Here is a 57,671-nt window from a genome sequence, read left to right as displayed (position 1 = left end):
TCCCTATGATGCTTGGCGCCACGGCGCTGGCAGGATACTTTCTCTATGATGGTCAGCTGACCCGCATCGAAGGGCTGGTGCTGTTGGTACTCTTCTTCGCCCTCATGGGATACCTGATCTGGCATGCGATCGCCAATAAGGAAAAGGATCCACTCATCGATGAGGCAGAGAGCGAGGTGCCTAAAGATGTCCCCACGCCCAAGGCGATCCTCTGGCTCGTCATCGGCCTAGTGCTGCTGCCCCTGTCTGCCGACTGGATGGTGCAAGGCGCCGTGGGTATCGCCAAGGCCTTCCATATGTCAGACTTAGTCATAGGCCTGACCATCATTGCCGTCGGCACCAGCCTGCCAGAGCTGGCGGCCTGTGTGGCAGGCGTGCTGAAGAAGGAAGACGATCTGGCCATAGGTAACGTGGTCGGCTCGAACCTGTTTAATATTCTCGCGGTATTGGCGCTGCCCGCCCTTATCGCCCCAGGCGCGGTAGATGCCGCCGCCAGCAGTCGCGACTTTTACATGGTGATGGCAACCAGCGTTGCCCTGGCCATACTGATTTTATTAACCGGCAAAGCCCGCCAACTTCGCCCTTGGCATGGCGGCGTGTTATTAGCGACTTTTATCGCGTACCAAGTCACGCTTTTCCTATCCTAATAACGTTTAGGCCGACAAAATAGAGAGAACAAGATGGTAGATGCAGATCAATTACGTCATTGGGGACGCAAGGTTATCGATATCGAGCGCAACGCGCTGGACAACCTGTATCAATATGTCGACTCAAGTGAATTTGCCAAAGCCTGCCAGCTGATCCTCGCCTGCACCGGCAAGGTAATTGTGATGGGCATGGGCAAATCCGGCCACATAGGTAACAAGATCTCGGCCACCCTGGCCAGCACTGGTACCCCCGCCTTCTTCGTCCACCCCGGCGAGGCCAGCCACGGAGACCTGGGCGTACTGAGCGAGAACGATATCGTGCTCGCCATCTCCAACTCGGGTGAGGCCAGCGAAATTTTAACCCTGATGCCGGTGATCAAGCGCATGGGACTACCGGTCATCGCGGTGACGGGGAAACCCGAATCCAACATGGCCAAACACGCCATAGTCCACCTGTGTATCGAGGTGCCGGAAGAAGCTTGTCCGCTGGGGCTGGCGCCAACATCCAGCACCACGGCCACCCTGGTTATGGGCGATGCCCTGGCGGTGGCCCTGCTTCAGGCTCGTGGCTTTACCAAAGATGATTTCGCCCTGTCCCATCCAGGCGGTAGCCTGGGCCGCAAGCTGTTGCTCAAGGTGAGCGATGTGATGCACAAGGGCGATGAGCTGCCATTGGTTAGCGAAGATATCTGTATCACTGAGGCCCTGTATGAGATCTCCAAGAAGGGGCTGGGCATGACTGCTGTGGTCAATAACCAGGGGCTGCTGGTCGGCATCTTCACCGATGGCGATCTGCGCCGGGTGATCGACGCTGAGATCAACCTGCGCAAAACCTCGATCTCAGAGGTGATGACCCATGGCTGCGTCACCGTCAGCGACGGTATCTTAGCCGCCCAGGCGCTCAAGGTGATGGACGAGAAAGAGATCAACGGCCTGATCGTCACCGACGATCAACAAAGACCGATTGGCGCACTCAACATGCTGGACATGGTTAAGGCGGGGGTGATCTAACATGGCACATCAAGGTTTCTACGGCCCCATCAGCGACGAAGTCTGGCTGAAGGCGAAACAGATCAAGCTGTTGATCTGCGACGTCGATGGCGTCTTCTCCGACGGCCTGGTCTATATGAGTAACTCGGGCGATGAACTCAAGACCTTCCATACCCGCGACGGCTATGGCGTCCGCTCTCTGCTGACCAGCGACATTCCCGTGGCCATCATCACGGGGCGCAAATCACAGATAGTAGAAGATCGCATGACGGCACTGGGCATCACCCACATCTACCAGGGTGTCGACAACAAGCTAGAGCCCTACCAGGAGCTGCTAAGCCTCTACAAGGTCACGCCAGAGGAAGTTGCCTACATAGGTGATGACATGGTGGACCTGCCTGTGATGGAGAAGGTTGGCCTGTCTGTCTGCGTGGCCGACGGTCACCCCTATGTGCGCCAACACGCCGACATGGTCACCCATATCAAGGGCGGTCATGGCGCCCTGCGTGAACTGACGGATCTTATTCTGCTGAGTCAGGATAAGTTTGCCTCGGCCCACGGAATGAGCATATGAACAGAGTCACCCTGGCGATCATCGCCTTCTTCGGCACCGCACTGCTGCTCTATTGGCAGGTGCAGTCGAAAAAGGGCAACGAAGATCTGGCCCTCAAAAATGTCGATCGTCCCGACTACATCGTCCGGGATCTCAAGAGCGTGCAATACAATGATGAGGGTGGCATCAACAGCCGGGTATCGGCCAGTCACATGGAGCACTACGCCGAGCGCAACCAGACCTACTTTACCCAGCCCATCTATCTGGTCTATCCCGACAACGGCGATGCTCAGTGGCGCCTGAGATCCACCAAGGGCACACTGGACAAAAATAGCGGACGGGTCACCCTGGAAAATAATGTTATCATTGATGCCATTAGCCCAGAAGAACCGATTCAGACCATAGAGACCACCTATCTGGAGCTGGATCTCAATACTATGATTATGACATCCGACAGAAGCATTCGGGTCACAGGGCAAGATTTCCTCATTACCGGGGAAGGCTTATATGCCGATCTCAACGCACAAAATATACGACTGACGAGTCAAGTAGAAGGAACATATGAAACTAAATAGCCTTATTCTTGCGGGCCTGCTGTCCCTGGTCAGTATTGGCGCCCACGCCAAGGAAAACGACCTGCTGCAAGAGGTTAAGATCTCTGCCGCCAGCCAGGAAGCCGACATCAAGAACAACCAGATCATCTTCCACGGTCCGGTAGAAGTCACACAAGGCTCAATCAAGATTTTGGCCAGTGAGCTGCGCGCCTTCAGCAAAGAGAAGAATAGCGGCAAGATCCTCATCGCCACCGGCAACCCAGCCACCTACTCTCAGGTGATGGAAGATGGCCGCCCAGCTTCTGCCAGTGCCAAGGAGATACGCTACGAGCTTTCCAGCCGCACCCTGACACTGATCGGCGACGCCACCCTGGAACAGGAAGGCAGCCAGGTCACAGGTTCGCAGATCCGCTACAACATAGAGCAGCAACAGCTGATCGCCGAGAGCAGCGGCAAAGACAGAGTGATCACCATCATTCAGCCTGAGAACTATCAGGAGCAGATCCAGCCAGAACAGAAACCCGAACAGCCCAAACAGGAAAAACAATGACACACCTAACCTTGAAGGCGGAGAACCTCGCCAAGAGCTATAAGAGTCGTGCCGTTGTCCAAGACGTGAGCCTCACGGTCAAGACCGGGCAGATCGTCGGCCTGCTGGGGCCAAACGGCGCCGGCAAGACCACCACCTTCTATATGGTCGTCGGATTGGTGCAGAGCGACAAGGGCCGCATCTTTATCGACGATGACGACCTGACGCTGGATCCCATGCATCTGCGCGCCCGCAAGGGCATAGGTTATCTGCCTCAGGAAGCCAGCATCTTTCGTAAGCTCTCGGTACGCGACAACATCATGGCCGTACTGCAGACCCGCAGCGACCTGAACAACGACGGCCGTGAAGAGGAGCTGGAACACCTGCTGGAAGAGTTCCATATCACCCACATCCGTGACAGCCACGGCATGGCACTCTCTGGTGGTGAACGTCGCCGGGTAGAGATCGCCAGGGCGCTGGCCGCCAACCCTAAGTTTATTCTTCTCGACGAGCCTTTCGCCGGGGTCGATCCCATCTCGGTCATCGACATCAAGAAGATCATCGAACAGCTCAAGAATCGTGGCCTGGGGGTGTTGATCACCGACCATAATGTGCGCGAAACACTAGATGTCTGTGAGAAAGCCTACATCGTCAGCCATGGTAATCTGATCGCCGAGGGCACACCCGCCGAAATCTTAGACAACCAGCAAGTACGAGCAGTGTACTTAGGTGAACAATTCAAGCTATAGTTAATCTTATAACGGGGCCACACAGAAAAACCTATCTTAGATTGTGGCCTTAGCGACTATTCGATATATTTGTCCGGCACATATAGCCAGAGCTTTCTCATTTTATAATTAGAAACAAGGGAATAGCAGTACGATGAAAGCGTCACTTCAGCTCAAAATGGGTCAGCATCTCACCATGACGCCCCAGCTACAACAGGCCATACGTCTGTTGCAGTTGTCGTCATTAGAGTTGCAGCAGGAGATCCAGCAGGCATTAGAATCTAACCCGCTACTGGAGTTGGACGAAGAGCAGGAGAGCGCCAACGTCGAGCTGCAAGATGATGCCGTCAGCGACAACTTCGACACCAAGTACGACGACAAGATAGAGCTGGATTCGAGCCAGGATAATTCAGGTGTCGAGACCTCTGACGCCCTGACCCAGGACTCCATGCCAGACGAGCTGCCGGTCGATACCACCTGGGACGAGGTCTATACCGCCTCGCCCAACTCAAGCTCGGGCGCCATGCGTGACGACGACATGCCTTTTCAGGGCGAGACCAGCGAAGGTCTTTACGAACACCTGGAATGGCAGAAGAACTTGACCCCCTTTTCCGATAACGATCTGGCCATCGCCACCGCCATCATAGATGCCATCGACGAGCGTGGTTACCTAACCCAGACCTGTGAAGATATTCTCGAGGCCATGGGCGATCCTGAGATCGAACTCGACGAGGTCGAAGCCGTACTCAAGCGGGTACAACACTTCGATCCCATCGGCGTGGCAGCAAGGGATCTCAGCGAATGCCTGACGATTCAGCTCGCCCAATACAGCGACGACACGCCGCACATTGCCAACGCCCGCATGCTGATCAAGGAACATCTGGACCTCATCGCCGGCCGCGACTTCCGTCTGCTGATGCGCAAGACCAAACTCAAAGAAGATGACCTAAGGGATGCCATCGCCCTGATCCAGACACTCAACCCCCGTCCCGGCCTCGCCATCACCGCCAGCCGCGACGAATATGTGATCCCGGATGTGACCGTCACCAAGAAGAAGGGACGCTGGGTAGTCGAGCTCAATCCCGACAGCATGCCCAAGATCAACGTCAATCAGCAGTATGCCGCCATGGCGCGCAGCACCAAGAGCCAGGCGGATGGCCAGTTTATTCGCGGCCACCTGCAGGAAGCCAAATGGTTCCTCAAGAGCCTGGAGAGCCGCAACGAGACCCTGCTCAAGGTGACCAACTGTATCGTCGACTTCCAACAAGGCTTCTTCGAATTTGGCGAAGAGGCGATGAAGCCCATGGTACTGAACGACATTGCCGAGGCGGTGGAGATGCACGAGTCCACCATCTCACGTGTGACCACACAAAAATATATGCATACCCCGAGAGGGATCTTCGAACTCAAATACTTCTTCTCCAGTCACGTCGGTACCGACGATGGCGGAGAGTGCTCTTCAACAGCAATACGCGCCTTCATCAAGAAGCTGGTTGCTGCGGAAAACCAGAAAAAGCCATTGAGCGACAGCAAGATGGCTCAACTCTTGGCCGAACAGGGTATCAAGGTAGCTAGACGCACCATTGCCAAGTATCGCGAAGCGATGCTGATACCGCCGTCGAATCAGCGCAAGAGCTTATAAAACAAACCTGGAAACTGGAGGACTATCTTTATGCAAATAAACCTGACTGGGCACCATATCGAGATCACCCAATCTCTACGAAGCTACATCGAAGAGAAATTCACAAAGCTTGAACGTCATTTCGATCAGATCAATAATGTGCACGTTGTATTAAATGTCGAAAAGTTGCAACAGAAGGTTGAGGCAAAGTTACATCTCCGCGGCGGAGAAGTGTTCGCAACATCCGAACATGCGGACATGTATGCCGCGATAGACTCCCTGATTGACAAACTCGATCGTCAGGTCATTAAACACAAAGAGAAGCTTACTAAACATTAACGATGGAACTGAGTACCATCCTGCGGCCGGAGTGCACCACCTGCGCCACTCCGGGCAGTAAGAAAAAGGTACTGGAGCTTATCAGCGACTTAGCCGCTGTCCAGTACCCCACCCTCTCCTCTCAAGAAATTTTTGAAAGCCTTCTGGCTCGAGAGAAAATGGGCAGCACAGGTATAGGCAATGGTATCGCGATTCCTCACGGGCGGCTGACCAACATAGAGCAACCCGTGGCCGTACTGGTGAAATGTGCTGAACCAATCGCATTCGATGCCATTGACAATCAGCCCGTCGATATCCTTTTTGCATTATTAGTGCCCGCAGATCAATGCGAGCAACATCTTAGCACCCTAGCCGCCATGGCCGAGAAGCTCAATGATAAGGCGATCATTAAGCAGCTAAGAAAGACCCAAGATGAATCCGAACTCTATCAGGTGATCACCCAATGAAATTGGTTTTGGTATCAGGACGCTCAGGATCGGGAAAATCCGTCGCGCTTAGGGTCTTAGAAGATCTAGGCTATTACTGTGTCGATAATCTGCCACTGCAGATGATGGAGTCCTTGCTGGAGCAGCTCAAGGGACGCAACGATCTCGTGGCCATCAGTGTCGACGTGCGCAATATGCCGAGCGAAGAGATCCAGCTGGAAAAGCAGCTGGCCAAGCTTCCCAAAGATACCGAAATCTTAAGTTTCTTCCTGAATTCCAGCGACAGCGTGCTGCTCAAGCGCTATAGCGAGACCCGCAGACTACACCCGCTGTCACGCTCTAAGGTCTCCCTCAAGGAGGCGATACAGCTCGAAGGCAAGTTACTGGATCCCATCGCTAAACTGGTGGATCACTACATAGATACCTCCAACCTCAACATCTATGAGCTAAGCGACAAGGTTCGCGAGATCCTGCTTGGTACTGTGGATAAAGAGTTGGTGATCAACTTCGAATCTTTCGGCTTTAAATATGGTATGCCAAGCGAAGCCGACTTCATGTTCGACGTACGCTTCCTGCCCAACCCCCACTGGGAGCCAGAGCTGAGGCCATTAACCGGCCTGGACGAACCCGTGCAGCAGTTTCTCAGCCAGCAGCCACTGGTCAACAAGTTCATCTGGCAGATCGAAAACCTGCTGGAAACCTGGTTGCCACACCTGGAGCGCAACAACCGCAGCTACCTCACCATCGCCATCGGCTGCACCGGCGGTCAGCACAGGTCTGTCTATGTGACCGACCAGCTCGCCAAGCTGTTTAACAAGGGCCAGCATAAGGTTCAGGCCCGCCACAGAGAGCTAAAGCATGACTAAGTTGGCTCGCCAGCTGACCATCTGTAACAAACTGGGGCTACACGCCAGGGCGGCGACCAAGCTGGCGGTACTCGCCGCCAAGTTCGACGCCGAGGTCACCCTAATTCAAGGCGATAAACAGGCCTCCGCCGCCAGCGTACTCGGCCTCCTGATGCTCGAGACCGGCATGGGCAAAACCATCACCATCACCAGCGAAGGCAAAGATGCCCAGGCGGCCCTAGATGCCATCAGCGCCCTTATTGACGCCAAATTCGATGAGGCCGTATAATCGGCTCGCTTTCCGGTACCAGCTTAATTCCGTCCTATACTTATCATAGACTTACAAGCCTACCAACCATGCCGTTCAACCAACTGTCAAAGGAGGAGCTATGCCGATCGAAGTGTTAGATAGTGAGACCACAGATCAACGCCTTAATCAGCTGACTCAAGCCTTAGGCAGTGGCATGTTTGTCCATGTGCGCAGCATGCTGCACGACATGGCCGCCTCAGATATCGCCTTCATCCTGGAATCTTCGCCGCCGCGCACCCGTCAGGTGCTCTGGCAGTTGATCGACCAGCAACACACGGGGGAGATCCTCGATGAGCTGGGTGAAGAGCTCAAAGATACCCTGATCACCCAGATGAGTCCCGAGCGGGTCGCCAAGGCGGCCGAAGGCATGGACACCGACGATCTGGCCTACATACTGCGTAGCCTGCCCGACAGCGTCTTCAATCAGGTGTTGCAGTCGATGACGGCGCAAGACAGGGCCAGGGTGGAGCAGGCACTCTCCTATCCGGAAGATACCGCCGGCAGTATCATGAACACAGATACCGTGACCGTGCGGCCCGATGTCACCATAGATGTGATTCTGCGTTACCTGAGGATCCGCGGCGAGCTACCCGACGCCACAGATACCCTCTATGTGGTGGACAAGCGCGACAGCCTGCTGGGCGGCGTACGCATTACCGACCTACTCACCTGCGACCCTAACGCCTCGGTGAGAGAGATCATGAACGACGATCTCGAAGGGATCCCCGTGGCCATGGACGACGGCGAAGTCGCCCAGTTGTTCGAACGCCATGACTGGGTCTCGGCGCCCGTGGTCGAAGAGGAGACCAATCGTCTGCTGGGCCGTATCACCATCGACGATATCGTCGACGTGATCCGTGAGGACGCCGAACACTCCATGATGGGGATGGCGGGTATGGATGACGATACCGACACCTTCGGCCCAGTGGTCAAGAGTACCCTGAGGCGCTCCCTCTGGCTGACCATCAACCTGTTTGCCGCGCTGCTGGCCGCCTCGGTCAGCAACATGTTCGAGAACACCCTGGAGCAGTTTGCCACCATCGCCATCTTGATGACAATAGTACCCAGCATGGGCGGCGTGGCGGGCAACCAGACCCTGGCCCTGGTGATACGCGGTATCGCCCTGGGACAGATAGGTCAGAGTAACTCCCGCTGGCTGATCGGCAAGGAGCTGGCTATCGGCTTTCTCAACGGCCTGCTCTGGTCCTTGCTGGTGTTTGCGGCCGTCTGGTTATGGAAGGGCGATATCGCCCTGGGCGGACTGATCGGCGGCGCCATGCTGATCAACATGACGGTGGCCGGTCTGGCCGGCGCCTGTATCCCACTGCTGCTGAAGAAGTTTAACGTCGATCCCGCGCTGGCCGGCGGCATGGTGCTGACTACAGTCACAGATGTGATTGGCCTGTTCGCCTTCCTCGGCCTCGCCACCCTGTTCCTGCTGAATTGATTCTCGAGTGCATCCCAAAGCCCAATAGGATGCGCTTGAATTTCAATGTTAACGACATCTTTTTCACGCTAGGATAGATAGAGTCACCCGGCGAGAGAAAAGCCATGCAAAATACTCAAATACTCATCATAGAAGATAATGCCGATGTCGCCGGCGTCCTGGGAGACTACCTGGAAGCCCAGGGGGCTCAGGTGGATTACGCCAGCAACGGCGAACTCGGCCTGCGCCTCGCGACCGAGGGACACTTCGACGCCATAGTACTGGATCTCATGCTGCCTAAGATGGACGGCTATGCCGTGGCCAAGGCCCTGAGAGAGCAAGGCTCCAGTGTCCCTATCCTGATGCTGACGGCACTGGACGACAAACAGGATCTGCTGCAAGGCTTTCACAGCGGCGCCGACGATTACCTGACCAAGCCCTTCGATCTCGATGAATTGCATGTGCGCCTGCTGGCATTGATCAAACGCCAGCTGGGACGGGTCGCTCAAGGCTGCCAGCAGTGTGGGCCGATCACCCTCAACATCGCCGAGCATACCGCCTATCGCGATGGCAAGAAGCTACAGCTCACCCCAAGCTGCTTTCAGATCCTCCACCTGCTGATCTCCCGCGCCCCCAATGTGGTGAAGCGGGAGGAGATAGTGCAGCACCTGTGGGGGGAAGAGCCCCCCAACAGCGATATCCTGCGCAGCCACATGTACCAGCTGAGAAACCAGGTGGATAAACCCTTCGACACCCCCATCATACTGACCGTGCCTAAGATAGGCTTTCGGTTAGACGTGAATAAATAGAGGTCCAACAGGTGCGAAAAACCGCCAAGAGTATGACTCGTAAACTCAGTTTCTACTTCGGGAGTATCGCCCTTCTGGTGGCCGCGATCCTCTATATCTTGAGTATCATCATCCTCTACTGGGTCGAAGATGAACTCAACCGCCGCACCCTGGAACAGATCGCCCCCAGTGCTCAGACGGCGTTCGAACAGGGCGCCATGTCGCCGCTGGTCTTAAGCACCACGATCGTCGCCTATAATGACCCGGACACCCTACCCAAGGAATATCAAACCATTGCCGATCTCCCCATCGGCTTTCTCGATGAGCTACACGACACCTTTAAGGAAGATATCTTCATCTATCGCAGCCAATATGACGACACCAAGGCAACCCATCCCCTGATTCTGGTGATGGACGCCGAGCAGGTAGAGCTGAGCCGCGACGAATGGAACAATATCAGCCTGGTTATCCTGGCGGTCACCCTGATGTTGTTTGCCCTATTTGGCTTTGCCATCACCATCCTCACCCGCAGGCTTATCGCTCCTATCCGGGCCATCAGCGAGCAGCTCGAAGGCTCAAAGGGCAACCAGAGCTTTCAAGTCTCCAAGGACGCCACCCAGGAGTTTCATGCCCTCACCGCCAGCCTCAATCACTATCAGCAACAGATCGCCCAGCTGATCCGCCGCGAACAGGCCTTCTCTCGCTATGCCAGTCATGAACTCAGGACGCCGCTGACCATTATTCAGGGCGCCAGCCGTCTGCTCGAGCAGGAAGGCAAACCCGAGTTTATGCAACGACAACGCGGCCGCATCGTCAAGGCCGCCAGCAATATGCAGCACATCATCGACGCATTGCTGAGCCTGGTAAAACAGGAAAAAGGGCTGAGTTCACCCGACCTCAGACCGCTACATGAGAAAGAGCTGAAACAGATCCTTGCCGAGGTCGAACCGCTGGCGAGCCAGAAACAGATCCAATTAAGCCTCACCCTAGATGCCACGCCGCAGATAGCCCCCAGCGAGGCCGTGCTGCGCATGTTACTAATCAACTTGCTCAATAACGCCATCAACGCCAGCGACAGCGGCCACATCAGCATCAGCGTCGACGACGAGGGGATCTCGGTGAAAGATCAGGGCCGCGGCATGAGCAGCAGCGACACCCGCCCCCAGGGCCATGGCCTAGGGCTGGAGATCGTCGAGGCCCTGTGTCAGCGTTATCAATGGCGTTTTAGCCTCAGCAATTGCGATACGGGCTGCATCGCCAGGTTGCATTTCCCAGCGCCTATGTTGCACCCTAATGGTGCAACATAGGCGCTAAGCCAGGTTATAGCACGCCCCAGGCCTGAGTTTCTGTCTGTCATCTAATTGGCATAAGTTTCGCTTATCCTAACGCGGTCACGCACTCAGGAGGCTTTCCCTTGTACAGGCTCGAGACACAAAGACACACCAAAGACACAGACGCGTTTTGGCAGCCGCAATTCGACGGCGAGCCAAATCATCAAGAGGAGTACTACCCGCACCATCTGGGCGGTCATTCGCAGTCGCGCACTATCCATGACTGCCTAAGTGCACTAGCCAGGGAAGCGATAGATCAGAGCCGACAACGGCAGCTCAGCCTCAATCGTGAGATTGTCGCCCTGGTCGCGGAGCAGGCCAGGCTATCGCTCAACTAAGACAACTTAACTAGGCCTACTCGCCTGATGTGACTCATGTCAGAGCAACTCATGTCAGGGCAACTCATATCAGAGCGTCCAAGTTCGAGCGCCCAAGTTCGAGCGACTAGGTTCGAGTCGCCAGGTTCGAGGAACAGTTCTCGCGAACCAGGCGATAAGGAGTGAGGTAACCCCTTAAAGAATCAAGAGACCGCTAACGGGAGCGCGGCGTGATATTAGAGAGGCTGTCGAAAAATCTCTGTCTCTGCTTCTCGGCATCGAAGCGGCGCACTACCTGCCACTCCTGATACAGGGCTATTGCAAACCCTACGACCACTACCAACAAGCATCCGGCTCCCAGGTAAGTGATGATGTTTACGGCGACATCTGCTCCTGCAGAACTACTGGCGCTGCCAAAACCTATCATACACAAGCCCTTCACATAGTCTCTGGGTGACCACAGGTCACCTTCGAGCTCAGGGTAGCGATGAAAAATGAAACAAGCCTTAAGCCAGCCCGCCCTCCATGATCAGCGCCGGTTAGTAGATGCTAACTCACTGAAGTAATGTGAGTTATGGCAAGCAGCTAAATTGCGACAAAGTGTATCTCTGCGCGATTTACACAAGGGTGCGACTACTGGGTCATGATCACCAAGAACTGACTCTGCAAGGCCGGCTTATCCTGCCTGCCATACTTGATCAGCAGATCTGCCTTACCGTCCAGATTTAGATCTTCGCTACTCAGCATGTCACCATCTTTAGGCAGGGCGATCTTCAGGCTCTCCCTGCGAGCGAACAGCGACCCCTTGGCACTCCCCAGAAACAGATCCAGCTCCTCTTCACCATCGGAGAGCAGCAGGTCCTGACGCCTATCGCCATCGATATCCGCAAGCTTTACCACGGGCGCGCCGCTCTGCCCCGAGGTCAAGCTGAAACTCAGCTCCACCGACTTGCTCATGTTTGGCTTGGCAGCGAAACGCCGCTTATCGTCCATGGTAAACAGGTGCACATCCTGATCGATACTGCCCGACACCAGGGCGCCGATGATCTGCGACAGGCCGATATCGAAGCCAGACACCAGCACCTCGCTGCGACCATCTAGGTCGATATCCACCAGCTCGAACCCCGTCAGGGTACCATCGCCGCGGATCACGCTCTGGGGCTGTTTGCCGAAAGTCACCCCCTTGTCGCCCTTCACTCCCAGATAGATCTCATAGTCGTTAACCCTATCGAGCACGCCCGAACTCTTGGTATAGCGCACCACCATATCCACTACCTCGTCACCGTCGACGTCTTGCAGGGCCTCCACCTTACGGTAGACCAGGTCGCTCTGATCCAGCGCCTCGCCATAAGCATCGCGTCTGTCCCACCAGTCCAGGCCACTGATCGCCTGGCTCACGGGCTGAAACCTGGGGTAGGTCTCGAACCGGCCATCCCTGTGTTGGGCATAGATCTCCAGCTCTCCCTCGCCAACCTTGATGATATCGTCGCGCCCATCGCGATCCATGTCGGCAAAATAGAGCTTGGTCTCGCTGTAGCGGGCACCGTCGCGATACAGGAGCACCTTAGGCTGAATCGCCAGGGTCTGGGTCTTCCAGCCGTCGTCCTGGCTGAGGAAGAGCTGCGTCTGCTCAAACTGACCCAGGATAAAGTCGTCACGGCCATCCCGGTTGAGATCCCTAACAAACTCGCCGCGCGCAATAAACTCGATGCGAGGCTTCAGCACCAGCGGGGCGACATCAAACAATGGCTCAAGTATCAGCCCCTGCTCCTTAACCCTGAGCACCGAAAGCTGAGCGCGCGACATGAAATAGACCGACTGCAGCGCATCAGCCTGCTGTGAATTGCCCTGCTGTGGCTTGGCACTCACATCGTATCGATAGAGATCGCCAGGCAGCGGCAGCTTATGCAGCAGCCGATACTGGCTGCTTTCGCCATCTAAGCCATAGACGGCGAGCCACTTGGTCTGGCGATCATCGACGCCGATCGCCAGTAGCTCCTTGTTGGCATCACCAAGCAGGTTCAGACTCTCCAGCGGATGGGTCAGTTTAAAACCGGTATCGATTGTTTGGGACACGAAGGCCAGCGGTGCAGCCTTATCGGCCCAGGCCTGCATGGCGCAGAGAAGCGTCAGGCTCGCGGTGAGCCAAGGCGCGAGTGCACGAGTTGCCAGTTTTTTCACAGATCATTTCCCTATGTGAAGCCAAGTGGGTTCTAATCTATCGATTCCCGGCAAAAAAGAAAGTTCAGTTAATGACTTGTTACAAACAAAAAAAGTCCGCGAGTCAGAACGGAATTTGCCTGACTATTCTGGCTTGGGCTTCCATGCACGGGTCATCTCCCGTCGCCCTAAGGCCCCCGGGTGGGGCTTCACCCTGAAACCCGCCGCCTTCAAGTTACGCTTAAATTGACCGTTGGCACAATAGCTGACCAACATCCCCCCCGGCATCATCATAGGATAGAGACGATCGAAGTTATCCTGAGTCCACAACTCTGGCTGCTTGCTCGGCGCAAAGCCATCGTAGAACACCAGGTTTATCGATTCACTCGGCAATGCCAGGCTATCCCAGGAGGCATGGATCTTATGCAGCACGAAGCCAGGAAACAGGGTGACATCCTCGCCCCAGGGCGCGCTGTGCAGGCGATCGAACAGATCTTGCAGCGCAGGCGCTAAATGCTCCTTGTAGTTCAGCTGGGCGATCACATCACTAGGCACTGGATAGGCCTCGACCGTCACGAAGCGGATCGGCCTGGCGAGCTTATCCGGCTTACCGTCTGCACCTAGCACCTGCTTGAGTGTGAGCATGGCATTCATGCCCGAACCGAACCCCAACTCGAGAATATTCACCCGCTCGAAGCTGGGATCCAGCTCGGCAAGGCCCGACTGAATGTAGACGTGTTCAGACTCGCTGATGGCGCCATTGTGAGCATGGTAACTGTCGTCAAACAGGCTGCTCATCAGGGTGTGGGACCCATCTTTGGTCATCTGTACATGGATCTTGTTCATTCTCGGCTCGTCAAAAAGTGTTTACTGGCGCCGATTGTACCTTAGACCCAGGCTTCGCATGCAAATGTTTCCCCTTAAGAGATCTAGCCAGACTGGTGCCAAAACTAAAACCAAAACCAAAACCAAAACCAAAACCAAAACCAAAACCAAAACCAGCCAAGAGTGATCCATCTCACAGCCAAGTAGCCACAGTAATGGGAAAATCCGCGCCACTTTCGGTCGGGATTTTCCCGGTAACCCCATGCACAGCTAACTAATACCAATCACAGTAAACATGTGATCAGAAATAGCGCAGGAAAAACGCTTGAGAACAAAGCAGGATTTTTAGATAAGTAGTTATTCTACAATTAAAAATACTAATACAGTTATCGAGCGTTTTAACAAGCTAGAATGATCAATTGTTTATTACGATTGGTATAAACCGCCTTCACGCGCTCACCAAGACCCAAAACCTCGAAGGGAAGCCGAGTTAAGCGATGGCAAAGTCGTGCATGACACACAAGCCAATGCAACCAAAAGCAAGATAACACCTAGAGCCCCTATGCCCAGCCACACCCAAGTTAGCGCCAAAGGCAACGCCCTGGCGATCGTCTCATTCCTACTGTGGGGACTCCTGCCCCTCTACTATCAGTTTCTGCCCGGTGCGGATATCAGCGAGATGCTGGCAATACGCCTGCTCTGCTCTGTGCCCTTCATGCTGTTGGTCTTTCTGCTACTCGGTAAGCCTCTGCCCAGTCTGGCAATACTCAAGGCCAACCTCCCCTCGGTAGCCTTGTGCGCCCTGGCGTCTATCATCATGTGCGTCTCCTGGTACAGCTTCACCTGGGCACTCACCCATGGTCAGGTGCTGGCGGCGAGCCTGGGCTTCTTCATCAACCCGCTGTTTGCCATAGGATTAGGCGTGATCTTTCTAAAAGACAGGCTATCTGTCGCCCAGAAATGGGCTGTCATGCTTGGCGGATTGGGCATAGCTTACATGGTGATAGCCTATGATCAGCTTCCCTGGCTGGCGCTACTCATGGGCAGCTTCTTCGCCCTCTATGGCCTGTGTAAAAAATATATCCACTTCGATTCGCTCACCTCAGTCACCATAGAGGCGGCTTTACTGAGCCCCATCGCCGCCGGCTATCTGCTCTGGCTCAGCGCCACGGGGCAGAGTGAGGCGCTCTCGAGCGGTACCGGTACTCTGCTGCTCTACATCGGTTCGGCGCCCGTCACCCTGCTGCCGCTGATTTTCTTCGCCCTGGCGATTCGTCACACTAGCCTCTCCATGGTCGGCCTGTTGCAGTACATAGAACCCAGCATGCACTTCCTGCTGGCGATCTTCCTGTTTAACGAGGCATTTGACAGCGTCAAGGCCGTGAGCTTTGCCCTCATCTGGCTGGGGCTAATCCTCTGCTCGCTGGAGGCCCTGCCCGGCCTGTGGCGTAGCCTCGCCAACCGACACCAGCTGAACCACTCCCGCTAAGATCTCGGCCACCACCCGGCGACTGAAGATCATCGACAGATGAAGCGGTCGCCAGATAACTCTATTCTCGGCGCCAGGCCAGTGAGAACTACGACTCGGCACTATGGTAAAGTCGATGGGTGTGCGAAACGAGTAGAGGACTATACCCTCCAGGCGCTCCTGGCTATCGGCCAGCTGGGACAACAACTGACTCTTTGGCCTTAGCTCACGCATCGCCCGCGACGGATAGGGCAGCCAGGCGAGATAGCTGCCGTGATGGGGAGAGGAGATGGAAAACAGCGCCCGGGTACGTTTATCCCCGCCCAGGTGCTGCAGATAGTAGCGGGCGACGATACCGCCCATGCTAAAACCTATGAGGCAGATCGCCTCATCCTCGCCCAGGGCCGACTCGATATAGCTTTGCAGCTGCTTAGCCGCAAAGGCGATTCCCCGACGGCCATCTAAGGGGCTCAGGGTCGGCGTTAGACACTCATAGCCCTGGCGCTCAAACTGGCGACGCATCCACCCCATCACATGACCTGTATTAAAGATCCCATGCACCAACACGAGTTTCATCCCTAGGCCCTCATCCTCAACATCAGAGTTAATCACCCCCAAGGGGTAAATATTTGCTATGATCCGCGCGCACTCCAGCATACCACCGATTAGGGATCATAAGCTCATGTCGAACGCCGACCTGCTGCGCCAGGCGATCAGCCAAAGAAGCGAGCTACTCGCCGCGGCACAAGCCGCCAACACCAACTGTTTTCGCGTGTTTCACGGTACGGTCGAGGGGATAGACGGACTCACCATAGATCGCTATGGCGACGCCTGGCTGATCCAATCGTTTCACCAGAGTCTGACCCAGGAAGAACTGGATAGCCTAGGCGATGAGTTAAGACATACCCAAGATCTTCCCGTCATCTACAATGATAGATCCAATAAAAACTCACGTATTCTCAACCCGCTAGCCCCCGAGCTCGACGCCTTTGCCCGCGACGAGCAAGAGATGAGCGAAAATGGCATCCGTTTCATCAGCAAGTTGCGTCACGAGGGACAAGATCCCCTGCTGTTTCTCGATATGCGTGTCGGCCGGGAATATGTGAAGGCCCATAGCCAAGACAAGTCGGTACTGAACCTGTTTTCCTACACCTGTGGCATAGGCACGGCCGCAGCGGTTGGCGGCGCCGATTCGGTGACTAACGTCGACTTCTCCTCCTTTGCCCTGGCCGCAGGCCGTCGTAACGCCGAACTCAATGGGGTGAGCGACAAGTGCGAGTTTATTCAAAGCGATGCCTTTCCTGCCATGCGCCAACTGGCCGGGATGAAGGTTGGTGGACGCCGTAACCAGAAACTCCCCAGCTACCCTAAGCTGGCACCGCGTCAGTTCGATCTGGTGTTTCTCGACCCGCCGCGTTTCGCCAAGAGCCCCTTCGGCACGGTAGATCTGATCAACGACTACCAGAGCCTGTTCAAACCCGCCATGCTGGCCACTAAGGCGGGCGGCACCATAGTCTGCTGCAACAACGTCGCCAAGGTGGAACGCCAGGACTGGCTTGACGCCTTGATTCGCTGCGTCGAGAAACAGGGACAAAGTGTCGCGAGTCACCAATGGATCCACTGCCATAAAGACTTCCCCTCCTTCGACGGTAATCACCCGCTGAAGATAGTCACCCTCACATTAGCCGAGGATTAACCGGCTCGCCCTAAAATTTGTCATGCTCATCCTTGGTTAAACTTAGCCTGGATGAGCATGGGGACGTTATAACGGGCATAAAAACGGTAAAAAATTGACCGCAAACCTGAAATTTACACCTTTAACCAATAAATTTCCAACCAGAAACAATAAAGCAACAAAAAAACGAGTAATAAAGTCGCCAAAATAATCCTAAAAAATTAAAAATCGGTATCGAAGACCAAGCCTAAAAATGGTTTCCCCGAAGAGTTCAGACGTACATTCCTTAATCGAAAAACCGATTTTAAGAGCGAAAAACCTACTTTAAACACGAATTTTCTATCAAAAAATCATCAAGCATCAAAATTCACTTTACTTGGCGCCTCACCCGCACTACATTTCGCTTCCCGCTAAACCCTTAATAAATGACGGCCCAACAAACATATCCCTCCAAGCTGCCATTTACACAACTTAATTTGGAGATTATTGGTGTTAGACGTCGCCGATAACTGTAAATCGAACAATCCTACGGCACCCGTAATAGGCCTCTCTTTCTTTGCCGTCGCCTCCGGTTTTCTGATGAGCCTGATCCCCCTATCATTGGGCAATTTTGGCCTCTCGCCGGATCTCGCCCCTTGGCTCGCCAGCATCTTCTATCTGGGCCTGCTACTGGGCGCGTTACGGGTAGAGCGACTTATCACCAAGATGGGCCACAGACGCGGCTTCGTCCTCTTTCTAACCCTGCTCATTGCCAGCATAGTGGCCATGTTGTTATTGCCCCATGCTGGCATCTGGCTTGGGGCGCGCCTGTTGGCGGGTTTCGCCGTCGCGGGTGTCTTTGTGGTAGTCGAATCCTGGCTGCTGATGGCAAACAGCGTCAAGGCACGTGCCAGACGACTGGGGATCTACATGGCCGCGCTTTATGGCGGCAGCGCCCTCGGCCAACTGGCCATCGGCGAGCTGGGCACTCAGGGAGTCTTACCCTACCTGTTTGTCATCGTCCTTCTCATGATGGCCATACTGGCACCTGTACTGATCCGCTCCGGTGAGCCGGCCCATCAGGCCCAGCTGAGGCTCTCTTTTGCCGAGAGTGCCAGCCTGAGTCGCCCGGCCATCATAGGCTGCCTGGTATCAGGCTTGCTGCTCGGCCCCATTTATGGACTGATGCCTGTCTATATCGACAATCAGGTCGACGAACCGACCCAGACGGGACTCTTGATGGCGGCGATTATCTTGGGGGGTATGGCGGTGCAGCCGTTGATCAGCTATCTCTCGCCTCGGATGGATAAACGTCTGTTGATGGCCATGTGTACCCTGGTGGGCCTAGTCGGTGTGGTCGGCGCTATCGAGACCAGCGCCTTGCAGCTCAAAGCCTTGAGCTACTTCATCCTGGGCGCGGCCAGTTTCGCGCTCTACCCTATCGCCATCTCACTAGCCTGTGACAGACTGCCGAGCATCAAGATAGTCTCGGCCACCGAGGTGATGTTGCTCTGCTATAGCCTGGGTTCTGTGGCTGGGCCACTGCTGGCGCTGACCCTGAGCGAGAAACGCCACGGCATGATGCTCTACTTAGCCATCTGCCTGCTGAGCACCTGTCTCTATATGTTGCTCAAGAGTGTGCAGAGGCTCGACGGTCAAACCGATAGCCTACAGAATTAGACCTTACTGTCCTCGCCATCGGCCTCAGGCTCGCCCTGCCGATGGCGTTTAGCATACCAGTTAGCCAGAGGCTGAGCCGAAAGGCCATGGGCCAGTATGCTCATCAAGACGGTCACAGTTACCACGGCATAGAGGGTCTCGAACCCCTTGATACTGCCCATCTCATGGGCGACGATCAACACATAGAGAATAGAGGCGATCCCGCGAGGGCCGAACCAGGCGATAAAGGCACGGGTCGACAGATCTAACTTGGTGCCGATCAGCGAGATCATCACAGGCAGCATGCGCAGTAAGGTCAGACTTAGCAGGGCATAGAGCATCACCTCCACAGTGACATAGGGCAGGGTCATGGGCACAAACGCCAGACCGAAGATAAAGAAGCTGATCAACACCAGCAGCTCCCCCTCACTCTCGGCAAAGTCTTTAATATGCCCCCTGGCCATCTTGCTGGTGTTACCGGCATAGAGACCGGCGAAGAAGGCGGCGATGAAACCATTACCCGAGAACGCCTCGGCCAGATAGAAGGCCAATATTGCCAACGCGATGGGGATCAGGTTGAGGTAGGTCTCCACCATGCCATCACGCTTAAAGCAGAAGGTTTGCAGCTTGGTGCCAAAATAACCGACGGCACCTCCCACCAGGGCGCCAAACAGGATCTGCTCCATCACATAAACCATCCAGTGTTGATCCTGGGCATGCTCCAAGCCACTCATGATCAAGGCCACTACGGTAATTAACACAGGAAAAATAATGCCGTCATTCAGTCCGCTCTCCACATTGATGGTGGAGCGTATCGTCTTGGGCACCTTAGGATCTGAGACCACTGCCTTGCCAAGGGCCGCATCTGTAGGCGTCAGCAGCAGCGCTAGCATCAAGAGATAGAGAAAGGGCAGGCCGGGAAAGAAGAGCCCGGCCACCAGGGTCCCCACGGCGACCGTGATGGGCAAACCAACAAACAGCAGGCGCGCCGGTAACTGCCATGACTGCTTCAGCAAGCTGAGATCCAATAGGGCGGCGTCGCTAAACAGCACCAACACCAGGGCTATCTCCACCATGATGGTGACAAACTCGGCGTCGACCTGCACCTGAGTCACATCCAGACCGAAGGGAGACAAGAACAGCCCAAAGCTGGTAAACACCATGGGCCCTGAGATATCGAAACGCGCCAGCCACTTAGAGATATAACCATAGAGCAATACGACTAAGGCAATGATAAGTATGACGATATGTTCATCCATTGAGGCTTTCCTTGGCGGTTTACTATTGGTGGACTTCTCGCACCTAAGCTAACAGAAATTATGTTCCATGGCGCTAACTGAAACGGACTATTCTTGACCAGGCAACCAAAGCAGTTCGGGCAAGGCGGTAAGATCTAAGGTATCACCCCGCTGGGCTATCACCACATGGGGAGAGCGACTCCCTTCTGGCGCCAACTCAGCCTTGAGCCGCTCCTGGGCCTCACGCTCACCATGGATCAGTATCAGCGGTGGCGTGTGTTTAAAGTGTCGATACCAATGGATAAGCTCGGCCTGATCCGCGTGCGCCGACAGGCCGCCGACCGTATGTATCTTGGCCGCCACCGGAATGTTGCGGCCATGTATGGTGAGTGACTCGGCACCATCGACCAATAAACGCCCCGGCGTGCCTAAGGCCTGAAAGCCACAGATGATCACATCCGACTGGGGATTCGCCAGGTTATGTTCCAGGTGGCTGCGGATCCGGCCACCATTACACATGCCACTCCCAGCTATGATGATCAAGCCCTGATGGATCTCGTTGAGCTCCATCGACTCCTGCGTGCTGTCGATAAAATCCACATTCGAGAGCAGCGGATGTTTACCCGGTGACAGCCGGGTGAAACGCTTAAAATCCTCATCCATCAACTGATAGTTGGCCACATAGATCTGGGTCGCCTTGATCGCCATGGGGCTGTCGAGACAGATACGCCAGTTGGACAGCGCCCACTCCTTGGCATAGAGATGAAACAGATAGAGCAGCTCCTGGGCCCGGCCGACGGAAAATGCCGGCAGCAGAATGTTGCCGCGACTCTCCTTGATGGTCTTAGCGAAGATCGCCTTGAGCTCCTCAAGGGTATCGTCCCAACTACGGTGCAACCGATCGCCATAGGTACTCTCCATCAACACCAGGTCGGCGTCATCAACAAGCGTGGGATCATCGAGAATGGGCATGCCCGCCCGCCCCAGATCGCCACTAAACACCAGTTTCTTGCGGTCACTTCCCTCCCCCAGCCACAACTCGACCACGGCCGAGCCCAGAATATGCCCGGCATCGCTTAGACAAGCCGTCAACTGAGGCACCACCTGCACCGACTGACCATAATCCAGGGCAACAAACTGCTTGATCACCAGCGCCACATCTTCTTCGTCGAACAGGGGCTCCAGCGGCGGCAGCTCCATCTTCACCCGCTTCTTGTTGAGCCGCTCCACATCGCGTACCTGCAGCATGGCGGCATCCCTGAGCATCACCTCACACAGCTCAACCGTCGCCTTATGGGTATAGATGGGGCCGGTAAAGCCAGACTTGACCAGCAGAGGGAGACGCCCCGAATGATCGATATGGGCATGGCTGAGCACCACGGCATGAATTTCTGTAGGTTCGAAGAGGAAGGGCTCGTGATTGCGCAGGGCATCGAGCTTACCGCCCTGGATTAGGCCGCAGTCGAGCAACACCTGACGACCCGAAATATCGAGAAGATGACAGGAGCCCGTCACCTCCTGGGCCGCACCGAGAAAAGAGAGCGTCATCTGCATAACAATGTCCTGTGCATAACAGTATCCTTAGTATGCCCGCGACGAGCGAGGCAAACGGAATACCAGGTCCAAACGCGCCTGGAAAAATGTATCGGCTTATGATCAAAAGATAGTCTTTTTAATAGCTTCCAACCAGGCGCATCAAAGAGAATCACAAACCCAGAAGCGATAAATCTAGTTCTGCCCCGCACCATGAAGGCCAATGAGCATTCCGACGAGTAAACTCGAATATTCTCATTCCTTAGTCTTATTTTATTGCCTCTTTATTATTGACCGTGACGCAACAAGTAAATAACATACCAACAACAAATATTATTGATGTACAAAGACTTAGTTAAGTAAAAGCGAATCTAATACGAGATAAGATACGGGTGATGTGATTAAGCCTCGCCCACAATAACAACAAACAAAAAAATAGGGATATTCACTATGCTTAAGGGATTAATGCGTATAGGCTGCATGCTTATACTCGCAACGCAGCTCAGCGCCTGTGGCGGTGGAAGCGGCTCATCAGATACAGAAAAGGTTGCTGTAAAACTCGGTCAAACTCTGAGCTTTAGTCAGGGCGGCCCCATAGATAAAACCTTCGGTGATGAGGCTTTTAGCAACTCACTTCAAGGGTTTTTAGGAACTGGAGCCATTAGTTATACCAGCTCTAACCCAGAAGTTGTCAGCGTCTCCAGTGATGGCTTAGTCACCATAATAAGCGCAGGTTCCAGCACAATAACAGCCCAGGTAGCAGAAGATGCCAAGTACCTGGCAGCCTCCGCCGCCTACCAAGTCAATGTCGCCAAGGCCGAGAGGGCTATCGCCTTCGACAACACTGGCACTGTGGCGCTCTTTATCGATCAAACTTATCTGAATCCCGTCAATGTCGAGGTTGCTAACGTCACCTTTAGCAGCCAAGATCCTGCCGTGGCCTCGGTGGATGCAAGTGGACAGGTGACGGCGCATACGCCGGGCGAGACGCAGATCTTTGCCGAGATAGCCGAAACCGCTAACTACCTTAAAGCCAGCAGCAGCTTCTTTGCTTCTGTCGCTCCTACATCGCTAACACTCAAGTTGCTGATAGGTGCCGATGACACAGAAGTGTTTACTGATGTAGATACTCCTCTACAACTAGCTAGAACCACTCAGGCTGACTGTGACTTTAACAATCTCAGCAACTGCGATAACGGGCTGGTCGACAAGCTATCCACACAGCCGCTAATAGACAGCAGCTTAACCACGACGAGTGATGCCTACTTTAACCTCTTCCACGGCCAACATGCTGGTCAGGCAAGCTATGTCGCCAATAATAACCTCACTCGCCGCACTTCGGCCAAGGCTGTTTCCTTCGATGGCTATCTCTGGCTCATCGGCGGCTATGAGCAAGCAGGTAATGATGCCAGTATCTGGCGCTCAAAGGATGGCAACATCTGGGAAAAAGTGGTTGATGAAGCTCCTTTCGGCGAACGCCACCCCATGGCAGTTTATACATTTACAGACCATATCTGGCTCGTAGGTACACGAAGTAATAGTAAGCTTAACGATGTATGGCGCTCAGCAGATGGCATCAATTGGACGCAGGTGAATGCCGATATTGGCTTTAGCGAGCGCAACGGCTATTCGATGACCACTTTCAATGACAAGATGTGGATATACGGCGGCTATGACTTTCAGGCCGGAGACTATGTCAAAGAGATCTACTCCTCTACCGATGGCATCACCTGGAAGCTGGAGTCGTCAGACTCGACAGCAACCCAGAGAGTAAGCGCAGCCTTTGTCGAATTTAAAGATAAACTTTGGCAATTTAGTGGCAGAAACGATACCCAGAAGACTGCCGATATCTGGAACTCAGACGACGGTATTCACTGGACGAAAATATCAAATGACGCTGGATTCTCGGGCAGAGAACGCCATGAAGTAAGGCAAATCGGTAATCAATTAATTTTGCTGGGCGGTTATATCGATCAGCTCGATCCAAATCGTTCAGCCTTTCCAAATGATGTATGGATCTCCACCGACGGTGCCTCTTGGACGTTAGCAACTGCAGACGCAAACTTCGGCTTAAAATCCTACATGGTAGATAGGGTACGTAAATACTTCACCACTGCGGTACATAATGATGCCCTGGTCGTTATCGGCGGCAGAAGTGAGAATGGCATCATACTCAACGACAACTGGCAAACAACAGACGGAAAGCATTGGCTGCCGCTCAATAATCAGATACCAGCCATGACAGACATTCAGGCAGTCAGTCACCAGGGAGAGATACAACTGCTTTCTGGCACCAACGAAGATTTCGAGAAAGTAAATACTCGTTGGCACTCTACTGACGGTTTCAGCTGGACATTAGATGATTCCACGACGCTTCCCTTTCCGACGGACAGCAAACTACTTACTTTTTCAGGCAAGATTTGGGCCTTGCACGCAAGTGGTAGCTACTCATCACTCGATGGTAAAACCTGGACCCAAGAGGCACTTACCGGACCAAATGTTGGCACGCAAAACGGTCAATACTCAGTCTATTCATTCGACAATAAATTATGGGCTATCAACACACAAAACGGCGTCGTATATCGCTCGGAAGATGGCATCAACTGGACAGATGTGGGCAACAATAACTTTCCCACGCGCGCCGTAACCCAAATCAGCAGCTTTGGCGGCAAACTCTGGGCTGTTGCGGGTCATGAAACCCAATCACGAACGACTCAACTCAGTGACATCTGGTCCACCACAGATGGCATCACCTGGACAAAAGAGACTGATACCACAGGGTTAGGCGCGAGACATATTCATCATCTCGTTGAATTTGATGGTAAATTATGGGCCTTTGGCGGATATAGCGCTAACCAAACCTTGACCGATCTCTGGTATTCGCAAGATGGCTCCAGCTGGACCAAGGCCATGGATAACTTCCCCTTCGATGCTAAGCGTGGTTATCGCGCCATGGTTCACGGCAGTCAGCTTATTATTTTAGGTGGATTGATGCCCCATCCTCAGGATCCAGACCTTCAAATCAACGCCAACCAAGTCTGGATGACGACTAACGGCACTGAATGGCGCCGAGCGTTACAGCAAACGCTGAGTTTCTAAGCCCAAGCGGCTAACGGCAAGAACGAAAAGGCTCGATGAGATAACCAATCATCGGGCCTTTTTTTTATTTTTCAGCCTATGTCATCGCGCCAACCAAGTAAGTTTTTGCGTTAAAGCAAACCGAAAAGAAAAGCAAAAAATAGCCCTAAACCTGCCACTGATTAAAAAAACAACAAACCAGCGAAAGACAGGGATGAAATCTTTAGGTTATAGTTAGTTAAATGGATGGCACACACGCTTTTCAGGATCCCCTATGAACCCCTATCAAGACGCTCTCTCATTGCTGGAGCAAGACCCGCTCTTCAGCCAGACTCAGGTCAACACTGCCCAGCTTGCAGTTCCGGATGAGATGTTTAACGGCTGGCAGCAAACCTTAGATCTGCTATCGGAAATCGTCGACACTCCGGCCATCCTGATCATGCGGGTGACGGAGAAAGATATCTCTGTCTTCACCACCAGCCATCACCCGGACAATCCCTACAAGCGCCACGACACAGAAAGCCTGGGCCACGGTCTCTACTGCGAGACGGTGATCCAGCGCCAAGCCGAGCTTGTGGTGCCCAACGCCCTCAAAGATAAGGAGTGGGATCGCAATCCCGACATCAAACTAGGGATGATCGCCTACTGCGGCTTGCCGCTCACCTGGCCCAACGGTCAGCCCTTCGGCACCCTGTGTATGCTGGACAACAAAGAGAGAGACTATGGCCGCACTTTTCGCCATCTACTAGCACGCTTTCAAAATGCCATCAATGCCAATCTCGCCAGTCTGTACCAGAGTGCCAAGCTCTTTCATCTCAACCAGATCTTAGAGACCAAGGTGCAGCAACGCACCCAGGAACTCACCAGGCTCAACAAGAAGTTATTAAGCGAGATAGAGCAGCGCACCTCAATTGAAAACTCGCTGCAATTTCATAAGGATCACGACCCATTAACAGGCTTGGCTAATCGGTTGGGCTTTGTGAACCAGCTATCGCAGCAGCTCAGTCAACCCGATGACTTGTCGACCTATGTGATCTATTTTGGCCTGCGGAACTTCAAGTCGATCAACGAGAGCTATGGCTATGTGGTCGGCGACAAGGTACTGCAACTCTTTAGTCAACGTATCAAACGCATCCTGGATAAAGAGACCCTGTTTGCCCGCATCGCCGGCGCCGAATTCGTCATCGCTCACCGCGGCAAGAATCCCCTGGAGATCCCGCTGATCGACAGCATATTACAGACCGCCAATATCCCCTTCGCCCTGGCAGAGTTCAGCATCAAGATCCCCTGCTGCATTGGGGTCGCTGTCGCACCAACCGATGCCCACGAGGCCTCGGAGCTGATGCAGAAAGCCGGTGCCGCTATGAGCATCAGCAAGGCCGAATGCACGCCCTACAGCTTCTTTAACAAGTCGACCCAGACCAATATCGAACGCCGCTGCCTGCTGGAGTCACACCTGGTGGACGCCCTGAAACATCAGGAGCTGAGCCTACACTATCAGCCGCTATTTAGCCTGCAACACAAGCGGGTTATCGGTGCCGAGGCGCTGCTTCGCTGGCACAGCCCTCAGCTGGGCAATGTACCGCCGGATCAATTTATCAGCCTGGCGGAGCACAATGGTCAAATCATCGCCATAAGTAACTTCGTGCTGCATACCGCCATAGAACAGGCAGCCAAGTGGCTAAGCCAAGATCCCAACAGGCGCTTTCGGGTGGCGATCAACATCTCGCCGCTACAGTTTCGCGATACCGATTTTGCCGACTATATTGCCAACCTCTTGAGACTCTACCGCCTGCCGGCCTCCTCCCTGGAACTGGAGATCACGGAAGGGGTGCTGCTACAGGATGAGCAGCTGGCGCAGCATATCATAGGCCAGTTGCAGGCCCTGGGGGTAAGGATCTCCCTCGACGATTTCGGCACCGGCTACTCCTCACTGAGCTATCTGCAAAAATACTCCTTCGACACCCTGAAGATAGATCGCTGCTTCATTACCAATCTGGAGAAGAACGAGCAAGACAGGGAGCTGACCCGGGCAATTATCGCCATGGGCAAGAAACTGACGCTCAACGTGATCGCCGAAGGAGTGGAGACCCAGGCACAGGATGCATTTATCCGCCAGGAGGAGTGCGACTTCGGCCAGGGTTATCTCTATGGCAGACCCGTGGATGCGAAAAGCTTCGAGCATGACTATCTGAACGCTGACAGTGAATAGTCTTAGTTTCGGCTAAATGACCGCCTATGAATAGAGGCCGAGTAAGCATAAAACTGGGCGAGAGTGTGCCCGCCGACAATCAAAGCAACAATTCATTAACAAACCAATTCACTCGACGCCGCGGCTGTTTTATAGTGTAGAAAAAGAAAAAGATTGCTTATGAATATTGACCCCATTGCCGAGCTGCTGGTGTTATTTATCTGCCTGCTCGCCAGTACCTCTACCTTAGCCTGGGGCCTTATGGCCTACCCTTTAGGCATAGCTCCCCGCGCCAGCACCTATTTCTCCCTTGCCAACCTATTTATCTTAATGGGAGTGCTCCTCACCACACTCAGGGATCAGACGCCGAGTTATCTCTACTGGTTGGGGGCAGACATGCTGCTGTTACTCGGTTTCGTGTTGCTTCGTAGCGGCACCCAACGCCTGTTTCGCCTGCCAAGCAGCATCAAAATAGATCTCGCCTTACTGCTCCTGACGGGGCTCTTGATGTTAACTCAGCCACCCAACATAGAAGCCAGCGATACCCTGGGCATCTTCTTCTCCTTCATGGCCGCCAGCACCTTTCTGCTCATGGCCAAAGACAACCTGGTCGCCCTGGAAAACACTGTCAAACGCCCCATCGCCGTGATCCTCTTGAGCCCCATCGCCCTGATGGGCGTCATTTTCGGCCTCAGGGCGCTGTTGCTGCTCATCGAGCCTGCGCTCAAATCCCATCTGGCCAGCATTCAGAGCGCCGACGCCATCCCCATGTTGTGGCTGTATGTCGTCATGACCTTGTGGATAAACGTGATCATGATGGGCAACGCCCTCACCCGCCTGGTGCAGAAGATGCGTCAACAGGCTGACAGGGACTACCTCACAGGGCTGTGGAACCGGCGCGCCATGCAGCAGCAACTGGAGCAGCTACATCAGCGCTGGCTCAGGGATGGTCAAGCCTATAGCCTGATCCTGTTCGATCTGGATTTTTTCAAACAGATTAACGACAAGTTTGGTCACTCGGCGGGAGATGCTGTGTTGGTCAAGACGGCGCAGCAGATAGGTAAGGTCACCCGCGCCATGGACATCTTCTGCCGACTCGGCGGCGAGGAGTTTCTGCTGGTGTTACCCGGCACAGATGGCGAGGTGGCGGAGATCATCGCCCAGAAACTGCAGCAGGCCCTGAGACAATCCAGCCTCAACTGGCAGGGCAGCCTGATCCCCATTAGCGCCAGCTTCGGCATAGTCACTACGGCAACAGGCGATACGCCGGACAGCCTATTGGCGCTGGCAGACAAGGCGATGTACCGCGCCAAGGAAACCGGCAGGGATCGCTGCTGCACGGCAGAGCGGCTAGAACAGGCTCAGGCTACACCATCTCAATAGCAATCTGCTGACAGGGCGCCTTATTAGAGCGAATAAGGGGCTCACTAGGATTCATCCCTTGATTGGCCAAGGGCAAGTTGGCACTGGTATAGAGCTTAGCGAGATCGTTAATGTCTATGGCACCACGTGACTCGCTGATGATCCCTTCGGTTACCATCTTCTTCATCAGGCGGGAAAAGGTTTCCGGCTGAATCGATAGGCGCGATGCCAGCACACGTTTAGGAATATCCAACTCGACCCGTCCCTGGTTGTCGCCTATCTTTTGCATGTTTCGCAGCAGAAAAAGCAGCAGACGCGACTGGGCATTCTGCACCGAGAGCAGCTCTACCTCGTTAATATCCTTACGCAGTCTAACGCTCATCTCCGCCATCACGGCGATACAGGCATCGGGATTGCCCCTGAGCATGGCGAGATAAGCCTCGCTATCGAAACTCACTAAGGTGCAGTGGGACACGGCCTGGGCCGACACGGGATAGGAGGCCTGACGGCTAAACATCAGCGCTTCGGCGAAGGTGCGTCCCTCGCGTACTACCTCTATCACCTTATCCTGGCCCTGCAGGCTGGTGCGATAGAGTTGCAGATGCCCCTGGATCACTAAGTAGAAACGTTTAGCCAGATCCCCTTGATAGAACAAGTTTTCATGGGCGGCCAGGGTGATCTTGGCTGCCTGACCGAGCAGGCGACAAAGCTCCTCTTCGCCCAGTGTCGAAAACAGATGGTGTTTGTGAATGCAGGCCTTAATCTGTGGATCGGTTATCATCGCGCCTTCCTTAGTCCTGTTGCTCCGTTAATCTAAATCACAACCTGCTGGCAAGTCGTGATCTAGATCATAATGAACAGGTATTAAAGATGAATCAAATCAAAAAGCGCGTGAAGGCATTTTTAGTGATGCATGCTATGGTCGTGAGCCTCTCCCTTGGCCGTCACTTTTGCCACCACAGACAGGATCTCACCATCGGCCAAGGTCAGCGTAAGCGCCACCTCTTCGCCGAGCGCAGGCACCCCGGCCTTAAAGTCTGACATCATGCCGTGGTAGCCACCGGGCGCCAATTTCACCATGCCATGGGGTGGGATCTGAATCGCCTCAACGCCCTGCATACGCATCACCTCATTCTCCATCAGGGTCTGGTGAAGCTCGACGATGCCTCTAGGGCTGCTGATGGCCTTCAGCACCAGTGGTTTGTCGCTGGGGTTATGCAACGACAGGTAGACAGGCACGACCCGAGAAGTGGGCGGCATGCCGCGGATCCAGGCGTCGTGTACCATCAACTCGCTGGCCTGAGCGGCACCAATCCAACTACAAAGCAAAACAAACAAACAGAATCGAGCTTTCATATAATTTCCTTCTTTCATGATTAGAGCAGACTCTCTATCTGCTGACGCATCTCATCTATGGGGGTACCTGTGTAGAAGAAGCCACGTACCCGCTGTTTACCGTCGAGCACGAAGATCTTGGCGGTGTGGGAATAGAGATAACCCTGACGCTTAGGCGCCTTGCTATCTTCCAGACTCAGCTTCTTATACTCTGTCGTCACCTTCTCTTCGGCCAGCTTGGTGTAGTCGGCCTTAAAGAGCGCGGCCACTTCATCTATCTTCTCCCGCTCGTCGACCAGGCCAATAAAGCTGGGGTCGAAATAGCTGAGGTATTTATTCAAATGCTTGGGCGTATCATAGTCGCTGTCGATGCTGATGAAGAGCACTTGAATACGCTCGCGGCTCTCGCTCGGGAGTTGATTCATCAGCTGACTGATATGCGCCATGGTGGTGGGGCAGATGTCGGCGCAGTTGGTGTAACCGAAAAACATCATCACCACCTTGTCGCTAAAGTCCGACAGGCGTACCTCACCCCCCTTGCTGCTGCGCAGGCTAAAGTCGCCGCCAATCCCCTTGAGGATAGGCATGTTCGCCATGCTAGTGCCGCTAACCAGGCTGCCGATGAGCAACAGGCAGAGGCTCAGGGCCAGATGAAACTTACCTTGAATAACTCGTGTCATGATTAATTCCTTCTCTGTCAACAACGCACCTCGGCGCCGAGATCTGTTACCGGCGGCAGATACTCTGCGCGGTATAGCACTACCTTGGCCCCCTCGGGCGTGGCGACCAGCAACATAGTGACGCCGACCCTCGCCAGTTCCACGTCGCCGTCGCTATTGGTGGCGGTCCACTGATACTCGAAGCTCAGACGATATTGCCCATCCTCTGGCGTGAGACTGTAATTCTTGATCACCCGGCGACTGTTACTGTGATTAAGGCTGTGCAGATAGGCGAGATACTGACTCGGGGTCTGGCTAACATCTTCGGGGCCGGTAAAGCTTGCATCCTTAGCTAACAGACCGAGCAGAGCCACGTCATCCAGCCTGTCGAGCGACTCGGTCCAGCGGTATAGCGCGGCGCGAACCAGGTTTATCTCTGCCGCAGGGCGGTAGCGAGAGGTAAAATCATCATACTCGTTGACCAGGGTGACGCTGCTGCGCACCAGGCCCTGGCTATCTAGGCTCAGGCGCTGCACCACATATTGGCCCCGCACCTCTGTCTCGCCCTCGTCAGTAGCGGGGTTGGCAGAGAGATTAGGAGAAGTGAGCTGAAACTCTGTCTCCACCTCTACCTCTATACCATCTTGGCTGCGGCTGATGAGGTTAATAGACATCAGATGATGGGCGCCGTTGCCGGGTTGGCTACCGGCATATTCGGCGTGATCGACCAGATCGCTCTGTGGCGCAAGACGCTTGTCTGCTTGGCCCATATCCAGACTGGCGTACCAGAGATACACGCTGGCCTCCAGGCCATAATCCACCTCGGCGGCCTCTGCGCGTGGACTCATAGAGACGAGTCCCAGCATCATCAGCAATCCCATCAGGAGTAACCTTTGCATCTGCACCTCCCCAAGTCGTGATGATAGGTGGCTCGAGCCTAACCTAGACTCGAGCCTTGTGGCCTTAGGCCGTGGCTATGCTAGATGGCTTCTTGATCTGCACCATCAGGTTGTCATCCCACTCACCGTCGACCTTAATGTGGGCGGCAGCCCCTTTCATGATCGCCTCGATCAGGTTGTGGTTCACATAGGCATAGAGGCCAGGCTGACGGAAGTTATACAGTGCGGCACAGGCGCTACCACCGGCGACCATCCAGGTTTCCAGGTTGGTCTGCGGCGCATCGGTGAAGGAACCGGCCGGCCAGACATAGTCGCCGTGTCCGCCGATGATGTGAGGACGGGTGTCTCGGTTGGCCTGTGAGTGAATGAAGAGTACAGACTCACCCACCTTGGCGGTCATGGCATTCTTGCCTGTCAGGGCACCCACACCACCGTTAAACACTACATGAGAAGGGGTAAGCGTCTTCATCACTTCCAGCACGTCATTCATGCTGCCCATCACAGTGTCATAGGCCTTGTATTTACCCTTGGCATCCTTAGGCACATAGAAGTCGGCTTCACCAATATAGTAGGCCTTGTCATATTTGATTGGCTTGCCGGCGGCGTCTGTTAGCCCCTCACGAGGCAATACCATGATGGCACCATGCATACCCATGGCCACGTGCCAAGGGATCATCACCCCGCCCGGCGCACAGTGATAGACGAAGGTACCCGCCTTGGTCGCCTTGAAGCGGAAGGTAACCTCCTGACCTGGAGAAACCAGGGTCAATTCGCCGCCGCCCAGCGCACCTGTGGCTGCATGCAGGTCGATGTTGTGGGCCAGGGCATTGCTGGCAGGGTTAACCAGTGTCAACTCGACAAAGTCATGTTGATGGCAGACGATGAGCGGACCAGGCACGCTGCCATTGAAGGCGCAGACCCAGGCCTTGGTGCCATTTTCCAGCTCTATCTGCTTCTCTTCTACCACCAGTTTCACCTGTACCACCTTGGGCTTACCCTTGGCGACCTGATCATGCTTAGGCACCATAGGTGGTGGCACTAACTCTTGAGTCACGCGTTCCAGCTGATCCGCCTTGTAGTTAGCCATGCGGTCCGACTTAGTCTGTGTGGTGGCCGAGGCACTGCCAGAAACCAGGCCTGCCGCCATACCCGCACCCACTATGCCCAAACCGACTGAACCACTTAAGAAGCTACGACGTTGCTGATCGACATTGACTGCAGGGGTAGAAGATTGCTTTTTCATAAAATACTCCGTTGTTAGCGCATTTCACCAAAGGGGTTCAAACTGCCAGAGCCACTGTGATGAAGGTGTTATTACCTTGTTGCGCTAAGATTATTCCTTTGGCGCGGATTGAAATTGACTTTGGTCAAGTCGCTCAAGAAATTTCAATTTGGCTAAATTAGCCAAGAAAGGCGGCTAAATGTCGGCGAAAAAACGGGCATGAATTGAGGTGAAAATGCTCGCTAACCCAGGCGGTAAGCGAGTTAAAAGGACAATAGAAAGCAAGTATCAGGCTGTCAAAGTGACCAAGCGAGTCCCACCAGCCTAGACCAAGCGTATACTTTTATTTACAGAAGAAATGGGAAGAAGCGATGAAAAAGTCGGCAGTCAGCAGCGGCTGTCCACCGACAGATGAAGGGCAAACTTAAGACTCAAATGCCTGCAACCAATGTTTAAATAGCGCATTAACTTGCTGTTTCTCATCGAGCGACAGGCGGCTGGTTAGGGCCTGCTGCACCGCCACATGGGCCAGGATAGCCTCGTCGATCAGCGCGAGCCCGGCCGCCGTCAGCCCGACACTGACGCTACGCCTGTCTTCCTGACTATGGCTGCGTAACACCAGCCCCTTCTTCTCCAGTCCGTCGACGCGATTGGTCATGGCCCCCGAGGTGAGCATCATGGCCGCGAGCAGATCCGACGGTGTCAGGCGATAGGGCTCTCCCGAGCGGCGTAGGGTCGCCAACACATCGAACTCCCCCATACTGATACCAAACTGCTTGTGGCAGGCGCTTACCTCTGCCTCCAGATGTTTATAGATACGCATCAGACGGCCGAGAATCGCCATAGGCAGGGTATCGAGGTGCGGCTTCTCCTTGGCCCACTGGGCTGTGAGGCGATCGACGCCATCGAGGTGATCTGAGTTCATCTGCTCTCCGGGAACAATTGGGGTTAATGATTACGACTTACTTATCCCGCGCTCAGGATAGTTAGGTGACAGTGCTACCATCGCAATTTATCTTCAGGTAAAGATAATTAATCCTGAGGTACTTTACAAGCAGAAACAAAAGGCGCAGACTAATATCTTTACATAAAGATACTTTTTGTTGAGATAAAAATGAATGTCCTCCTTGCCATGATCCCCGCCTTCTTCTGGGGCACCACCTATGCGGTGACCCAATATACGCTGCCGGACTGGCCTCCCCTGTTGCTTGGTGCCTTACGGGCACTGCCGGCTGGCCTTATCCTGCTGGCAATCAAACCCAGCCTGCCCAAGCGTCAGGAGTGGAGCCTGTTGTTTCGACTCGGCTTTATCAATATCGCCGCCTTCTTTAGCCTGATCTTCGTCATGGCACTCACCCTGCCCTCGGCCATCTCGGGCGTCGGTATGATCTCTGTGCCGGTATTTGCCATGCTCTACCAGTGGCTGTTTCATGGGCGGCGCCCCGGCCTGACCCAGGGTTTCTTCGGCCTGGTGCTGATCGCCCTGGCCTGGCTACTGTTTAACCCCAACTCCATCAGCCTCAACCCCATAGGTCTGCTCGCCATGTTGGCGGCCATCAGCTGCATCATAGTCGGTAGTGGCATCACTAAGGCCCTTGGGGATCGCATGCATTGGTGGACGGTATTGACCTGGCAGCTGATCATCGGCGGCGTGCTGCTGAGCATGGCTGCAAGCGTGCATGCCTGGCTGGCGCCCCAAGGCTATGGCAACGCGCTTAGCCAGCTCAGCCCGAACAACCTTGTCGGCATCGGCTGGATCATCCTGCTCAATACCGTACTGGGCTATATCATGTATGTCTGGCTGTTGCAGCGCATGAGCGTGGTGGACTTTACCTTTGGTGGCATCGCAAACCCAGTGGCGGGTATCGTCTCGGGCATGGTGCTGCTGGGCGAATCCTTCACGCCCCATCAGTACCTGCTGATGCTGGCCATGATAACCGCCTCCCTGATGCCACAGGTCATCGGTCTGATCGGCGAGCGCAGGCGTGTAGCTCAGGCTAAACCCCAATAGGCTTCACAAATATCTATATCTGAGTATCCCCAATTTACACTAAGGGTTACCATGGTTTTTCATTATTTAACAGGAAGATAAATCAGTATGAAAATTAGCGCACGCAATAACCTCACAGGTAAGATCAAGGCAATTGAGGAAGGCTCGGTAAACAACGAAGTAGTGATCGAATTGGCCCCAGGCGTTGAGATCACCTCTGTGGTCACCAAGAGATCATGCCAAGAGTTAGGCCTGGTGGTGGGCGGCGAAGCCTATGCCATCATCAAGGCAAGCAATGTGATGATCGCCGTCGACTAATCACTCTTTCGAGATTGATTTAGGCATAGGGCTGAAAGATGCCCTATGCCGACACAGCTTAGTTTAACCAATAAAATCGAGGCGCTTTAATCTAGGTGCTTTTAATCTAGGCGATTTTAATCCAGATACTGCCAGGTATCGGCACCATCGAAGTGGCGGATCTGAATGTTCTCGCGCAGCGCCTGTGGCGCCATCCTGAAATTCAGTGCTATCCTGGGCTCGCTTACCTTGTCCGTCGTCAGCGTATGGGTCACGCAGCCACAACGCTTGCAGTGGTAGAAGACCAGATACTTATCCCCATGGCTATACCCCACAGACGCACTCTCCTCCTGGCCGGACGTAGCCTGCTCGTTAAGGCTGACCTCCTTAGGATCGAAATAGCCCCACAGGGCGGCGTAACGACTACAGATGGAGCAGTTGCAAGAGGTTAAAGTGTCCGGTGGTGTCGCTAGGGTCAGCTTTACCTGCCCACAATGACAAGAGAGTTGCATGCTAAAACTTCCTTATTTTTGAGCCATGCCTGACCTATGAGGTTAACCCTCTCATATCAAGGCGCTCTCTATGAGCGCTCTCTATCAGGCCTCGCTATACCAAGGCGAACTCTATCAAGACGAGCTCATCAAGCGATAGCGAGCGAATGTCGGTTACTGTTAGCCGTTAGTTATATCCCAGGACATAACAATCTGGCTCTTCATCTTTAAGATCTGTCTCGTTACCCGCCAGCATCTCCTGCAGCCATTGTCGACGTGTCATGGCGCCGTGATCAGAGTCAGTCTCGGTTACGCTACGCGCTGTGTTTGTTTCATGTTCCATAATCAATACCCAATTTATCTTAGCTCGCCGGTAAATCACCCGACCCTAATTAAGCATTTGAGAGCACAACAAAACGCCCGCCGCGTTTAATTTATCAAACACCTGAATTTGATTAAAAGACTGAAAACTATTGATGTCAATGAATTTTATTGGTCATACAAATAAACCAAGAAACATGGCAAAGGAAATTACAAACCAAGTAAGTGTTTAATTAAATTGAGTTTTATAAAGTGAATTTTATATTCAATCTTACAAAAACAATAAACCAAGCCAGATTTATCCTTAAAATAATTAATCTTCAGACCATAAAAATCACTTCTTACACACTGATTAAAAAAGCAAACACTTGTTTGAATCTCTGTCTGATGGCGCCGAAATCCTGAATCTTAGATGCCAATCCCCTGGGGGCGCAGCGGGTGCGACACCTTGTCGCACTATCTGAGTTTGTCTTTGTCACGCCTAAACCGGGCTGCCAAAATGCCGCCACCTAATAACCTAAGAACTCAAATATTATGGCGCTGCGTCTCTCTTTCCTTACGCTCTCAATCGGCACTGCCTTGCTGACACTTCCCCTTGCCCAGGCTCAAGAAGCCGCTTTCGAGATCATCGAAGTCCATGGTGCCCACCAGGGTAACTATACCTCTGTGACGTCCGAAGCCCAGGCGCCCGTCAGCGACATCAGCGGCTTGCTGACCCAACTGCCGGGCACGGCCGTCAACGGTAACGGTCCACTGACCGGCATAGCACAATATCGCGGCCTTTTCGGCGACAGGGTCAATACTCAGGTCAATGGCGTCTCCCTCGCCGGTGCTGGCCCCAACGCCATGGACACGCCGCTGAGTTATGCCAGCCTGATCAACAGCGAACGCATCGAGATGCACCGCGGCATAGCCCCCGTCTCGGCCGGCACTAACACAGTGGGCGGCAGCATCAAGGTGATCGAATCCCAGGCCAGCTTTAACGACACCCAAGGACGTGTCGCCGCCCAGTATCAGGGCAATGGCGGCCAGAGCCACCTTGGGGCCAAAGTCAATGTCGGTGGTAAAGAGCACGCCCTGCTGGTCTATGGCGATCTCATGCATGGGGATGAAGATATGAAGTCCGGTAACGATCTTCGCATCTCCCCCAGCGGCTACGACAAGCAGATCGTCGGTGGCCAATATCGCTTTAATCTCAGCGACAAGGGGCTAGAGGATGAGTCAATCGCCATCGGCTATCAACACCTGGAAACCACAGAGGCGGGCACCCCGGTGCTGCCGATGGATATCGACTTCATCCGCACCGACAGGGTAAAAGTGGAAGGCGAGCACAGGCTCAACACCTGGGAGCTCGACTGGCATCTCGCCTATAGCGATGCCAGACACGGCATGGATAACTTCAGCGAACGCCAGAAGCCCGAGAGTGCCAACGCCCGTTACAACAACGCCGAGAGCAAGAGCTATGATATGGCGCTGACCCTGGGCAGAGACGCCTGGCTATTTGGCCTCGACAGCCAGCTCAGCGAACACAACTCGGTGATCACAGAGCCCACCAAGCCCATGTTCAGGGTCGACAACTTCAACAAGGTGCAGGACGACACCTATAGCGCCTTCGCCCAATGGCAACAGGAGATCGACCAGTGGCATTGGCAGCTCGGCGCCAGGGTGAAGCACTACCGCACCGATGCCGACGAGGTCAGCCACTCGATGGCTGGCGCCATGCCCGCCATCAAGGTGTTGATGGACAGATATAACCAGGCCGATCGCGCTCAGGCTCAAACTGGGGTGGATCTGGTGATCAACGGCCGTTACCGCGTCAATGAGGAGTTAACCTGGATACTGGGACTGGCCCGCAAACAAGACAGTGCCAGCTACCAGCAGAGATACCTGTGGATCCCGATGGAGTCCACCGGTGGACTCGCCGACGGTCGCACCTATGTGGGCAAGATGGATCTCGACCTGGAAACCGCCTATCAGCTGGAACTGGGCGCCGACTTCAACCGTCAGGGACTAAGCATCAGCCCACGATTTTTCCTGCATCGCATCGACGACTATATCCAGGGGGTGAAATCGACCGATCCTGCGGTGATCATGGCCGCCAACATGATGGGCAGCCAAGATCCGATGGAATTTGCCAATGTCGATGCCCAGCTACTAGGGATGGATATTAACGCCAGCTATGAGATCACAGACCAGTGGCAGCTGGATCTCCTGGCCAGCTATGTCAGCGGCGAGCGCCGCGACATCGATGACAACCTCTACCGCATAGCGCCGCCACGGGTAAATCTGGGTCTCAACTTCACAGAGGGTAACTGGTCGGCCCGCATCGAAGGGGTCATGGTGGCGGCTCAGGACAAGGTCTCACACAGCCAGGCCGAGCAAACCAGCGCAGGCTACGGCCTGGTCAACCTAGTACTGGCCTATGACAGACAAAACTGGCTGGTTAAAGCTGGGGTCAACAACCTGTTCGATACCGACTATGAAGATCATCTCGGCGGCTACAACCGTGTGTTCAGTGCCGACCTAACGCCAGGACAACGCATGCCGGGCACAGGCCAAAGCGCCTGGCTCACCGGGGAGTATCGCTTCTAAAAGTTAACTCGTTTTTGGGAACCCTCCACTGCGCTCCCGTCCCCGAGCACCCTGCACGCTCGGGGCTTTTTTATCTACAGGGCCTGTTTATCGCGCTTACGCCTAAACATATCCTCATCGGCCTGAGCCAACAGGACATCCAGGCGGACATCCTGATCCACTATCTTATGGCCTATGGTCACAGTCACCTCGGGCAGATGGCTGTCGAGCATGGCATTATCCAGCCCCTGCATGATGCGCGTCTCGGTGCCAATCACATCCTCATCGCTCTGACACATGAGCAGCACCACAAACTCGTCACCGCCTATGCGCCCCACCACATCTGACCCTCTGACGCTCTGCTTGATGATCCCCGCCAGCAGCTTGAGCACCTCGTCGCCCACCGAATGGCCGTGGCCATCGTTGATCCCTTTGAAGTCGTCGACGTCGATATAGAGCAGGGCCAAGCGGCTCTCGTTTCGCTGGGCAAGCTTCATACGCTGCCTGGCGAGCCCCTTAAATCCACGACGATTATTGATATGACACAGGTCATCTAGGTGGGCCAGTTGCTTGAGTTCACCATAGATATCCAGCAGGGCAAGATCCGCCTCGATGATCTCCTTAAGTTGGTGGATCAGCTCGAAATAGCTGGCCTGGTAATCTGTCTTGTCGCGATCCATCACGCAGAAGGTGCCGAAACAGCTACCATCGGGCCAAAACACCGGCACCCCGAGATAGGAGGAGAAGCCATCTTTCTGCACCTCGGGGTTGGTTTCCCAGCAGGGATCTATCTTGGCGTTGGGCACATAGAGATCCGAACGGGTCTCGACGATGCGCCGACAGAAGATATTGGTATCGGGTGCGATAACCACTCCGGGCGGGTAGGGATTGCTGACCTGTTTACTGGCGATGGTTACCTGAAATCCCTTGGGGGTATATTGCACCAGAAAACTCGCCGGTGCGTTAAACACCTGGGCCAGCAGGTTGACGGTTTTCTGCCATTTATCGAGTGAGATGAGATCGATAGGATTATCGAGAAGAAAGCGCTCACTGCTGTACAAAGAATCTGTCGACATCGTCTTTCCTTTCTTGAGGATAACGAAATCGCCTTCCTAGCGTCTCAACCTAAGGTCAAGCGCACCTGCCTGTGAACTAGCCATGTCTTAGAGCATAGAGGCCAACGGAGAGCAATTCAAACCCCAATAATAAACATAAAAAATACATCTTTTATCAAATTATGGGACGAAAGACTCGGTAGGGCAATGATCCAATCTGGTTATTGACTGATATCCTGCGGCTTCTTGAGTAACTTACGTTGCAGGGTTCGTCTATGCATCCCGAGTTGCCGCGCCGTCGCCGACACATTGCCCTTGTTGGCGGTCAGCACCTGCTGTAGATGTTCCCACTCCACCCGCTTGGGGCTCAGGGGCGCCTCATCCACCTCGGGAGCGATCGCCTTGGGCGCCTTATCGTCCAGCACCTTAAGCAGGGTGGCGGTATCGGCTGGCTTGGTCAGGTAGTTGTCGGCGCCAAGGCGCATCGCCTCGACGGCGGTGGCTATGCTGGCATAGCCGGTCAACAGCACCAGCACGGCCTGGGGCACGGCGCCCTTGAGCGGGGGAATGAGCGCCAGGCCATTGTCATCGGCCAGCTTCATGTCCAGCAGAATATGGCTGGGTTTAAACTGACGGGCCTTGAGTAGCGCCTGAGTAGCATCGTGCGCCAACGCGCACTCATAGCCGTGCTTGCTCATGCGCCGCGCCAGGATCCCGGCAAAGCTCGGCTCATCTTCGATGATCAATAAGCGCTTCATGCAGCCCCCTGTATCGGCAGGTAGACCTGGGCCACGGCGCCACCATCCACATGACTGCCGAGGATTAATCGCCCGCCGAGACGCTCCAGGCTCGCATGACTAAGCAAGAGGGCAACCCCCATCCCCTTGGGCTCCTCGATTATCTGATGCCCGAGCTGCTGCACCAAAGACGCCGGAATACCCGGGCCGAAGTCGCGTACCCCAAGCACCAGCTCATTCCCCTGACGCTGGGCGGAGAAGCTTACCTTCTGCTCGCCTGTCGCCTCCTGGCTGGCCCTGGCACCATTCTCGATAAGCGCCAGTAAGGCGGGCTGCAGGCTGGCATCGACTCGCAACTGCAGCCTGTCGAGGCCATCATCTGGCTCCAACGACAGTTTCACCGCCGGCATCAGCAGATTGACCTGCTCACTCAAACCGCTCAGCAGTTGCTCGGCGGATTCCAGCCGCTGCGCCCCCTCGCGGATCGATTCGGTGGCGCTGCGCAGCGCCGTCAGGGTGGACTCGCAAACCGTCAGTGCCGATTGCATCTCCTGCAGCGCAGGCCCATTACCATCGGCCTCCTCCTGCAACTCATCCACCAGCAACCTCATGCTAGCCAGTGGGGTCGCCAGCCGGTGAGCCATCTGCGCCGAGGCGGTGCCCAGGGCGATCAGCTTCTCCTGACGCAGCTGCGCCTCACGCATAAAGGCAAGCTGAGCATCCTGACGCCGCATGCGTTTGGCCAGCAGGGCCACACTCGTGGTCAACACCAGGGATGAGATGATGAAATTGACCCACATCCCCAGGTAGTGAGACTGCATATCCATGCCGTGATGACTCATGGCGCTCTCAGGCATAGAAAACAGCATCAGGCTGTAGGCCAGATTTGACAGCAGGGCCAATGACCAGGGCGCCCAGAAGGGCAGCAGCACGGCGGCGATGGCTATCGGCAGCAATAGCAGGGAGATGAAGGCGTTGGTGGCGCCGCCGGAGAAATAGAGCCAGGAGATCCACAGCAGTGTATCGAGCACCAGGGCGATAAACAGCCCCGAGTCGCTACTGAGCAGGGGCTTTCTCAGCCAGAAGGTGAAGCTTAAATAGAAGGCCTCGAGGATCAGGGTGAGGTTCAGCGCCGGGCTGTGAAGCGACAGGCCGAAGGTGTCGGCAAACAGGAAGGTGAGACAGAGTTTCAGCATCAAGGCCATGATGCGCAGCAAGGCCAGTTGGTCGGCGGCCCGGTAGCGGCCATAACTCAGAGTCGTCACATTGCTTTCCTATTTGAGATCAAAGACTAATCCTATCTTCGCCAGGGCGTCACCCGAGCGGGACAGGCTGTATTTTACGCCCTGTTCGAAGTCGATTTCACTCTTTATTGCCAAAGATTTGAGGCGCGCCATACTCAGGCTGCAATCCTTGGGTCGCTTGGCCAGGTCGCTCGGGCTCGACTGAGGCGAGACGTGCTGGCTGCTCAGCCCCATTATCTCGGCCATCTTAAGCAGCATCTGGTACTTGGTCATGCGCTCTTCGCCGGTGAAATGATAGATGCCCGCCACATCGCCCGCCTGTTGTTGGCGCGCCACCAACTTAACCAAAGCGTTGGCGATATCCAGTGTCGAGGTGGGGCTGCGCACCGCCCAATCATCCTGCTGGGTAGGCGCCTGATTCACCAGCTGTTTGAGCATCACCAACACCGCCGACTCATCCAGCGACTCGACCCGACCATAGAGGATTGGCAGACGTAGCACGGCGAACTCACTGGACACCTCAATCAGTGCCAGCTCCCCCTCACGCTTGGTCTCGCCATAGAAATTGAGCGGATGCGTCTGGTTCTCTTCGTCATAATCGGGTGAGGTGCCATCGAACACATAATCTGTGGAGATGTAACAAAGCCAGGCGCCATTGGCCTTCGCCGCCTGGGCAAGCTGCCGGGTGGCGGCCAGGTTGAGCGCCTTTGCCGCCTCGGGGTCGCGCTCGGACACATCCGGTCGCCGCTCTGCCGCGCAGTGTAGAATCACCTCGGGTTTGTGGGTCTCGATAAACTGGCTCACCGCCCGTGCATCGGTCAGATCCAGTCTATGCATATCGGCTCCGGCGCGCGAATAGCCGCAGGCCAGCAGCGTCACAGGCTCTTTTGCAAATTGCTCAACTAAAGCGCGCCCCAGCAGGCCGGTGGCCCCGGTTATCATTATCTTCAACATTAATGGGTTTCTCTGTTAATCGGCTCGCTGCCCGGCTGTAGCATGGGGCAATCCTTGGGCAGCACCATGGCGATCGCGCCAGCCTGAAGCTCGAACTCCACCCGAGACTCGGCGATGGGCTCGCCATCGAGATTAATGGGCATAGGCGGGGTGGAGCGCCAGCTGGCCTGGGTGTCGCGATGATACTTCACATACTCATTATCGGCCTTGGGCGACTGCAGCTCGGCGATCACCTGGGCCAGTGCCTCGATGGGAAAGTGATGCAGGGCCACCAGATCCATCAGGCCATCGTTGATATAGGCATCCGGCGCCAACACCTGACCACCACCGGCCTGACGTCCGTTACACACGGCGCCCACCAGCAGCTGCTGGGTACTGGCCTCGCCATGTATGGTAAATTCGCCGTCATAGGGCTTGAAGTTAAGCGCCTGCACCAGCCCGGACAGGGTATAGGCACCGCCACCGAGAAAGTGTTTCAGCGCCACCGGCGTGTTGGCCGTGACCTGGGCGCCGAAACCGCCGCTGGCGATATTCACCACATACCTGTCATTGGCCCGAATCACATCGACGCCATAGGCCTCTCCCTGGGCCGCCAGACGCAGCGCTTCCTCGAAGTCGTCGGGCACCCTGGCCGCGGTAGCAAAGTCGTTGGCCGTCCCCATAGGCAAGAGTGCCAGCTCGCAGCGTTCGTCGCTGGTATGCCGCATCAGGGCGTCCACCAACTCATTCACCGTGCCGTCACCACCCGCCGCGACGAGGCGCTGACAGCCCTCGGCGATAGCCTCATCCACCAGCCGGGCCACATCCCCGGTTTCAAAGGTCACGCGCACCTGAATCTCGTGATCGGCCCGCACCCTGTCGATCGCCTGGCGAAGCACCTCGTCACCGGCCTTCTTACCATTGAGTATGATGCGAAGTTTCATTGCTAATCTCCTGCCTGGGGCCACCTGCTCAACTCATCATAGCAGCAAGACAGTATCGGCTAAACTGGACTCACACCTTTGTGCCCCATGAAGCGAGTTTCATCTCTCATTTCATATCTAAGCTCTGTTGTGGCCTGCTGACCTCTCTAAACGCGCCCTGCCCTGGATTGTTCAAAGCTCACAGCGTGCAAGCATGCGTCACAGCCCTCGACTCGCGCCAAACACTTGTAGATAAACAAATATTAAGGCTGGGGGATAAACAGGCGCCGTGGATTTGCCGCGCCCGGCACAACAGGATATGCTCATGTGTTATCAAGGATATCTGGCCCAAGCTTGGAGCTTAACCATGAAAAAATTAGCCATACTCGCCATTGCCAGCATACTGCTGCCAGCCTGCAGCCAGCAGGCCATGCAAGCCAATAGCGAGTCTTCTTCAAAAGCGCCCTCTGCAGCGCAAACCGAGAATCAGGCGCCCAACAAGCCAGAAAATCACATGGCCAACCAGCCCAGCTTCGACTGTAACGGCGACAAACTCTCCAGCATAGAGACCCTGATCTGCCATGACGCCGATCTGGCCGCGCTTGACCAACAGATGGCCAAGGTGTTCCAAGCTGCCAGCACCAAGGCCGTTAACGAGCATCCCCCCATGTTGAAAGCCGAACAACGCGGCTGGATAAAGGGGCGTAACGAGTGCTGGAAGAGTGAAGATAAAACACAGTGCGTGCGCGACAACTACCAGATGCGTATCGCCGAGCTGCAAGCCAGATATCGTCTTATCGCCCCCACTGCCGAGGTCAGCTACCAATGCGACGGTATCAAAGCCAAACAGGTGATGGTCAGCTATTTCGCCACCGAGCCTGCAACCCTCATCGCCGAATTTGGCGATAGCGTCTCGCTCATGGTCAGCCAGCCTAGCGCCAGCGGCAGCCGCTATCAGGGACGCAACGAATCACTGTGGGAACACCACGGCGAGGCGCGCATCACCTGGGGCTATGGCGCCGACCCTATGATCTGCACCCTCGCCGACTGATATGACACTACCTCTGCTGCTGACCGGACCCATGCTGCGTCACTGCGACGCAGACCATTTCACTCTCACCCTGGTGACCAGTGCGCCGCTGTCACAGTTAACGCTCACCCTGGGTGAGACTCGGCACTTGCTTGAGGGTGACGCCGTAGAGTGTCTCGAACTCGGCACTCACGCCTTCTTCTACTTGATCCATCTTAGCCAGCCAGGGCTCAATCCTGTCGGCACGAGTATTCCCTACCGGCTCAGCGACAGCCAGCATGGGGATCTGTTCGCGCCGCTCGAGCAACTGACCTATGGCGACGGCGAGTGCCCGGATTTCGTGATAAAGCCTGAGATAGACACCCTGCTGCACGGCTCTTGTCGCAACGCCCATCACCACAGCAGCGATGCCATGGTTGCCGCCGATACCCAAGTGGAAATCGCGCCGGATGCGGCAAAACGGCCGGCACTGATGATGCTCAGCGGCGATCAGATCTATGTCGACGATGTCGCCGGCCCCATGCTATTCGCCATTGGCAAGGTCATAGAAAAATTAGGCCTGTATGAGGAGGAGTTTCAACAGGCGCCACTCGGCCACAGTAAGCAGATAAGCTATCATCCGGCGGCCATGTATCAACGCCACAAGAAGCTACTGCCTCGCACCGAATATCCTGCGGGCAGCGCACTGGTACGTTGGTATATCAATCACCCCATCTTTACCTCGTCGATCGCCGAGAATCACCTGGTGAGTCTGTCCGAGATCGTCGCCCTCTACCTGCTTAGCTGGTCACCCGAGCTGTGGCAGTTGATCGATATCCCCAAGGAAGTGACCGGCCTGTCACCCAGCAATCAGCAGAGATGGCAGAAGGAGTGGCTACACCTGCTGGAGTTTAAGGCGGGGCTGACCAAGGTGCGGCGCCTGCTGGCACATCTGCCCACCTATATGATCTTCGACGATCACGACATCACAGACGACTGGAACCTCACCGCCAAATGGGAACAGGCGGCCTATGGCCACCCCTTCTCGAAACGCATCATAGGCAATGCGCTGATCGGTTACCTGGTGTTTCAGGGCCTGGGGAATCAAAAGCGCAAGTTTACCGGCGACATTCTGCCCCAGCTCAAGCAGTTTCTCGCCAGTCGCGAGGAGGCGCAGCACGACGCTTTAATCGAGGCGCTACTGGATTTTGACGAGTGGCACTACAGCCTCAATACTTCCCCCAAATTGGTGATACTCGACACCCGCACCCAGCGTTGGCGCAGCGAGTCTAACCTGGCCAAGCCTTCTGGTCTGATGGACTGGGAAGCCCTGATGGAGCTTCAGCAGCAGTTAGTGGGACAGGAGAAGGTGATTATCGTCTCGGCGGCGCCCATGTTCGGCGTAAAACTGATCGAGGCGGTGCAGCGCGCGGCCACCTTTATCGGCGCCTCCCTCCTGGTGGACGCCGAAAACTGGATGGCTCATCCCGGCACGGCCAACACCCTGCTGAGCATCTTCCTTCATCGTAAGACGCCGCAGCAGTTTGTGATCCTTTCGGGCGATGTGCATTACTCCTTCGCCTACGACATAGGGATCCGCTTTCGCACTCAGGGACCGCAGATCTATCAGATCACCTCGAGCGGCATCAAGAATCAGTTTCCCGAGAAGCTGCTACCCGTATTCGATAAATTGAACGGCTGGCTCTATGGTCACTTCTCGCCGCTCAACTGGTTTACCAAACGCAAGCGCATGTCCATTCGCGGCCGACGCCCCAACGGCATGCGCAGTCAGCGGCTGATCAACGCCAGCGGCATAGGTGTGGTGAGCTTCGCTAAAGATGGCGCCCCCTCGAAAGTCGCCGTGCTCCATGGCGACATGAGTACCACAGAGTTCCTACCGCCACGCCAGTCTCGTAACGGCTAAGTCTTATCCGGCGAGGCTTCTAGAGTGAGAGTTCCGGCAGGCAAATATCTAGCAGCCGACCCGTCACAGGATCCGTGAAAGCCAGGCGACGCGCCAGCAGCTTCATCGGCTGTTCATAATCCTCACTGCCTTTGGGCTGAAGTATGGGATAGAAGTTGTCATTGAGAATAGGCATGCCCAGGCTATTCATGTGCAGCCGCAGTTGGTGGGTCTTACCTGTGATAGGCATCAGCTCGAAGCGGCCTATCTCCCCCTCGACGCTCACCAGGGCGATCTCCGAGTGGCTATTGGCCTCACCCTCGACGATGCGCATGGTGAAGCTGGGGCTTCCTTTATCGATACGATTCTTCACCGTCCAGCGTCTGGGCAGGCTGAGTTTCCCGGCGCTATGCTCCGCCAGTAACTCAGGAGTGAGCCGCGCCAGGGCCTGGTATTCCTTGGTGATCTGCCCATGACGAAATAACCCATGATAGGCGTCGCGGCGCTCACTCTGTTTGACCAGCAGAACTATGCCCGCGGTGGCGCGATCCAGCCGATGAGCGGCGATAAGCTGTTTGCAATCGGTACGTACCCTTAGACGGTTGATTAAACACTGATTAATTACCTCTCCCCCGGGGTGCAGGGCCATGAAGTGCGGCTTGTTGGCCAGCACTATCTGCTCATCTTGATACAGAATAGACTCACTATAGGGAGGCGTCGCCTCATGGGCGACCTCACGGTAGTAGTACACCTTCTGCTGTGGCCGATAGGCGGTACAGAGTGCCAGCGCCTGACCGTCTTGCCAATGCACCTTGCCCGCATTGAAACGCTCTCGCCAGACGTCGGCTGGAATATTATCGAACCGCTGACAGAAATAGTCGTAAACGCTCGCCGGGGGATTGGCTGTTTGAGGTAAGACGATAAAGGAGGCTTGAGCCGCGCGTACCATGACAGAAAGGCCTAAATATAAAGGAGCGGCCATGGTAACAAAAATTGCGGCCCGGATGAGAGCAAATTATTGCCCCGCGTGGGACTTGATCAGTTCCAGAACAAAATCCATGGTCTTGTGACAGTCGGGCTGATTGACCAGCACCTGTTTATCACGGTTATAAAGCGGTAGCACCTCGAGCCAACGCTGACTGACCCAGGTAGCATCTTCAAGATGCAAATCACCATAGAGCTCCTGCAGGGCGGGGTTGACCAGATAGAACTGCTCTAGTGCTGCACTGATCAGCTCAAATTCCCCCTTGATGGGCTCTTCGCGCCAATTGCTACAACTCAGGGTTCTAGCTATCCAGTTACCATCACGTCGCTTGGCCGCCGAGAAGATCTTCACCCTCTGCTTACCTTCCAGTACCAGACCCAGACAGTCGTCTTCGAGTTGATTGAAGTCTATGATTTCGCACTGAGTCGCCAGTGGATAACAGGGGGGATTCGCCTGAGGGCGAGACATGGCAAAGGCTAGCGGGAAGTGCCCCTTGAGCACCTCGGCAATCAGTTTCAAGCTGCTAGGCCCCGCCACTCGTATCTCTATTCTGCCATCGGGCAAAAGTAGTTCGTCGCGGGTGATCAACGCCATCTCTTGAGTCAACATAGCAACCTCCTCCCCCTTGGTGGGTGATCGCCGTGAGTGTCGAGTCAGTGCGACTGAAAAATAACCAAGGAGCAATAATGATAAAGTGTAGCAGTTGTCGAAATTACTGCCCGAAACGCCATTATTGGATCGGCGATGCCATGCCAATCAAAATACCCGGTCCTTCGCTTATTAGACCCTAAAAGATTCCCTTTTGTTGCAGCCAATTAATTAGAAAGTGTTAATGTAACGCATAATATCGCCACTTTTTAATACCTTATCTAAGTCTTCTGCCAGTACTTCACTCATCTGCGCCGCCTGTCGCCAATAGCGCATCCGCTCCTCCGTACTCAGTCGGCTGAAGTCATTTCTGTCCGGCAACTTGCCATAGGGAAGCTGCTTTAAATAGGCCTCACTAGGGGCCAAGATCAGGGCGTTGTCATAGTTGCGTTTGGCGCTGCGCCAGGGCAGCGACTTGTCAAACCAGCCGGGCAGAATCTTGCTGTAGAAGTGGGGATAGAGGGTCAACCCAGGCGCGTGGGCCAGGGGAAGATCGAAATGATAATCTGTGATGCCACCATCGTAATAATGGCCGGCGGGAGCGCCTTCGATGCGCTCAACAGGTGCCAGCACCCAGGGGATAGAGCCGGTGGCCAGCAGAACCTGGGCAATATTCTCCCCGGTCAGGGCCAGGTGACGACCCGGCAGATCCTTTAACTCATTAAAAGGCGAGGCTGCGCCGCCGCTACCAAACAGGTAACGCTCGAAGTGCCATCCCAGGGTGCGCCGACTCAGCAGATTAGTGACCGCCGTGGTGGCAAGACCGGCACCAAGTGCGGCTCTGTGAGACAGGCGGTTGAGATGACGGCCACGACAGGCGATGAAATGGCTCTTAATCACAGGATTACTGACGATATCCGCCCCCTGCTTTGCCCCCAATATGCCAGAGACTATACCGGCTACCTTATGCGACACCTCGCTCGCGCTGGGCTTGGTCTCGTAACGCTGGCCAATATATTCCCGCTCCAACCGCTCGTAAGCCGCCAGTGGGTCTTGCTGTGCCAAACAGGCCAGACGCCAGGCGCCGGATGAGGCTCCCAGGGTGTAGAGCGGCGTCTGTCTCGCCTTGAAGAAGGTGCCAAACAGATACTTATCCAGCGCGGCGATACCGAGCCATTTTGGCCCACCCGATGCCGCCAACACCTGGGTAAATAGCTCGGGCTTCAGTCCCTGCTCGGCGATCTGTTTGTAGGCTTTCGGCCCGGCGAGAAAACGTAACTTAAGCACCTAACTCGGCTCCCTGAATTTATCTGTGTGCGTGGCTTAGGCCATTCTATAAGAATTGCACTAAACTTGTCAGCGCGATTAAAATAGGGCGGTGGCAGGAGGTCACAGAGGAACAAAATGGACGACACGGTAAAAATTAAGCCCAACCAAACACTCGCCCACGTCATCATCACGCTGACGGTCAGCCTGTTTATCATTAAGCAGCTCTTTTTGAGTGACTTAGACGGTGAATGGCTACTCTTCATGGGTTACTGCCTGGCCATGCTCGTGTGGGCTGGAGCCCTGCTGAAACAAGAGATCATTTTTACCCCCCAAGCGATCGCCTTTGCCAATATCCCTCTCACGGGCAGTGCTTCCCTTGGCAAGCAGAGCCTGATCGCCTATAGAGATATTATCCGTTGCCACGCCAGACTCGAAGGCTTGGAGATAGTGACTGACACTGAGGCCATCAGGGTTAGCCTATCACTCAACGACAGGCTCATCTCCCGTCTCAGTGCTGGCTTTGAGGCCCACGGCCTGCATCTGACCCTTGAGGCGAGCAAGCAATAGAGGCGAGCCTAAGGCCAACAATCTCTTAAGGGGGCAACTTGCCGCAGACTCACGTCACCTCGATGCTCAAGGCCCTTATGCTTATCAGCCTCTTGCTGTCGCTAGCTGGCTGTCAGCGGGCCAAGGATGTAGATTATCTCTGGCAAGACTATAGTCAGCGCCTGGCCCATGTGATCGATCAAGCCTACTCGCCGCCTCCTTTCGAGCCACTACAACTCGGCAAAGCCAAAATAGCAGAGCTGGCCCCGATCACCATCTCGATACTCGAGACTCTGTCTCTGGGTCACTGTCCCTTAGGTCGCCTCATCGCAGACCACAACAGCACGCTCGGCAAGGTGGCGCCCCCAAGCCAGCAACTCATCTACCAGATAAGGTTTATTCAACTAGCGCCCGCCTGCATCGATACCTTAGAAGAGGGAGAGCTCAAGACCAAGCTGAAACAGGCCCTCGAGCAGAAACAAGATAATGCGATGGCCTACTTTAATCGGGTGCTCACCAGAGACAGGAGTATTACTAAGAGTCTGTTTATCGGCTACGACTCTCTGGTGCTCGGCGAGATGCGCGCCGGTCGCTTCGAGCTAGAGTCGGCCATAGGCCAGCTGCTGAGCATCAAGCGCAACATCACTCAGGAACAATGGCAGCAGATAGACACGACGCAGATCGAACCCGCGCTTGCCCTCATGGCCCACCAAACGCTGCTACAAAGGTACCTGCGAGCCCTGGCCTACAGCCAGGCGCAGCTCCATGGCCTCAATGACTATCTGTCAACACATAGCGCGTCGGTCGCCTGTCGCCCCGGTCATGCCAACCGCAAACAGGAGATACTGCAAAATGTGTTTCATAAATACTACCTGGCGCAAACCCAAGCCTACCTGTCACAGCTCAACCAGCTACATTACCGCCTGAGTGAGCCGCTACTTTCCCTGTTCGAAGGCAGCAGCCATCAGCCCTTCATCGACCACTATTTTGGCCAGCAGCCTGATGCCCTGCCAGAACAGCTCAAGACCCAGATGCGCAGACATGTGAAGTGGTGGCAGGCCTTCAGGCAGAGCTGCAATATTGCCCCGCCTAGCTCCTCCACCTAACCGCTAGATAAGCTGCTACACCAGAGGCTATCCTGCCCGTCGATAAGCCTGCTACACTGTCACCACTTTAATTGCATCCTACCAGCCTGAGCATCCAACCATGATCTTAGACACCCTAGATAACCTAGCACACTACACCCACCTGGGGCCGCGCATTGCCAAGGCGCTACAGCACCTCAAGGAGACAGACTTTACTCAGCTGCCCGTGGGCAACTATGAGCTTGAAGGCAAAGATATCTTTGTCATCGTCAACGACTATGAAACCAAGCCCAGAGAGGTAGAGCCCTTCGAGGTGCATCGTAAATATATTGACGTCCAGTATGTGGTGAGCGGCGAGGAGGAGTTTGGCTATCTGCCTCTGGCGGATCAGACACCATCCGAACCCTATTATGACAAGCACGACTACGCCGAATATGACTATGAGTCCAACAAGGCGCGCGCGGCCTTTATCCCCTTCAAGGCAGGGATGTTTGCCCTCTTCTTCCCTCAGGACATGCATATGCCTGGCGTCTCGGCGACCCCGCAGGCGGTGAGAAAGGTGGTGATCAAGGTCAAGATCTAGTCCCCCTGCTGCCCGCGCCTGTCGCGGGCATGTTCACTTCCCGTCGCCCATTCAGGCGGCCATTCAATAGCCCATTCATCTGATACAAATTGTCACCCCTCTGTTGGACACATCAGCTCTTAGGCAAATCAGCTAGGAGACGCAATAGATCTTGGGCGAATTAGCTTATCTGCGCCCTAGCGCCTCTCACCAAATCCCCCATTGCGCTCCAACAACACACACATTTCGCCCTATGGGCGGCAAAAACATGATCTTGATCAATACTCACAAGCTGCTAATATAGCCACATCGAATTACATATACTATTTTGTTATATGGGAATTTTTTCTAATAATAAAAATAATCAGCAGCGAGTATCCCATGCATCACACATCCCCACTTAGCCAGATCTACCTCGACGCCAACGCGACCACCCCCGTATTACCCCAGGCCGCCAAGGCAGCGCTTGGCGCCATGGAGGAGCTTTTCGGCAACCCCTCGAGCAGCCATATCACGGGCTTGAAGGCCAAGAGCCTGATGGAGCAGACCCGCCTGCGGGCCAAACAGCTGCTGGGCAGCGGCCAAGGCAAACTCATCTTTACCAGCGGCGCCACAGAAGGCATACAGACCGCCATACTCTCCGCCCTCATCAAGGCCAAGGCCAGCCTGGAGCCAAACAGGCAATACAGCCTGCTCTATGGTGCCACCGAACATAAGGCGGTCCCCAACTCCCTTGCCCACTGGAATGATCTGCTTGAGATAGGTGCCCAGCTCAAGGCGATTCCGGTCGATGAGCATGGCGAGCTGGATCGCGACTTCATCGCCAGAGAAGTGCCCAACGCCCTGATGATCTGCACCATGGCGGTCAACAACGAGACGGGCGTGTATCAAGATCTCGATGCCCTGGATACCTGCATTCGTCAGCACAATCCTGAGGTGTTCTGGATGGTGGATTGTGTCCAGGCGCTGGGTAAACGCCCGCTGGCACTGGCGCAAACCAGCATAGATTACGCCCCCTTCAGTGGTCATAAGCTCTATGCACCCAAGGGGATCGGCCTAGTCTATATTCGCGAAGGCGCACCTTTCACCCCCTTCATCGCCGGTGGTGGTCAGGAAGGTGGACTGAGATCGGGTACCGAGAACCTGCCGGGCATGGCGGCGCTCAACGAGGTGTTCGCCATGCTTCTGGCCGAACAAGACAGCGCCTTCTATGGCCATGCAACGCTTAAAGGCTACCGCGAGCAGCTCGCTCTGGCGCTGCGCCGCGCCTTCCCGACGCTGGTGTTTAACCACAGCTTCGATAACAGCGTGCCCACTACCTTAAACTTCGCCGTGCCCGGCTTTAGCAGCAAGGAGATCATGGATCTGTTCGACGCCGCCAATATCCGCGTCAGCTCAGGCTCGGCCTGCAGCTCAAAGGTGACCCGCAGCTTCGTGCTCGATGCCATGGGACTGCCCGCCTGGCAGAGCGAGTCGGCCATTCGCCTCTCCTTCGGCCCCGCCATGACCCAGGCTGAGGTCGATCAGGCCTGCGAGCGCATCCAGTCTGCCGCTAACGCCTTGGGCAATAGCTGCCTGACCTTGAGCGGCAATGACGCCCTCGCAGATAAGAAGCCGCTTAACGGGTTGGTTCAGCTCAAGTCTGGGTCAAGCTGCAGCTGGATCTACGCCGATCAGCAGAGTAAACAAGCCGTGGTGATCGATCCCCTGCCCGAGCTGAGTCAGCGTATCGACACCCTGCTGCAGTGCCAGCAGTTATCCCCAGTCGCCTTTATCGATACCCATGGTCACGCCGATCATGTCTCGGGACGTGCGGAGTTGGCCGCACGTTATCTGCCCGAGCAGTCAAGCGATCATCTTGGCTGGCCAGAGGCACATCAGATCACTGAGATAGGTGCCAGACCGGCACAGTCGATCTCCCTAGGTCAGTTCTCTCTGGTGAAATTGGCGACTCCCGGCCACACCAATGACAGCATCAGCCTGCTGCTGTGCTCGCCCCAGGGCGAGGTGATCTACGCCTTCTGCGGCGATCTCGTCTTGATGGGCAGCCTGGGACGCACCAACTTCGACACCAGCTGCGCCAAGCAGATGTACAACAGCCTCAAGCTACTACACAGCCTGATAGGCGACGACACCCTGCTCTGCCCGAGCCACGACTACAACAACGAGTTCACCACCAGCTTCGCCGCCGAGTTCAGGGTCAACCCGCTGCTCAACGAGGTGATCAATGGCACCATATCTATGGCGCAGTTCGAGCAGCAAAAAGCGAGATTGGATACTCATCTCAAAGATGAAGCCGGCAGCGAGATCATCTGCGGCGCCTACACAGGCGATTGCGACAGGGCCAAGGTGAAGGAGTACGACTGCCAGGCGCTCAGGCTGCAAGTGGGTCAGTCACCTAAGATTAAACTGCTGGATATTCGCGAGCCCCATGAATATGCCCTGCAACATGAGCTGGGTGCCCTGGGTGAGCAGACCATCAACGTGCCTATGACCAGGCTGGTGCAGTTCGTACAGGAGCACAAACAGGAAAGCGATGTCGAGTGGGTACTGGTCTGCCGTAGCGGCAGTCGTTCACTGGTGGCGGCCCAGGCGCTGCACAGACTCGGCTTTAACAAGATAGCCCACCTCAAGGGCGGCTATGCGTTAAGCGACAGCTAATACCAATCGTAATAAACAATTGATCATTCTAGCTTGTTAAAACGCTCGATAACTGTATTAGTATTTTTAATTGTAGAATAACTACTTATCTAAAAATCCTGCTTTGTTCTCAAGCGTTTTTCCTGCGCTATTTCTGATCACATGTTTACTGTGATTGGTATAAGCCCTAAGTTCACCCTCCCCGACGGGCAGAAAAAAACCGCATCTTGTTTAGATGCGGTTTTTTATTGGTACACACTAGACCACTAGAAGTAGTAGCCGAAGTTGATGTTAAAGCGCTTATTAGTGCCGCCATCACCCACCATAGAGCCGCCGATGAAAGGCTGGTTCTCGGCCACCACGAAATCGAAATAGGTATAGAGACCACCTGCGGTGACCGCCACCCCGGTCACGTTCATGAAGGTGTCTTCCTGGCCACTCGGCTTGTCGGTAACAAGCGAGTAGTCGTTATAGAAGGTCAGGTTTGATACTGGCCCCCACTTTACCGGCAGGCTATAGGCAAGGTCGGCCACATAACTGGTCGCCTCGGCAGGGATAGAATCGTAGAAGGCATAGGCGGCGACCACCATACGTTCTACATCCATGCCATCGACATCATACTTGTAGTCGGTGAGCTGCAACTTAAGGTTCCAGCGATCATAGTTAAGCACCCCATGTACCGCCGCGGCAACCTGGTCACCATCGGTGCCGTTTTCTATCTCAAGCTGGCCCATCTGACCCGACACGCCTAGCTCAAGCTTAACCTCGTCAAATTGAAAGTTATGGCTGTAACGGGCATTGAAGGTGTTCTTCTCACCGGCGGCATAGCCAGCGGTTGGCGCATCGTATATCCCCTCGCCCGCCAGGCGAACACCTACTACGTCATAGGCATATCTGTGGGTGCGATCCGACACATAACCGTCCAGGCCACCCAGCTCATCATTCTTGTAGAAGGCGAGATCCAGTCGATTGCTGTCACTCTTATAGGTGTAGTTCAGACCCAAGTCGTAATCGTCTTCGAGACCCAGGTAGAAGTTAGAACTGAAGAAGTAGTTGTTCGAGGCATAGGTCAGGATACCGAACGGCACCTGAGTCACCCCTATCTTACCCTGCTGCTCCTCATCGAAGTTATAGCCGACCCAGGCATGATGGATCACGTTCATATACTCGAACCAACGATACTGGGCAGAGAAGATAACGTCGTCCAGATTACCGTTTACATCGATACGGAAGAGGTCGAAGTCGAAGTCACCGCCGCGATCGGTATTGGCATCCGAATAGTCCTCGTATGAATATTGGAAACGGGCCGCGCCGCCAAACTTGATAGACTTATCCATCTCCTTCTCTTCGGGCGCCTGCTCTTTCTCGGCTTCTAACTGCTCGATACGCGCCTTGAGCGCCTTAAGCTCTTCATCCACTGTCGTGGCGCCAGCATTGGCACTCAGGGCCAGCGCGATACAACTAGCTGCAAGTGTATAGCGAATCATCATTCATCCTCTTTGATTTATTTAGTTTTCTGCTTTTAAGCTGCCATCAACATCATGAGTATAGAAACCAGAGCGCACTTAGGCCAAAAGCACCTCACCCGCTAAGTCAAGCAGGTAGATGGTCACCATGGAAACCAGAGCCCTCATACGCTTAGCAAAATGAATAAACATCGAGCTAAAATAATTAGCACTCAAATCATGAAAGTTATTAGTATTATTATCGACGACAGCAAAGATGTGACCCAAATCGAACAAAAATGAGTTCGCTCTGAGCATTAGGTGAAAAAATTTAACACATTTCACCCAAAAACTACAGAAAATTGCGATACAGCAAGGATAAAGCATCGGTAAAAATGCGGAAAATTAGTTACAGATCAAATCAAAATAGGAGGTGACTGGAGGGGACGTAAGCATCTATCGCTAAGCTCTGCTTCAACCATTATCTAGGGAGTATGAGGTTTGTCCATCTAGCGGCATATAGCTCAAAGCGTATCAATCCTCCACGCCCTAGGCGGGCAAGACTATGGAGCTAAAGCCGTTTGAAATGACAGTTTAATACAGCACTTTGGAGCAGTACTTTGAAACAGTACTTTGAAAGAGCAGCTTGAAAAGACGAAAAAGCGCGGCCTCCTGCCGCGCGTGTTCACTTTAAGGAATTCCCCTTAGGGTCTCTCCTCACAAGGTTAGTAATGAGCAGAGGCTGAAAGGAGGAGGTCTCATTCCCTCAAGCATCACCAAGGAGGCGCAACTGCGATGGCAAACTGAAAACACCGCTGCCTCCGGCCGTCCCTGGCCCCATCGAATCACTTAGTCTTGGTGCAACAAACTAGTCTAGGGCTTCCAACTCCTTGCCCCCCTTAAGCGCCTTGGTCTCGTAGAGCCAGCGATACAGGGTCGGCAACACCAGCAGCGTCAGCGCGGTAGAGCTAAACAGGCCGCCTATGATCACCACCGCCAGCGGCTTTTGGATCTCGCTGCCCACACCGCTAGACAGGAGTATTGGGATCAACCCCAGCGCCGAGGTCAGCGCCGTCATCAATACGGGGCGCAGGCGGCCCACAGTGCCTTCATACACGCTGGTGTAGAGGGCTTCTCCCGAGGCGCGCCTCTGGTTGATCGAGTCCACCAAAACAACGCCATTGAGCACTGCCACCCCAAACAGGGTGATAAAGCCTATGGAGCTGGGCACAGACAGATAGGTGCCGCTGACATAGAGGGCCACCACGCCGCCGATCAGCGCCAGTGGCACGTTGGCCATGATCAGCCCCACCTGCTTGATGGAGCCGAAAGAGAAGTAGAGCAACAGGGCGATCAGGGCGATGGAGATGGGCACCACCAACATCAGCTTCTGCTGCGCCCGCTGCTGGTTCTCATACTGACCGCCGACCACGACCGTATAGCCCGGCGGTAGATCCGCCTGAGGCACTATGGCGTAGATATCCTTCACCACAGAGCCCATATCGCGTCCCGACACGTTGGCCTGCACCACCACCCGGCGCTGCACATCGTCACGGCGAATATTGGGCGGCGCCATCTCGACCACCACATCGGCCACTTCGCCCAGACGTACGGTCGCACCATTTACGCCGCTGAGCAGGAGATCTTCCAGCGCATCGGGCGCGCTGCGATATTGGCTGGCCAGACGCACATTGATGTCGTATCTGGCGTTGCCGTCGATCACCTGCCCGGCGCTGACACCGCCTATGCCCTGACTCACCAGGCTCATCACCTCATCGACGCTGATGCCATAGCGGGCCAGCAGATCGCGCTTGGGACGCACCACCAGCTGGGCCTCGCCGGACACCTGCTCCAGGGAGACATCGACCGCGCCCTCGATACCCGACACCAGCTCGCTGAGCTCCTGTCCCTTGCTGGAGAGCACCTCGAGATCTGGGCCAAACAGCTTGATCGCCAGCTGGGCCTTCACCCCTGAAAGCAACTCATCGACACGGGTGGCGATGGGCTGTGAGAAAGTAAACAGCAGGCCGGGGAAGACGCTCAGCTTCTCCTCCATCTTGCGCTGTAGCTCGAGACGGTTCTCGGCGTGTTCCCACTGCTCGATCGGCTTGAGGCCGATATAGATCTCTATGTTGCTCACAGGCTCAGGATCGCCGCCCAGTTCCGGGGCGCCGATACGGCTCAGGGCGTAATCGACCTCAGGAAAGGTCATCAACATGGCCTCGAGCTTGGGCGCCACATCCAATGAGGTACTCAGGCTGGCGGTTGGCGCCAGGGTCACCCTCAGGTTGATGGTGCCCTCCTCGAGCTCGGGCACAAACTCGGTACCTAGCCTCGGCAGTAGCGCCATGCTGATGCCGAACAGGGTCACCGCCGTCACTAGCACTAACT

54 protein-coding genes (2 of these 54 cut by a window edge) are annotated in these 57,671 nt (G+C 54.9%); 30 read left to right on the top strand and 24 right to left on the bottom strand.

Annotation, left to right across the window (positions count from 1 at the left end):
* From L2731_RS08155 to L2731_RS08085, 15 genes are all read left to right on the top strand, one after another.
* Nucleotides 1-647: the 3' portion of a calcium/sodium antiporter gene (locus tag L2731_RS08155; protein ID WP_239849500.1), read on the top strand. 313 nt of this gene lie to the left of the window's left edge; only the last 647 of its 960 coding nucleotides appear in the window; its start codon lies off the left edge, out of view; its stop codon occupies nt 645-647.
* Between the two features lie 33 nt (nt 648-680).
* Entirely contained in the window at nt 681-1,658 is a 978-nt protein-coding gene (locus L2731_RS08150) for a KpsF/GutQ family sugar-phosphate isomerase (protein ID WP_041509943.1), read from the top strand.
* 1 nt (nt 1,659) lies between these two features.
* On the top strand, nt 1,660-2,211 hold the full coding sequence (gene kdsC, locus L2731_RS08145; RefSeq protein ID WP_041509942.1) for a 3-deoxy-manno-octulosonate-8-phosphatase KdsC: 552 nt from the start codon (nt 1,660-1,662) through the stop codon (nt 2,209-2,211).
* Nucleotides 2,208-2,765 carry an LPS export ABC transporter periplasmic protein LptC gene (lptC, locus tag L2731_RS08140; protein ID WP_249252634.1) on the top strand — a complete coding sequence of 186 codons (558 nt, stop codon included), beginning with the start codon at nt 2,208-2,210 and terminating at the stop codon, nt 2,763-2,765. The genes kdsC and lptC overlap by 4 nt, the downstream gene beginning before the upstream one ends.
* A complete protein-coding gene (gene lptA / locus L2731_RS08135) occupies nt 2,752-3,294 on the top strand; it encodes a lipopolysaccharide transport periplasmic protein LptA (protein WP_249252632.1) in 543 nt (180 codons plus the stop codon). The genes lptC and lptA overlap by 14 nt, the downstream gene beginning before the upstream one ends.
* Entirely contained in the window at nt 3,291-4,022 is a 732-nt protein-coding gene (gene lptB, locus L2731_RS08130; protein ID WP_041509939.1) for an LPS export ABC transporter ATP-binding protein, read from the top strand. Before lptA ends, lptB begins: the two co-directional genes overlap by 4 nt.
* 133 nt (nt 4,023-4,155) lie before the next feature.
* Nucleotides 4,156-5,643, top strand: a complete 1,488-nt coding sequence (locus tag L2731_RS08125; protein ID WP_041509938.1) for an RNA polymerase factor sigma-54 — start codon at nt 4,156-4,158, stop codon at nt 5,641-5,643.
* Between the two features lie 30 nt (nt 5,644-5,673).
* Nucleotides 5,674-5,961 (top strand): ribosome hibernation promoting factor, encoded by a 288-nt coding sequence (gene hpf / locus L2731_RS08120; protein ID WP_011867108.1) that lies wholly within the window; start codon nt 5,674-5,676, stop codon nt 5,959-5,961.
* A 2-nt stretch (nt 5,962-5,963) separates the two neighbouring features.
* A complete protein-coding gene (gene ptsN / locus L2731_RS08115; RefSeq protein WP_249252630.1) occupies nt 5,964-6,407 on the top strand; it encodes a PTS IIA-like nitrogen regulatory protein PtsN in 444 nt (147 codons plus the stop codon).
* Nucleotides 6,404-7,252, top strand: a complete 849-nt coding sequence (rapZ, locus tag L2731_RS08110; protein ID WP_041509936.1) for an RNase adapter RapZ — start codon at nt 6,404-6,406, stop codon at nt 7,250-7,252. Before ptsN ends, rapZ begins: the two co-directional genes overlap by 4 nt.
* A complete protein-coding gene (locus L2731_RS08105; protein WP_041509935.1) occupies nt 7,245-7,520 on the top strand; it encodes an HPr family phosphocarrier protein in 276 nt (91 codons plus the stop codon). Before rapZ ends, L2731_RS08105 begins: the two co-directional genes overlap by 8 nt.
* Nucleotides 7,521-7,620: 100 nt before the next feature.
* The gene (mgtE, locus tag L2731_RS08100) at nt 7,621-8,988 is read left to right on the top strand and encodes a magnesium transporter (RefSeq protein ID WP_239849497.1); all 1,368 of its coding nucleotides are present in this window, start codon (nt 7,621-7,623) and stop codon (nt 8,986-8,988) included.
* Between the two features lie 104 nt (nt 8,989-9,092).
* The gene (locus tag L2731_RS08095; protein WP_249252627.1) at nt 9,093-9,776 is read left to right on the top strand and encodes a response regulator transcription factor; all 684 of its coding nucleotides are present in this window, start codon (nt 9,093-9,095) and stop codon (nt 9,774-9,776) included.
* A gap of 32 nt (nt 9,777-9,808) precedes the next feature.
* Nucleotides 9,809-11,062: a sensor histidine kinase gene (locus L2731_RS08090; RefSeq protein ID WP_249252625.1), complete on the top strand. Its 1,254-nt coding sequence runs from the start codon at nt 9,809-9,811 to the stop codon at nt 11,060-11,062.
* Nucleotides 11,063-11,169: 107 nt separating this feature from the next.
* Entirely contained in the window at nt 11,170-11,424 is a 255-nt protein-coding gene (locus L2731_RS08085; RefSeq protein ID WP_249252623.1) for a hypothetical protein, read from the top strand.
* Nucleotides 11,425-11,617: 193 nt separating this feature from the next.
* Here L2731_RS08085 and L2731_RS08080 read toward each other — a convergent pair whose 3' ends face one another.
* From L2731_RS08080 to mnmC2, 3 genes are all read right to left on the bottom strand, one after another.
* Nucleotides 11,618-11,830, bottom strand: a complete 213-nt coding sequence (locus tag L2731_RS08080) for an intracellular growth attenuator family protein (RefSeq protein WP_239849493.1) — start codon at nt 11,828-11,830, stop codon at nt 11,618-11,620.
* Nucleotides 11,831-12,036: 206 nt separating this feature from the next.
* Nucleotides 12,037-13,584, bottom strand: coding sequence for an FG-GAP repeat domain-containing protein (locus tag L2731_RS08075; RefSeq protein ID WP_249252621.1), 1,548 nt, complete (start codon nt 13,582-13,584; stop codon nt 12,037-12,039).
* Nucleotides 13,585-13,707: 123 nt separating this feature from the next.
* Nucleotides 13,708-14,409 (bottom strand): tRNA (5-methylaminomethyl-2-thiouridine)(34)-methyltransferase MnmC2, encoded by a 702-nt coding sequence (gene mnmC2 / locus L2731_RS08070; RefSeq protein WP_249252619.1) that lies wholly within the window; start codon nt 14,407-14,409, stop codon nt 13,708-13,710.
* A gap of 541 nt (nt 14,410-14,950) precedes the next feature.
* On the opposite strand from mnmC2, the gene rarD reads away from it, so the two are divergent.
* A complete protein-coding gene (rarD, locus tag L2731_RS08065) occupies nt 14,951-15,877 on the top strand; it encodes an EamA family transporter RarD (RefSeq protein ID WP_249252617.1) in 927 nt (308 codons plus the stop codon).
* Here rarD and L2731_RS08060 read toward each other — a convergent pair.
* A complete protein-coding gene (locus L2731_RS08060) occupies nt 15,797-16,432 on the bottom strand; it encodes an alpha/beta fold hydrolase (protein WP_249252615.1) in 636 nt (211 codons plus the stop codon). The two genes, rarD and L2731_RS08060, sit on opposite strands and share 81 nt — an antisense overlap.
* A gap of 106 nt (nt 16,433-16,538) precedes the next feature.
* Here L2731_RS08060 and L2731_RS08055 point away from each other — a divergent pair, with 106 nt between their 5' ends.
* A complete protein-coding gene (locus L2731_RS08055; RefSeq protein ID WP_249252613.1) occupies nt 16,539-17,552 on the top strand; it encodes a class I SAM-dependent rRNA methyltransferase in 1,014 nt (337 codons plus the stop codon).
* 468 nt (nt 17,553-18,020) lie between these two features.
* The gene (locus L2731_RS08050) at nt 18,021-19,190 is read left to right on the top strand and encodes an MFS transporter (protein WP_249252611.1); all 1,170 of its coding nucleotides are present in this window, start codon (nt 18,021-18,023) and stop codon (nt 19,188-19,190) included.
* On the opposite strand, the gene L2731_RS08045 is transcribed toward L2731_RS08050, so the two are convergent.
* Both L2731_RS08045 and L2731_RS08040 read right to left on the bottom strand, forming a co-directional pair.
* The gene (locus L2731_RS08045; RefSeq protein WP_239849486.1) at nt 19,187-20,428 is read right to left on the bottom strand and encodes a cation:proton antiporter; all 1,242 of its coding nucleotides are present in this window, start codon (nt 20,426-20,428) and stop codon (nt 19,187-19,189) included. The genes L2731_RS08050 and L2731_RS08045 overlap by 4 nt on opposite strands.
* A gap of 87 nt (nt 20,429-20,515) precedes the next feature.
* Complete coding sequence (locus L2731_RS08040) at nt 20,516-21,961, bottom strand: MBL fold metallo-hydrolase RNA specificity domain-containing protein (RefSeq protein WP_249252609.1); 1,446 nt, start codon at nt 21,959-21,961, stop codon at nt 20,516-20,518.
* Between the two features lie 459 nt (nt 21,962-22,420).
* Here L2731_RS08040 and L2731_RS08035 point away from each other — a divergent pair, with 459 nt between their 5' ends.
* The 3 genes from L2731_RS08035 to L2731_RS08025 all read left to right on the top strand — a co-directional run bounded on the left by L2731_RS08035 (nt 22,421) and on the right by L2731_RS08025 (nt 28,592).
* Nucleotides 22,421-25,039, top strand: a complete 2,619-nt coding sequence (locus L2731_RS08035) for a DUF6242 domain-containing protein (protein WP_249252607.1) — start codon at nt 22,421-22,423, stop codon at nt 25,037-25,039.
* A 253-nt stretch (nt 25,040-25,292) separates the two neighbouring features.
* Complete coding sequence (locus L2731_RS08030; RefSeq protein ID WP_249252606.1) at nt 25,293-27,230, top strand: bifunctional diguanylate cyclase/phosphodiesterase; 1,938 nt, start codon at nt 25,293-25,295, stop codon at nt 27,228-27,230.
* Between the two features lie 159 nt (nt 27,231-27,389).
* A complete protein-coding gene (locus L2731_RS08025; RefSeq protein WP_249252605.1) occupies nt 27,390-28,592 on the top strand; it encodes a GGDEF domain-containing protein in 1,203 nt (400 codons plus the stop codon).
* Here L2731_RS08025 and L2731_RS08020 read toward each other — a convergent pair.
* The 6 genes from L2731_RS08020 to L2731_RS07995 form a co-directional block, all read right to left on the bottom strand.
* A complete protein-coding gene (locus L2731_RS08020; RefSeq protein ID WP_239849481.1) occupies nt 28,576-29,352 on the bottom strand; it encodes a Crp/Fnr family transcriptional regulator in 777 nt (258 codons plus the stop codon). The two genes, L2731_RS08025 and L2731_RS08020, sit on opposite strands and share 17 nt — an antisense overlap.
* 122 nt (nt 29,353-29,474) lie before the next feature.
* Nucleotides 29,475-29,927 (bottom strand): copper chaperone PCu(A)C, encoded by a 453-nt coding sequence (locus L2731_RS08015; RefSeq protein WP_239849480.1) that lies wholly within the window; start codon nt 29,925-29,927, stop codon nt 29,475-29,477.
* Between the two features lie 20 nt (nt 29,928-29,947).
* Nucleotides 29,948-30,586: an SCO family protein gene (locus L2731_RS08010; RefSeq protein ID WP_249252604.1), complete on the bottom strand. Its 639-nt coding sequence runs from the start codon at nt 30,584-30,586 to the stop codon at nt 29,948-29,950.
* Between the two features lie 17 nt (nt 30,587-30,603).
* Nucleotides 30,604-31,464, bottom strand: coding sequence for a hypothetical protein (locus tag L2731_RS08005; RefSeq protein WP_249252603.1), 861 nt, complete (start codon nt 31,462-31,464; stop codon nt 30,604-30,606).
* A gap of 64 nt (nt 31,465-31,528) precedes the next feature.
* Nucleotides 31,529-32,707, bottom strand: coding sequence for a copper-containing nitrite reductase (nirK, locus tag L2731_RS08000; protein ID WP_239849477.1), 1,179 nt, complete (start codon nt 32,705-32,707; stop codon nt 31,529-31,531).
* A gap of 403 nt (nt 32,708-33,110) precedes the next feature.
* Complete coding sequence (locus L2731_RS07995) at nt 33,111-33,611, bottom strand: MarR family winged helix-turn-helix transcriptional regulator (protein WP_249252602.1); 501 nt, start codon at nt 33,609-33,611, stop codon at nt 33,111-33,113.
* A 189-nt stretch (nt 33,612-33,800) separates the two neighbouring features.
* Between L2731_RS07995 and L2731_RS07990 the strand changes: the two genes are divergently transcribed.
* Nucleotides 33,801-34,697 carry a DMT family transporter gene (locus tag L2731_RS07990; RefSeq protein WP_249252601.1) on the top strand — a complete coding sequence of 299 codons (897 nt, stop codon included), beginning with the start codon at nt 33,801-33,803 and terminating at the stop codon, nt 34,695-34,697.
* An 87-nt stretch (nt 34,698-34,784) separates the two neighbouring features.
* On the top strand, nt 34,785-34,994 hold the full coding sequence (locus L2731_RS07985) for a TOBE domain-containing protein (RefSeq protein ID WP_041509909.1): 210 nt from the start codon (nt 34,785-34,787) through the stop codon (nt 34,992-34,994).
* Between the two features lie 116 nt (nt 34,995-35,110).
* Here L2731_RS07985 and L2731_RS07980 read toward each other — a convergent pair whose 3' ends face one another.
* A complete protein-coding gene (locus tag L2731_RS07980; RefSeq protein ID WP_249252600.1) occupies nt 35,111-35,485 on the bottom strand; it encodes a GFA family protein in 375 nt (124 codons plus the stop codon).
* A gap of 166 nt (nt 35,486-35,651) precedes the next feature.
* Nucleotides 35,652-35,807 (bottom strand): hypothetical protein, encoded by a 156-nt coding sequence (locus L2731_RS07975; protein ID WP_160290145.1) that lies wholly within the window; start codon nt 35,805-35,807, stop codon nt 35,652-35,654.
* Nucleotides 35,808-36,319: 512 nt separating this feature from the next.
* On the opposite strand from L2731_RS07975, the gene L2731_RS07970 reads away from it, so the two are divergent.
* A complete protein-coding gene (locus tag L2731_RS07970; protein ID WP_249252598.1) occupies nt 36,320-38,377 on the top strand; it encodes a TonB-dependent receptor in 2,058 nt (685 codons plus the stop codon).
* Between the two features lie 74 nt (nt 38,378-38,451).
* Here L2731_RS07970 and L2731_RS07965 read toward each other — a convergent pair whose 3' ends face one another.
* The 5 genes from L2731_RS07965 to yegS all read right to left on the bottom strand — a co-directional run bounded on the left by L2731_RS07965 (nt 38,452) and on the right by yegS (nt 43,269).
* Nucleotides 38,452-39,432 carry a sensor domain-containing diguanylate cyclase gene (locus L2731_RS07965; protein WP_249252596.1) on the bottom strand — a complete coding sequence of 327 codons (981 nt, stop codon included), beginning with the start codon at nt 39,430-39,432 and terminating at the stop codon, nt 38,452-38,454.
* 200 nt (nt 39,433-39,632) lie between these two features.
* The gene (locus tag L2731_RS07960) at nt 39,633-40,169 is read right to left on the bottom strand and encodes a response regulator transcription factor (RefSeq protein WP_239849471.1); all 537 of its coding nucleotides are present in this window, start codon (nt 40,167-40,169) and stop codon (nt 39,633-39,635) included.
* The gene (locus L2731_RS07955) at nt 40,166-41,353 is read right to left on the bottom strand and encodes a sensor histidine kinase (RefSeq protein WP_249252708.1); all 1,188 of its coding nucleotides are present in this window, start codon (nt 41,351-41,353) and stop codon (nt 40,166-40,168) included. Before L2731_RS07955 ends, L2731_RS07960 begins: the two co-directional genes overlap by 4 nt.
* 69 nt (nt 41,354-41,422) lie before the next feature.
* Complete coding sequence (locus tag L2731_RS07950; protein WP_249252593.1) at nt 41,423-42,346, bottom strand: dTDP-4-dehydrorhamnose reductase family protein; 924 nt, start codon at nt 42,344-42,346, stop codon at nt 41,423-41,425.
* Entirely contained in the window at nt 42,346-43,269 is a 924-nt protein-coding gene (yegS, locus tag L2731_RS07945) for a lipid kinase YegS (RefSeq protein WP_249252592.1), read from the bottom strand. Before yegS ends, L2731_RS07950 begins: the two co-directional genes overlap by 1 nt.
* Before the next feature lie 346 nt (nt 43,270-43,615).
* Here yegS and L2731_RS07940 point away from each other — a divergent pair, with 346 nt between their 5' ends.
* A complete protein-coding gene (locus L2731_RS07940) occupies nt 43,616-44,299 on the top strand; it encodes an MliC family protein (RefSeq protein ID WP_249252591.1) in 684 nt (227 codons plus the stop codon).
* 1 nt (nt 44,300) lies between these two features.
* Nucleotides 44,301-46,181, top strand: a complete 1,881-nt coding sequence (locus L2731_RS07935) for an alkaline phosphatase D family protein (RefSeq protein WP_249252590.1) — start codon at nt 44,301-44,303, stop codon at nt 46,179-46,181.
* 19 nt (nt 46,182-46,200) lie between these two features.
* Here L2731_RS07935 and L2731_RS07930 read toward each other — a convergent pair whose 3' ends face one another.
* From L2731_RS07930 to L2731_RS07920, 3 genes are all read right to left on the bottom strand, one after another.
* Nucleotides 46,201-47,109 (bottom strand): pseudouridine synthase, encoded by a 909-nt coding sequence (locus L2731_RS07930; protein WP_249252589.1) that lies wholly within the window; start codon nt 47,107-47,109, stop codon nt 46,201-46,203.
* Between the two features lie 66 nt (nt 47,110-47,175).
* Nucleotides 47,176-47,754 carry an LON peptidase substrate-binding domain-containing protein gene (locus tag L2731_RS07925; RefSeq protein WP_041509900.1) on the bottom strand — a complete coding sequence of 193 codons (579 nt, stop codon included), beginning with the start codon at nt 47,752-47,754 and terminating at the stop codon, nt 47,176-47,178.
* A 210-nt stretch (nt 47,755-47,964) separates the two neighbouring features.
* Nucleotides 47,965-49,020 (bottom strand): alpha/beta hydrolase, encoded by a 1,056-nt coding sequence (locus L2731_RS07920; protein ID WP_249252588.1) that lies wholly within the window; start codon nt 49,018-49,020, stop codon nt 47,965-47,967.
* Nucleotides 49,021-49,137: 117 nt separating this feature from the next.
* On the opposite strand from L2731_RS07920, the gene L2731_RS07915 reads away from it, so the two are divergent.
* The 4 genes from L2731_RS07915 to L2731_RS07900 all read left to right on the top strand — a co-directional run bounded on the left by L2731_RS07915 (nt 49,138) and on the right by L2731_RS07900 (nt 53,856).
* Nucleotides 49,138-49,569 (top strand): hypothetical protein, encoded by a 432-nt coding sequence (locus L2731_RS07915; RefSeq protein ID WP_249252587.1) that lies wholly within the window; start codon nt 49,138-49,140, stop codon nt 49,567-49,569.
* 38 nt (nt 49,570-49,607) lie between these two features.
* Nucleotides 49,608-50,654: a DUF3080 family protein gene (locus L2731_RS07910; protein WP_249252586.1), complete on the top strand. Its 1,047-nt coding sequence runs from the start codon at nt 49,608-49,610 to the stop codon at nt 50,652-50,654.
* 100 nt (nt 50,655-50,754) lie between these two features.
* Nucleotides 50,755-51,216, top strand: a complete 462-nt coding sequence (locus tag L2731_RS07905) for a NanQ anomerase/TabA/YiaL family protein (RefSeq protein WP_249252585.1) — start codon at nt 50,755-50,757, stop codon at nt 51,214-51,216.
* A gap of 360 nt (nt 51,217-51,576) precedes the next feature.
* Nucleotides 51,577-53,856, top strand: a complete 2,280-nt coding sequence (locus L2731_RS07900) for an aminotransferase class V-fold PLP-dependent enzyme (RefSeq protein WP_249252584.1) — start codon at nt 51,577-51,579, stop codon at nt 53,854-53,856.
* A 245-nt stretch (nt 53,857-54,101) separates the two neighbouring features.
* Here L2731_RS07900 and L2731_RS07895 read toward each other — a convergent pair whose 3' ends face one another.
* Nucleotides 54,102-55,322: a carbohydrate porin gene (locus L2731_RS07895; protein WP_249252707.1), complete on the bottom strand. Its 1,221-nt coding sequence runs from the start codon at nt 55,320-55,322 to the stop codon at nt 54,102-54,104.
* A gap of 826 nt (nt 55,323-56,148) precedes the next feature.
* Nucleotides 56,149-57,671: the 3' portion of an efflux RND transporter permease subunit gene (locus L2731_RS07890; RefSeq protein WP_249252583.1), read on the bottom strand. 1,708 nt of this gene lie beyond the right edge of the window; the window shows 1,523 of its 3,231 coding nt (coding positions 1,709-3,231); its start codon lies beyond the right edge, outside the window — the gene reads right to left on this strand; its stop codon occupies nt 56,149-56,151.

Source organism: Shewanella aquimarina, assembly GCF_023349185.1.
Lineage (GTDB): Bacteria > Pseudomonadota > Gammaproteobacteria > Enterobacterales > Shewanellaceae > Shewanella > Shewanella aquimarina.
The sequence above is the reverse complement of the archived record's forward strand: the minus strand, read 5'-3'. Positions and strand labels throughout refer to the sequence as shown.

Bases quoted from the DNA above. Each gene is read 5' to 3' on its own strand.
- mgtE (WP_239849497.1), top strand. From the start codon at position 7,621: ATGCCGATCGAAGTGTTAGATAGTGAGACCACAGATCAACGCCTTAAT.
- kdsC (WP_041509942.1), top strand. From the start codon at position 1,660: ATGGCACATCAAGGTTTCTACGGCCCCATCAGCGACGAAGTCTGGCTG.
- L2731_RS07960 (WP_239849471.1), bottom strand. From the start codon at position 40,169: ATGAAGCGCTTATTGATCATCGAAGATGAGCCGAGCTTTGCCGGGATC.
- L2731_RS08020 (WP_239849481.1), bottom strand. From the start codon at position 29,352: ATGATAACCGATCCACAGATTAAGGCCTGCATTCACAAACACCATCTG.
- yegS (WP_249252592.1), bottom strand. From the start codon at position 43,269: ATGAAACTTCGCATCATACTCAATGGTAAGAAGGCCGGTGACGAGGTG.
- L2731_RS07955 (WP_249252708.1), bottom strand. From the start codon at position 41,353: ATGGCCTTGATGCTGAAACTCTGTCTCACCTTCCTGTTTGCCGACACC.
- L2731_RS08025 (WP_249252605.1), top strand. From the start codon at position 27,390: ATGAATATTGACCCCATTGCCGAGCTGCTGGTGTTATTTATCTGCCTG.
- L2731_RS08105 (WP_041509935.1), top strand. From the start codon at position 7,245: ATGACTAAGTTGGCTCGCCAGCTGACCATCTGTAACAAACTGGGGCTA.
- L2731_RS07970 (WP_249252598.1), top strand. From the start codon at position 36,320: ATGGCGCTGCGTCTCTCTTTCCTTACGCTCTCAATCGGCACTGCCTTG.
- L2731_RS07985 (WP_041509909.1), top strand. From the start codon at position 34,785: ATGAAAATTAGCGCACGCAATAACCTCACAGGTAAGATCAAGGCAATT.
- L2731_RS07940 (WP_249252591.1), top strand. From the start codon at position 43,616: ATGAAAAAATTAGCCATACTCGCCATTGCCAGCATACTGCTGCCAGCC.
- L2731_RS08095 (WP_249252627.1), top strand. From the start codon at position 9,093: ATGCAAAATACTCAAATACTCATCATAGAAGATAATGCCGATGTCGCC.
- L2731_RS08060 (WP_249252615.1), bottom strand. From the start codon at position 16,432: ATGAAACTCGTGTTGGTGCATGGGATCTTTAATACAGGTCATGTGATG.
- L2731_RS08035 (WP_249252607.1), top strand. From the start codon at position 22,421: ATGCTTATACTCGCAACGCAGCTCAGCGCCTGTGGCGGTGGAAGCGGC.
- ptsN (WP_249252630.1), top strand. From the start codon at position 5,964: ATGGAACTGAGTACCATCCTGCGGCCGGAGTGCACCACCTGCGCCACT.
- L2731_RS08150 (WP_041509943.1), top strand. From the start codon at position 681: ATGGTAGATGCAGATCAATTACGTCATTGGGGACGCAAGGTTATCGAT.
- lptC (WP_249252634.1), top strand. From the start codon at position 2,208: ATGAACAGAGTCACCCTGGCGATCATCGCCTTCTTCGGCACCGCACTG.
- L2731_RS07980 (WP_249252600.1), bottom strand. From the start codon at position 35,485: ATGCAACTCTCTTGTCATTGTGGGCAGGTAAAGCTGACCCTAGCGACA.
- hpf (WP_011867108.1), top strand. From the start codon at position 5,674: ATGCAAATAAACCTGACTGGGCACCATATCGAGATCACCCAATCTCTA.
- L2731_RS07895 (WP_249252707.1), bottom strand. From the start codon at position 55,322: ATGATTCGCTATACACTTGCAGCTAGTTGTATCGCGCTGGCCCTGAGT.
- L2731_RS08040 (WP_249252609.1), bottom strand. From the start codon at position 21,961: ATGCAGATGACGCTCTCTTTTCTCGGTGCGGCCCAGGAGGTGACGGGC.
- L2731_RS08005 (WP_249252603.1), bottom strand. From the start codon at position 31,464: ATGCAAAGGTTACTCCTGATGGGATTGCTGATGATGCTGGGACTCGTC.
- lptA (WP_249252632.1), top strand. From the start codon at position 2,752: ATGAAACTAAATAGCCTTATTCTTGCGGGCCTGCTGTCCCTGGTCAGT.
- rapZ (WP_041509936.1), top strand. From the start codon at position 6,404: ATGAAATTGGTTTTGGTATCAGGACGCTCAGGATCGGGAAAATCCGTC.
- L2731_RS07990 (WP_249252601.1), top strand. From the start codon at position 33,801: ATGAATGTCCTCCTTGCCATGATCCCCGCCTTCTTCTGGGGCACCACC.
- L2731_RS07930 (WP_249252589.1), bottom strand. From the start codon at position 47,109: ATGGTACGCGCGGCTCAAGCCTCCTTTATCGTCTTACCTCAAACAGCC.
- mnmC2 (WP_249252619.1), bottom strand. From the start codon at position 14,409: ATGAACAAGATCCATGTACAGATGACCAAAGATGGGTCCCACACCCTG.
- L2731_RS08010 (WP_249252604.1), bottom strand. From the start codon at position 30,586: ATGACACGAGTTATTCAAGGTAAGTTTCATCTGGCCCTGAGCCTCTGC.
- L2731_RS08090 (WP_249252625.1), top strand. From the start codon at position 9,809: ATGACTCGTAAACTCAGTTTCTACTTCGGGAGTATCGCCCTTCTGGTG.
- L2731_RS08015 (WP_239849480.1), bottom strand. From the start codon at position 29,927: ATGAAAGCTCGATTCTGTTTGTTTGTTTTGCTTTGTAGTTGGATTGGT.
- L2731_RS08080 (WP_239849493.1), bottom strand. From the start codon at position 11,830: ATGATAGGTTTTGGCAGCGCCAGTAGTTCTGCAGGAGCAGATGTCGCC.
- L2731_RS07925 (WP_041509900.1), bottom strand. From the start codon at position 47,754: ATGTTGACTCAAGAGATGGCGTTGATCACCCGCGACGAACTACTTTTG.
- L2731_RS08045 (WP_239849486.1), bottom strand. From the start codon at position 20,428: ATGGATGAACATATCGTCATACTTATCATTGCCTTAGTCGTATTGCTC.
- L2731_RS07900 (WP_249252584.1), top strand. From the start codon at position 51,577: ATGCATCACACATCCCCACTTAGCCAGATCTACCTCGACGCCAACGCG.
- L2731_RS08055 (WP_249252613.1), top strand. From the start codon at position 16,539: ATGTCGAACGCCGACCTGCTGCGCCAGGCGATCAGCCAAAGAAGCGAG.
- L2731_RS07935 (WP_249252590.1), top strand. From the start codon at position 44,301: ATGACACTACCTCTGCTGCTGACCGGACCCATGCTGCGTCACTGCGAC.
- rarD (WP_249252617.1), top strand. From the start codon at position 14,951: ATGCCCAGCCACACCCAAGTTAGCGCCAAAGGCAACGCCCTGGCGATC.
- L2731_RS07995 (WP_249252602.1), bottom strand. From the start codon at position 33,611: ATGAACTCAGATCACCTCGATGGCGTCGATCGCCTCACAGCCCAGTGG.
- L2731_RS07950 (WP_249252593.1), bottom strand. From the start codon at position 42,346: ATGTTGAAGATAATGATAACCGGGGCCACCGGCCTGCTGGGGCGCGCT.
- L2731_RS07975 (WP_160290145.1), bottom strand. From the start codon at position 35,807: ATGGAACATGAAACAAACACAGCGCGTAGCGTAACCGAGACTGACTCT.
- nirK (WP_239849477.1), bottom strand. From the start codon at position 32,707: ATGAAAAAGCAATCTTCTACCCCTGCAGTCAATGTCGATCAGCAACGT.
- lptB (WP_041509939.1), top strand. From the start codon at position 3,291: ATGACACACCTAACCTTGAAGGCGGAGAACCTCGCCAAGAGCTATAAG.
- L2731_RS07905 (WP_249252585.1), top strand. From the start codon at position 50,755: ATGATCTTAGACACCCTAGATAACCTAGCACACTACACCCACCTGGGG.
- L2731_RS07965 (WP_249252596.1), bottom strand. From the start codon at position 39,432: ATGTCGACAGATTCTTTGTACAGCAGTGAGCGCTTTCTTCTCGATAAT.
- L2731_RS07915 (WP_249252587.1), top strand. From the start codon at position 49,138: ATGGACGACACGGTAAAAATTAAGCCCAACCAAACACTCGCCCACGTC.
- L2731_RS08030 (WP_249252606.1), top strand. From the start codon at position 25,293: ATGAACCCCTATCAAGACGCTCTCTCATTGCTGGAGCAAGACCCGCTC.
- L2731_RS08125 (WP_041509938.1), top strand. From the start codon at position 4,156: ATGAAAGCGTCACTTCAGCTCAAAATGGGTCAGCATCTCACCATGACG.